Source organism: Wolbachia endosymbiont (group A) of Andrena hattorfiana (genome assembly GCF_947179565.1).
In the GTDB taxonomy this organism is placed as follows: domain Bacteria; phylum Pseudomonadota; class Alphaproteobacteria; order Rickettsiales; family Anaplasmataceae; genus Wolbachia.
In genome coordinates this window covers 346029-403699 of record NZ_CAMXBT010000002.1, presented here as the reverse complement: position 1 = coordinate 403699, position 57671 = coordinate 346029, and the positions used below count along the sequence as shown (strand labels likewise).

The following is a 57671-nucleotide window of genomic DNA, read 5'->3' as shown; positions in this document are numbered from 1 at the left end:
AGAGCATTGTTGGCACACCATCAAAAGTCGCCTCAGACCTCTAATGCATCAATGTACAGACTTACACCTTTTAGTTGGTAATACCATTTTAGACGTTTATCATTCGTTTTAGAAAATACTATACTTGTAGAGAAAAAAGAATAGATGATGATCCTATAGCTAACCCAAGAAAGGGTTACCTGAATACTGAAAAACAAAATCAATAGCAGAATTGATATCAGGCCAAAAGCTTGGCAGCGCTTTTTTTATGGCATGCTTGATGGCAAACCAGAACTTCTCAATTGGATTTAAATCAGACGAGTATGGCGGCAAAAATAAAACTTTACATCCAACACTTTCTATTAATTCTTTCGTCTTGTCAGACTTATGAAAACTCGCATTGTCAAACCTAGCCAGGTTTTAATATTGGCATAAGCCTATTTTCAACATACGCTTCAAAAAGCTCACTGTTGCAATATCCCTCATGGTGCCTCTTCACTTAGGGCTCCAATTATTTCTTCCTTTGTATCCTGGTTTCTCCGCAAATAGCCCTTTTCCTCTTCGAGACCATCCATATTCATAAAATTCGTTGTCTTCTATATCTGATTCATCTATGAATACTAAATTTTCTTCATTTATTTCTGCTACCTTTTGTATGACTTCCTTTTGTTTTCCTTCATCCCTTTCCTGGTAGAGAAAAGTTTTTTTTATACATATAGTTCACTTTTTTAAGGTAGTTATATACTTTGTCTTTGCACATATTGCCAAATTTTTCAATTATCTTTTCAACTCTGATTTTCATCTAGAAATTCGACAAAGCTATCTAAGTCTTTAATTTTATGACTATGCCCCTTTTGATAGCCTGAAGATGGTTTTATGTTTCCTGTTTCTTCTCTTCTTTTCCTCCACCGATATATTGTTTTTCTATCAATTTTGAACATCTTCCTCCATAGTCATTTTTTTCTCGTCTACTACTTTCAAAACACATTCCCTCAGATCATCACTTTGGCATCATTCTACCTTATCCAAAGCCATTTTATACCTTTTTATCCCTTCTGAGGTAACCTTTTTTCAGTTAGCTATAGGTATAAAATAATGGAGTATGTCTCTCCATCATTCAACAGCAATCACAGTATGTTTTTACAAATTTGCAAATTAGTGTTAAATAAAAATATAGATGCAAAAGGAAAAGAAATGATTGAACTTAAAGGCCAAGAAATTTGTGCAGGCGGAAATAAGAAAAATTTGATTATTTTTTTACATGGTTGGGGCTCAAGTGGCGATAATTTCATTCACCTTGCTAAAGTTATGAGCAAGTTTTTACCCGAGTCATATTTTGTAGCACCCAATGCTCCGTTTGAAAGAGAAATAGGTGATGGTTATCAGTGGTTCAGCTTGGAAAATCGTAGTGAGGAAGCGCTATATAATGGAGTAAAAAATGCTACATCAATTGTAAATCATTTCATTGATACAAAATTAAAGGAGCTTAATTTAAAAGATACGCAACTTTCTTTGGTTGGATTTTCTCAAGGAGCAATGCTTGCAATACATACAGCTCTCACCCGCTCTCAATCCTGTGCATCAGTTGTTGCATACTCTGGTAGGTTTCTTTCACCTTCAAAAACTGCACCAGAGATCAAGTCAAAACCTAACATATGTGTTATCCATGGTGATGCTGACGACGTGGTACCTTTTTCGTCCCTCGACTTAGCGGTTAAAGCTTTGAAAGAAAATGGAATAAATGTTGAAGGGCACCCAATTCATGGATTAGGGCATATTATTAATGAAGAGGGGATAAAATTAGGAGTAGAATTTATCAAGAAGAATTTTAAAAATTAATTTTCATGCACTTGTTTTGCTTTGGTTATGGATATGTGGCTAAATTTTTATCGAAAAAACTGCTGAACTTAGGTTGGAAAGTCAGTGGCACATCAAGAAGTAAAAATATACAAAATGTAATCCTCTTTAATTATGAGAAAGTTAGTCAAGATCTGCTTAAAAGCGCAACGCAAGTTTTAATTTCTATTCCTCCAGATGGTGATGATGTTATGGAGAGATATGGTGATTGCCTGCAAAATGTTAAATGGTTTGGTTATTTGTCTGCAACTAGCGTTTATGGTGATTACTCTGGTAATTGGGTGAATGAGGAATCTGAAACAAAACCTATAGAAATCAGAGGAGAAAAGCGCCTTAGATCTGAAAAGAAGTGGCTGAATAGCAAACTGCCTGTACATATTTTTCGTTTAGCTGGAATATACGGTCCTGGTAGGAACGTGTTAATTGACTTGCAGCTTGGCAAAGCAAAAAATGTGAAAAAAGAAGGGCATTTTTTTTCTCGTATTCACGTTGAAGATATATCGAACATTCTATTTTCTTCCATGCAAAACATAAAACCTGGTGAAGTATACAATTGTGCAGATGATTTACCCACTACACAATCTGAAGTGATAATGTATGCAGCCAAACTCCTCAATGTTAGTCCTCCAGAGCCAATTTTGGTTTCTTCCTTACCAGATTATGCACAGAGTTTTTATTTAGGGTCAAAAAAAGTAAGTAATGTTAAAATTAAAAAAGATCTTAATGTCTCTCTAATTTATCCTAACTATAAGGTGGGATTAGAGAGTTTGCACGTAAAAAAACTGAAATCACATTAGAATGAAGTAGATAGACCTATTGTTTAGTTGTATCCGTTCAGCAAAGTGGCAAAATAGGTAGGCGAGATAAACCAAAAAGATAATCATCAAGAAAAAAGTAAGTTTACAACAAATGGTGTCATTCCAGTGCTTGACACTGGAATCCAGCCTTTCCATAATCATCAAAACATTGTATTTTAACGTAAAACAGCTATTTTTATGCTCACCAACTTAATAAAATTCCTAGATCCCAGTGTCTGGACACTGGGATGACAAAGGAGAGCAGTGTCAAGCACTGATCACTTTTGCTTCAATATTTGCACATTAGCCATGCCTTGAATCAATACGTTTAGTTCTGTAATTGTGTCCGTTCAGACGAATGTTCTCTAGGTAAGATTGTGGAGTATTTGTTGCAGCATTTGGCTGTTCAATTACGCTAGTTGGTATAATACTTCTATTTCTTTCAAAATTTCCATCTCGTATAGCTTCCAGAACGCTTTTTCCTCCTAAAAGACAGTTTTCTCCTAAACTTTTCCCCTTATCTTCTAACTCGTTAAGCCTTGCTTCGCTCTCCTTATCAATCTTTACTTCTATTTCATTACTATTTTCCTTAGGATTTAGATGAATACTGATTTTTCCTGCTTCACTATCACAAGATAATGTTACACCTTGCTTACAAACATCCAGATAATTTCTTTTTCCTTTGTCGCTTTCAACTCTTACTATACTTTTCCCAATTTGCAGTATACCAACTCTTAAGTTTAAACCTTTATTCTTTTCATTGCTTAGGATTTTTGCAACTTCAACAGTACTATCTTGTGGATATTTTATACAAAAGCACTCATTATCTATCTCTACTTTTAATTCTAATTTGTCCTTTTGAGCTTGCTCATTTTTGTTTACAATACTTTCATATCCTACATTTTTTAGATCGTTTTCAATTTCCTTACGTTGTGCAAAGAGATCATTTACATAATCAGAATCAGAAGTTACATGTCCTAGCTCACCACCATCGAAAAGACCTCTTTCTACTTTCCCACCTTTTAACAATAAATCCCTAATGGTGTTTCTTATGATTTCTGAATTATCATCTTCCAGTGCTTCATTCGTGTTGTCATCATCTTGATCTTCATTGTTACAGGAAACATCCTGACCTCTCAATGCATGCGCTTTACTGCTAGGGCATAGGCCTTCATTCTTAATAACATCTATTATTTCTTCAAATATCAAATTTGTTACAGTTCTATAACGATCACCATAACATGAATTTAGTCTTGTCCCTTTCCCTAAATATTTATTTTTTATGTATTGAATAAGCCTTAAAGCACTTCCTTTGTTATTTTCTTCTTCCACCTTTTTCATCTCCTTACAAAATTCATCAATCAGCTTCTCTTCATTTTTAGTTAATGGTATTTCTAGATCCATTAAAAGTGAGCCACTTTCCGAAAAACAAGAATAATCTGAACTACAGCTCGAATTTGAGTCCCAATCACTTGATTCAGTATAAGGCGTCTGATTACCATCAGCGGAACTATCATCTGAATCATGATCACTAGAGTTCTGTAGTCGATTATCACTTTCGTGTTCATCTGTTTTGTTTGACAAATCATTTTTGGCAAAGTTATACTTTTGATTAAGAGAGAACTTCGTCGGATCTTCTATATCACTTTCAAGAATTTGTTGGTCTATTATTTGTTGCTTTTTTATCTCATAAGTCATGTTATATAACCATTACCCATTAATTTTTTGATAAATACTATCATACATAGGCAAGTCAGTAAAGAAATTTAACTTACATTACTCTACCACGATTTCGAGATAGAGGAATGAATTATTTTAGTTTTGATATTTAAACGTTTTGTATCTGCTGTAATGATTTCACTTCCAATTTGCTATTCTTTACATATTGAATTGCAAGCACTAACGCTTTACTCCCAGAAGCTGTGGTGCTATAAGCTATATTTTGCAAAATAGCAGTTCTCCTGATATCTTTGCTATCTGAGACTGATTTCACACCTTTTGAAGTATTGATTACTAGATTTATTTTTCCATCTTTGAGCATATCAACTATGTGGGGTCTGCCTTCTCTCACTTTATTTACAGCTCTTGCAGCAATGCCGTTATTATTCAGATATAAAGCTGTGCCTTTGGTTGCATATATTTCAAAACTCAGTTCTTTCAACATTCGTGCAACAGGCAATATATACTCTTTATCATCATCTTTTACTGAAACCAGAGCTGTTCCTTCTATTGGTAACTTGTATCCTGCAGCCATGTGCGTTTTTGCAAGTGCAGCTTCAAACGATGAGTCAATTCCCATTACTTCTCCTGTTGATTTCATTTCAGGACCAAGTAGAGTGTCAATTCCCGAAAAGCGCGTGAATGGAAAAACAGCAGCTTTAACTGCAAAATGATTGAAAGGCTTGTTTTCCTGATTCAATTTTTTACCCAAAATAACCTGAACGGCAAGCTTTGCAATAGGAATATTGATTACCTTGGAAATAAAAGGAACGGTTCGACTAGCTCGTAAATTTACTTCAAGTATGTATACATCACTCTCTTGAACAGCAAACTGAATGTTTATCAGACCTTTCACTTCTAGTGCAAGAGCTATTCTTTCAGTTTGGAGCTCGATCTCTTTTATTACTTCTTCACTCAATGTATTTGTCGGTATTGAGCATGTTGAATCGCCAGAGTGGATACCAGCTTCTTCAATATGCTCCATGACCGCTGCAATGAAAACTTTTTTCCCATCACACACAGCATCAACGTCAACCTCAACTGCATTGACTAAAAATTTATCAAGAAGCAGCGATCCGTGTTCAAAAATTTTGGTTTGATTCAAGACATACTCTTTAAAGCTCTGAGTATCGTGTCTAATCGACATAGACTGACCGCCGAGGACATATGATGGCCTGACTACTAGTGGAAACCCCACCTTTTCTGCGTTGGTTAACGCTTCTTTTACTGAATGGCAGATAGAACTTTCAGGTTGTTTTAAATTAAGTTGCAAAGCAAGGTTTTTAAACCTCATGCGATCTTCTGCAAGGTCAATAGAATCAAACGAAGTTCCCAGAATTTTGAAACCTCTCTCGTTAAGCACTTTGGCTAACTTTAAAGGTGTTTGACCACCTATTTGAACTATTACACCAACCAGTGTGCCATTTTCTTGCTCTTTAATTAGTATTTCAAGCACATCCTCTGCAATCAGTGGGGCGAAATATAAACGATCAGCGGTATCATAATCAGTTGAAACGGTTTCTGGATTACAGTTGATCATTATTGTTTCATACCCCATTTCTTTGGCGGCAGAAGCTGCATGTACGCATGCATAATCAAACTCAATACCTTGACCAATGCGATTTGGACCACTTCCTAAAATGACAACCTTTTCTCGGTCAGAAACATCTGCTTCGCACTCCATTCCCTCTGTCATCCGAGTAGCTGACACTGGGATCCATTCTTCCTTATCTCTGGATTCCAGCGTCACGCGCTGGAATGACATCATTGTGTTACCCTCATAACAGCCATACATATAAGCAGTGCTCGATTCAAATTCAGCTGCACAGGTGTCTACACGCTTATAAACTTGTTTAATGCCAAATTTTTTTCTTATTTCTTCAATTTGCTCTATTTTCTTATTGCTTAATTTTGCCAATCTTGCATCTGAAAACCCCATTTTTTTCAGCTCTAACATTTCATATGCAGTCTCAGGAAGGCCGTTTTCCTTGATTTTCTGTTCAGCTAATATAACTTGCTGTATATTCTGCAAAAACCATAAGTCATATCCTGTAATCGAGTTTATTTCTTCTATGCTTATTCCATGACGCATTGCGTCAGCAGCAATCAGCAATCTGTTTGGTAGCAATTTTGCTAATTGAGATCTGATGTGATCAATATCAGTATTTTCAGGAAATACTTCATTAAGTCCCGTAAGCCCAGTTTCAAGCGAGCGAAAAGCTTTCTGCAGCGACTCATTAAAAGTGCGGCCGATCGACATCACTTCCCCCACTGATTTCATGGAAGTTGATAGTTCACAATTCGTCCCCTTAAACTTCTCAAATTCAAAACGAGGAATTTTAGTGACGATGTAATCAATCACTGGTTCAAATGCAGCAGGTATAACTGGAGCGCAATCATTACGTATTTCATCGAGCGAATAGCCAATAGCAAGTTTAGTTACAACTTTTGCAATAGGATAACCTGTTGCTTTTGAAGCAAGTGCAGAAGAGCGAGAAACCCTTGGATTCATTTCAATCACAACGAGGCTTCCATCTTCTTTAGGGTTCACTGCAAACTGAACATTTGCACCACCGGCACTAATATCAATTTCTCTTAGCACTGCTATAGATGCATTTCTCATCTGTTGGTATTCTACGTCACGCAGAGTCAAAGCAGGAGCAACTGTGATACTATCTCCGGTGTGCACTCCCATTGGATCAACATTTTCTATTGAACACACTATTATACAGTTATCTTTGCAGTCACGGATAACTTCCATTTCATATTCTTTCCAGCCGATAATTGATTCATCTATCTGAACTTCATTTATTGGTGAAATTTTTAGAGCACTTTCTGCAATATTGAAAAACTCCTCTTTATTGTATGCTATGCCGCTACCTGCACCACCAAGGGTGAATGACGAGCGGATGATCGCTGGTAAACCAATGTAATCCAAAGCCTTTCTTATTTGTTCTTGATTTTTTATAATGATACTTTTGGGGTATTTTAGCCCTATTTTATCCATGGACTGACGGAATAACTCTCTATCCTCTGCTTTTTTTATTGCTTCTCTATTTACCCCTATTAATTCTACATTGTATTTGTCTAACACTCCATCATCTGCAAGTTTTATTGCGCAATTGAGTGCTGTTTGCCCGCCCATTGTTGGCAATATTGCATCTGGCATCTCCTTAATTATAATTTTCTCTATGATTTCAAGCAGTACCGGCTCAATATAAGTTGCATCAGAAAACTCAGGATCTGTCATTATAGTTGCGGGGTTGGAGTTAACCAAAATGACTTTATAACCTTCACTTTTTAATACTTTACAGCTTTGCGTTCCGGAATAATCAAACTCGCATGCCTGACCTATAACTATTGGGCCTGCTCCTATTACTAATATAGATTCTATATCTGTGCGTTTTGGCATAATTACAATAACGATTTCTGTTCAAATAATGTTACCAATCTTTTCTGTATATGTGAATTTTTATTAAACCTATTAGCTAACTACTTTTAGGCTTGACGCATAACTGTACGAACATTGTGATTTGAGTCCACTAGGAGGGTGTCATCCAAGTAGCCTTCTTCTCCTGTCATCCCAGTGCCCAGACACCTTAGACAATCTGCCAACTTCTGATTTTGTCCATTCTGGGCAGGATTGTTGAATTCTCTGATCTTAAATACTACATTTACTTCATCAAGATCAATGTTGACTTCTTTTACTAATGTCCTAATAAGACTACGTTTAGCTTGCCAATCCAGGTGTTCCAATTCCGATTTAACACTAGAATAAAAGCCCTTTATGCTATTTGTAATAAGATTCATTTTCTGCTGTAGTCCCTTTTGATCAATCACCTTTTTCTTCTCTCCTTCAATCTCTTTTAAACGTTCCTTCATTTTTTTCATTGCCTGCTTAAAGTCTTCCTTACTTATATATTTTTCCTCACTTGTATTCTCTTGAATATAATAATCATTTATAAGTTCTTTAATATTTTGTTTTAATTGACTCTCACGTCTTGCAAACCTTTCATCTAATAATTCATTCTTATGTTCTGAAATTCTACATTGATACTCCTTTACCATCCTATCTGGATTTTTTAATACACTTTTTACTTCTTCCCACACACCTGTTTCTAACACTTCTCCACGAATAGATCTGTTAGTGCATACCTTATTCCCGTAAAAATTTCTTGTACCCAGGCAAGTGTAATAAGTATACACAATCTTTTTTTCTTTGCTGTAATTTCGTCTTCCGCAGTAAGCACGTCCACAATACTTACACACAACTAGCTTTTGCAACAGGTATCAGTCCCCGAAAACGATCACTCTTGAAGAAGTTAATTATTCAAGAAAAATTATGAAATCGCAGAACTCTTACTCGGGAATTAATCCTATAGTTGTTAAGTACGTAAAGTATTATGTAAAATATCTTAAACGCCTTAAATGTTTTGCCGATGAAAGTATTGAAGATATTGAACAAGAACTTTTTTTACTTGTTTGGTCAACAATTATTCAATATGACGAGAGTAAAAGTTGTTTTGTCGCTTTTGTTAAACAACTCGTTAAGTGCCGTGCCATTAACTTAGTGTATAGGCAATCATGCGAAAAGCGTGGTGGCAAACAAGGTATATTATATATAGATCATACTATTTTAGATAACATTGCTGATGAAAGGTGCCGTTTTGAAGATGAAATAGCAGACCGTAGTGATCTTGATTACATTGTCTCAACACTACCTCAAGAATGGCAAGTTCTATGCAGACAGCTAGAAATCTTCAGTGTTCCAGAAGTAGCTGAAATACGTGGAATAGCAAGGACAACAGTCTATGACATTCTCAGAAGAATAAGACGACATACAAAAAAAAGTTTTCTAGAACCTCCGACAACAGAGAACCATTCCGGTATATAAAACATAGGGGGGAGAACAAAAACATTATGACTCTAAAAATAATAAGTAACGAAGAAAGAGTAAAAACAGTAACAGGTGTAAAAATGGTAATCTTTGGTCCTTATGGAATCGGCAAAACTAGTCTACTTAAAACTCTTGATGAGTCGACAACACTTTGTCTTGATTTTGAAGCAGGGCTTTTAGCAGTTCAGGACTGGAAAGGAGATTCAACTGAGATTCGCACTTGGAATGAAGCAAGAGATATAGCTTATCTTATTGGTGGGCCAAATCCTGCACTGAAGTCTGATCAAGCATATAGTCAAAGGCACTATGAGCATGTATCTGGCAAGTACAAAGATCTTTCTTCGGAGTTTTTTAAATATCATTGCATTTTTATCGATAGTATCACTGTTGCATCACGTTTATGCTTTTTATGGGCAAGGATGCAACCTGAGGCTTTTTCCGATAGATCGGGAAGAGAAGACAAAAGAGCTGCTTACGGCACACTTGCTCAGGAGATGATGGCTTGGCTCAATCAGTTTCAACATATTCGGGATAAAGACATCATCATAGTTGGTACACTGGGCTAATATCTTGATGATTGCAATCGTCCAACCTGGCTACCTCAATGTGAAGTGGCTAAAACTGCCAGTGAAATTCCTGGAATTGTTGATGAAGTAATCAGCATGGTTGGGATCAAAAAAGATGATGGTACAGAAGTACGTTCATTTGTCTGTCAGACGATTAATTCCTGGGAATACCCTGCTAAAGATCGAAGTGGATTGTATATTAAATCAAAGTCGCAAGACTATAATGAGCAAGGAGTGATACTATCAATTGGATTGATTGATAGAAATCGTAGGCATCTCAGTACACTCCTAGCTTTAAAAAATGGAGTACGAACGGTAGGAGGATCTAAAAGATCGAATCACAATCCTGTACAGCATTTACATTATTATTTGATTATATTTATAGGTACAAAAATGGCTAGAACAGTTTTTGTGGGTATTGATGTTTCAAAAGAAACACTTGATATCTCAATCAACAATAAACATCAGCGTATAGAAAATGCAGAGAGAGCTATATCTGAGTTTATAAAGTCGAAAATGGCTAACGTATTTGTTAAGTTATGTGTAGTAGAATCCACAGGAGGTTATGAGAAACTTGTAATAAAATTGTTACAAGAACATAACATAGCTGTTCACAGAGCTCACCCAAATCGGGTATGCATTTGCAAAAGCCTGCAACCACTTTGCAAAAACAGATAAATTAGATGCAAAATTACTAGAAAAATATGCTGAATTTATCACAAAAAATGACGAAGTAATAGAATACATAGTTTCACAAAAGCAAGAAGAACTAAAAGAGCTAAGAGCAGTTGAGCGCAATCTAAACGATGAAGTTCATGCAAATAAGTGTCGTTTGCATAAGGTTACAGGAAAAGCCAGGGAATATATAGAAAAACAGATAGAATTTGCAAAAAAACAATTAGAGCAAATTAGGCAAGACATAGAAGATATAATAAACTCTGATCCTGATTTGAAGGAAAAAAGCAAACTGCTAACTAGCTATAAAGGTGTTGGACGGAAAACCGCAAGTATCCTACTCATAGAGGTACCTGAACTTGGTAGGTTAGATAATAAGGAAATAGCTTGTCTAGTTGGAGTTGCACCAAAAACTAGTGAAAGCGGAAGGAAAGTGAGCAAGGCCCAAGTCATAGGTGGCAGATTTTATGCTCGAAAAGCATTATACATGTCTGCTGTGGTTGCAATGCGTCATAATAAAAAAATGAAAGTATTTTACCAGCGTTTAGTTGACTCTGGCAAAGTCGCTTTAGTTGCTGTAATGAGAAAAATCATCATTTGTTTAAATGCTATGATAAAAAACAATAATTTTTATCTTGATGTTTAAGACGGTAGATTCCTTCTTGTCTACCTTCTTGTTTAGCATCATCGAGTTTTTGAGCGAGTACAGCCTGTTCATCAAGAATACGTTTGATCTCTTTCTATACCACTGATTCTAAAATAAACACTTGTCACTGGCATTATCTTTTGTTGCTGGAAATGGGTATATTATTTAAGTTATTAACAATATATAATGCTAAATTGAGATTATTTTATTAGTATCGTCCTTTTTGTAAAAAACATTCCTAACTTTTCCACCATTTTTTCTAGCTAAGGTCAGTTAGCGTTAAAATTCTAATGTGGAAAGTGTTGAGGATAGGCAACAAAAATGCTTATATAAAAAATTATTGCTAAAAACGGGAAAACCATGGACAAAGAGCATAACTAAACTACTAATGACTGCTGACAGTAACTGCATTATTTGCCGTGATAGAGCTATTTTCTGTGAGCTGAATGACGCCTCTATCAACTATATAGTCAATTACTTGACTGATACACTGTTTGTCCTGTAAAAACCCTTACATCTTTAATAGTGTGGTGATCTAGAGCTATTTCACCCTCAACAAAAACTTTTTCGACCTGATGGCTACTTCCAGAGTTTCCATCACCACTGCCCCAGGCAAGATGTATAACTTGCTCTTTTTTACTTGCTGCTATTGCTGCTCTTCCCGTTTGTGTTAGGATTGACATGTTTTCTACTCCCCCTATTTAAGATATACATTTTTTATAGAAATTTGTTCAGGCTATTTTGAAAAATATTTTTTATTGAAGTTTTTTTTGTTGATTAATTTTTTACTTATGTAAAATGTAGCTCATTATATTATACATATTGTATGGTTGATCTTTATCCCAGCAGAGATTTCTGGGAGAGCGATTTAGAGATGCCAATAAATCATTGGTTACCTAGCTTTCAAAATGAGGAAATACGTAAAAATTGGCTTACTTCCCTCTCAGGTAGAAAATTAAATGTCATTTTTCTGCAACTTTTTAAGCATAACAATGATATTCCAATTCAACAAAAACGTGCCATTCTCACAGATTGTTCAGATTCTTTGCTCAACTATTATCTACTTAGTTGTTTTAACTATTCTAAACTTCATTCTGCTGTTGTTGAAGTAGCAAAATCCACTTTGAACGAAGAGCTCATTGCTCAGTTTTTATGCAAGAACAATAAACATGATAAAAAGTCCTTGATCTTTGTTATGTTTCATCATAATCCAGAGTTAATCAAGTGTGTTTACCATTTTGACAGAGTACAAAAAAGAGGGTTTTCTCCCTTTATTCTACAAAATTCCCCTAGGCGGATGAAAACTCCTTTTAAAAACTTTTTATCAAAGCAAATTGTTCACGAACTACTGCAAAAATATGATGCTGAAAAAAATGATGGCTTTGAAACTCAACTACAAGGTTTTTTCTATCATCATGATCGTATATACGTGTTTATACGTCGTGCTAGCAATAAGGACTTACTCTTTAATTCAAACCGTATTATCCATGGATATAGACCAGATCGGATTATTCTCAATTTTTCTCTACATGGTAATCAGTTAAATCTTTCTGCCAAAAACTCTGATGAAAGTCTAAAAATAGCAAATAGTATCGTAAGTCGTTACTTTCAACGTGAATGCTTATTTATCGATATGCAAGACCAAAATTGTACACTTCTTGTTGCAGCATTCTTAAAGTCTTCCATAGAAGGGGCTGACCCTCATATTTGCCCTTTTGAAATAAAGTTCCGTTCAACTCAGCTCAAGAAAGATACATACTTAGTTGTAGCCACTAATCCATTTAACTCAATTGCTCGCGAATTACAGATGTTAAAATTAACACAAGATAATTCTGTTGTTGAGTCCATTCGTGTTTTGTTTCAGAATAAAAAAGTAACTTTATTTTTTAAAAGAAATCAGCATTATACCATTATTTATTACTCAGAGCATGTACTCAATAAAAAAGAGCGTGAAGATTTCAAGTCATTAATGAAGGAGAGCTATGGACTTACAATCCTACCAAAAGCAAACTATTGCAGATGTTCTGGAATCCAATGAACCCTGTATTGACCCGAGCAAAGCTTACTTGAAAACTGCAATCTATTTATCTAGTCTTGGCTTTATTAAGCTAAAAGCAGTTGATTTTGTTGTTTGTTCTCGTAAAGAGGATCATTTGGATTGGCCTCACGTATTTGATCCAGATTGCACTAATGAAATTCCTATTAGTCCAGACTTTGATGAAGAATGTGATAACATGCTTTGTGAAGATTGTTGTCGCTACATTTTACCCAATACTCATCAAAAGCAACGATTTCACCTACTATCAACCAATCTTAACCTAGAAAAAATTGCACATTGGTTTGAGAGTCTATTGAACAACTCAAAGTTCATCTGGCAAAAAGCAGCAGAAGGAGTTTATCACATAAGTAGCCAAGGCAGTATTGTTAGCATAATCATTCTTGATCTTTGCTCTGATACCGTATATTTAACCATAGATAAGCTTAGAATCCAGCCCACTATCTTGATTACCGTAAGAGAGAATATACCGGACTTGCCAATTGTTTTGCCCATCGTAAAAATGTCTGATCTTTTTTGTGAGAATAGGAGTTCACGTGGAATACTTCTTGAAGTAGCTATACCAGAATTAATTGCTAATGTCTCTACACAAATTTTCCCTGTTATTTCATTAAAACAAGTTAAACCTAAATCACCAAAGAAAACTCTACAACTTGGGTTCTCACATGGTGCGGTCTACGTAAATGACATTGAAGTAGTAAATAAAAGAGCTATATTGTGTATTAGTATCTTTCGCGTTTTACTCAAACAATTTCTCGATGATTTTGAAAATGGTATACCATTAAAACATCATGTACCTCTTAGCACCGAAAAAATAGCAGATAGTTTAATTTTTCATTCAGAAATTACAGATTTAGAACAACAAATAAGATATCCTCTGAATAAAATGCAAAGACAAATAAAAGAAAAACTGGCCAACCAATCAGGATTGAGCATCGAACGTGATGATGTTATTCAAACCATTGGTTGGCCAGAATTAATTTGTAAGGAACATGGTTATCGCCTTAATCCCTTCACACTTGTGTTGACAAAGTAATCAAGCTAATGCCACAATCTTAGAAGCTTTCCAACATCCGTTAGCTCTGCTAATGAATTTTGCTGGTATAGGTTTTCCGTTTCCAAGTTCATACACTACCTGTAGGATATTTTCACGTCTACTCGGTTGAAACATTACTATACCAGACGTATAGAAACTTCTGAGTGCATTAGCTCCAACCAGAGCCTGAAATGGATTTTTTTCCAGTGTAGCTGTGGATACTTTCTTAGTGTGATGGATCATGATTATTCCCACTGCTGGGTTAGTTGCAGAGCGTAATTTTTCAATCCCATTTTGCAAAAGAGAAAGTGGCATCAGATGCGTCGTCAGAGAGTCTATTGCAATAAGATCTATCATCTTTGTCCCAAATTTTTCCACAATAATGTCTTTGATTCTCTCTACTCCTTCGTCATTCAACGTTATTTTTATTTCTGAAGTAATAACCAGGTTTTCTTTTACCAAACTCATAAGCTCTTTGAGTTCCTGCACGCGCCTTCTCATGCCGTCATATCCCATTTCGTCCTGTAGATAGAGTATCCTAAGCGGTCTTGTAGGTGTCATCTTAAGAAATGGTACTCCTGCTGCCATATGTGCTAATAAAGAAAGCAGAAAACTACTTTTTCCCACCTTTGGAGTACCACCTATAACTAAAAGCCCACCTGGTGTTAGAATTCTTGGTCCTATGACATCTTTCGGCATTGGAGACTGATCGCTTAAATACTGTCTCAGAGAAAACGCTCTTTTCCCCTTTGTCCACTTTTTTATTTCTTCTTTAGTTTGTAATTTCTCAGTATTTTTAGTATTTAACCACTCCTTGGCAGAATCTATATTACCTTTAATTAAAGTCCAAAGATCAATAATGTCACCACTAGTCCCTGTGGTAAAATTACGCCAATTACCAGCTTTTTTACCTACTATTTTAACCATAATGGTATCTCCATTTAAGCTGCCGACATAAGTCTTCTCTTGGTAAAACTTTCCATCTGGAATTAGATAAGACACACATTCCTTAACATTATCAATTAATGACGCCTTTATTTCCTTTTTAGACATAAAACCTCCACAACCTAACAACATGTTTTTCATACGTTTAGAGCTGAGATTAGCTAGCTCACAAACAGTTTCAAAAGACTCTGAATTTAACCATTTTATCGCTTCTTCTTTCAGTTTTACGTTTTTTCCTACTGCATCTTTGATAGCCCTCTCAATGACAGCAATCCAGAGCTTCTCTTCGTCGTACTTCAAAATGGCACCCAATCAATTTCAGTATTTTGGTGTTGCTCTGGAGTAACAACTGTAGCAATCTTGTTCTTTTCTCCATACCGATCAGCTTCAATACCTACCTTTGCTCTGAATTCTAAACCATTTAAATCTGCAATAGAGTTCAGCTTACGAGCAAGAGTTGCCTTCTCTGAATTATCATGTGGATGAATATTGCGTGCTGACTCCAAAATGCTTCGAATCATAGCACGACCCATTTCTCCCCAAACGTCTTCCCTTTCAACGTTTTCTTTACCACTCTTAATACCAATCACTTGATAAATCTTACGTTTTGCATATGGCCCTTCAATGACGGTAAATTCTGCGTTTAAATAGATACTACCAGTAGTGGGACTTTTAGTGAGCCAGCATTCATAACCCCCAGGTTTAATAGCCATTTTGACTTTTGCCGTTGTACCTTTAGGTATTAAATTACTTTGCGACTTTGCCGTGTTAAAATCAGTTAAATCCTGTAACATAAATGTCTCCATAATAAAGTTGAAATCAGCTATTCCATTGGTCCACAAACTGCCAGCGACCATCTATCTTGTCGACAGTCTTGCGCAGGATATGCTCTCCATTGCGTAACTCAAAAACTATTTGACATGCGGTTTTTTCTTTTCCGTTTTCTTCATCCTTCCGAAACATCACCTTACCTGTGGTATAAAACCCTCTTAAAGACCCAGCACCGCTTAAACCCTGAAATGGATCCTCTTCTAGCATTTTCTTAGGTAATTTTTTCGTATGATGGGTCAAAATTATTCCAGAATCTGGATTAATAACGTTTCTCAGTTTTTCAAGTGTTTTTTGTAGAAAGAACAACATAGCACTGTTATCGTTCTCATTACCTAAATTGAAGACGTTGCGTAGAGGATCTATGGCGATAATATCTGGCTTGAAACTTTTTTCCTTCAAAGAGTACTTTACTTCATCTATCTCTTCACTACTGAATGATAGTTGCACTCTTGGCATGATCATGAAGTTGTTTGCACCAACGTCCAAAAATTCTTTATCGAGTTTTAACTCCTGTAGACGCTCTTTTAAATATCCATCATCAATTTCAGTCTGCAGACAGAGAACTTTCATAGGCTGACTGGGAATCATACCCAGAAATGAAACGCCAGCAGCCATGTGCATGAGCCATGAAATCAGAAAATCTCTTTTACCAATTTTAGGTGGCTCGCCAAATACCAACAAACCCCTTGGAGTTAATATCCTCGGGTAGATGATGTCTTCTGGTACTGGTGTTGGGTCACTTAAATATTCTTTTACGCTGAAAAAAGGGACTTTTTGACCAATAGTGAAAATGTTTTGTAGCATAGTTATTCTCCATTAAGCAGCAGTAGAAAAGGCTTTAGCTTTGATTTTCGTAAGTAATTTTCCCAGATGCGGTTCTTCAACCATATCCAGGAATCTACCGTCTTAAACATCAAGATAAAAATTATTGTTTTTTATCATAGCATTTAAACAAATGATGATTTTTCTCATTACAGCAACTAAAGCGACTTTGCCAGAGTCAACTAAACGCTGGTAAAATACTTTCATTTTTTTATTATGACGCATTGCAACCACAGCAGACATGTATAATGCTTTTCGAGCATAAAATCTGCCACCTATGACTTGGGCCTTGCTCACTTTCCTTCCGCTTTCACTAGTTTTTGGTGCAACTCCAACTAGACAAGCTATTTCCTTATTATCTAACCTACCAAGTTCAGGTACCTCTATGAGTAGGATACTTGCGGTTTTCCGTCCAACACCTTTATAGCTAGTTAGCAGTTTGCTTTTTTCCTTCAAATCAGGATCAGAGTTTATTATATCTTCTATGTCTTGCCTAATTTGCTCTAATTGTTTTTTTGCAAATTCTATCTGTTTTTCTATATATTCCCTGGCTTTTCCTGTAACCTTATGCAAACGACACTTATTTGCATGAACTTCATCGTTTAGATTGCGCTCAACTGCTCTTAGCTCTTTTAGTTCTTCTTGCTTTTGTGAAACTATGTATTCTATTACTTCGTCATTTTTTGTGATAAATTCAGCATATTTTTCTAGTAATTTTGCATCTAATTTATCTGTTTTTGCAAAGTGGTTGCAGGCTTTTGCAAATGCATACCCGATTTGGGTGAGCTCTGTGAACAGCTATGTTATGTTCTTGTAACAATTTTATTACAAGTTTCTCATAACCTCCTGTGGATTCTACTACACATAACTTAACAAATACGTTAGCCATTTTCGACTTTATAAACTCAGATATAGCTCTCTCTGCATTTTCTATACGCTGATGTTTATTGTTGATTGAGATATCAAGTGTTTCTTTTGAAACATCAATACCCACAAAAACTGTTCTAGCCATTTTTGTACCTATAAATATAATCAAATAATAATGTAAATGCTGTACAGGATTGTGATTCGATCTTTTAGATCCTCCTACCGTTCGTACTCCATTTTTTAAAGCTAGGAGTGTACTGAGATGCCTACGATTTCTATCAATCAATCCAATTGATAGTATCACTCCTTGCTCATTATAGTCTTGCGACTTTGATTTAATATACAATCCAAGTAGCTTGACTACTTGGATCCAGATTGGATACTGAGTTGGTGAGTATAAAAGTATAGCTAACGCGAGCTCTGCATCATACCGCGATTCATTCGCGGTATCTCATCCGCTAACAAGCAGCAGGATGACGAGGTTATCGTCATGCCACCACGAACCGTCATACCGCCGCGGTATCTCATCCGCTAACACGTAGCGGGATGAAGGTTTTCAGGGTAGCTGTCATCCCAGTGCCCTGACTACTTGGATCCAGAAAACTTAACTTTAAATAAGTGGCTGCATAATAAAGACTAGATTCCAGCATCACGCGCTGGAATTACACCATTTTCGGTCTCTCAAATTGCTTTAGCTACAAACATTAAGAAATTTACCAAATGAAAAAAAAGGCAAAGAACTCCCGTGGTGCGAGTTTTGACTCTCTAATACTTTAAATTGGCACTGTAATAATGTGCTGACGCTTAGTTTAAGCGCAGTTTGGCTGAATGTAGAAAAAATTTAAAAGACATGCAGCCGCTATAATTTTATGTAATCCGCCAAAAAATACCCTAAGTTTTTTACTGAATTTTGTCATTGAGCCTGCAGGTCAAAAACAAGTTTTGAGTCATAAATACCCTTGTTGTCATAATAAGGGGGCTGGCGGAGTTTGTCAAGGAAGTTTTTTCGTTTCTGCGGGCTACTTGAATAACGGCTACAATGTTTGTACAATTGTTCGTCATGCGCTGGAGCCCGTTTTAGCCCTTATCTATATCTCAGTTCCACCAACAGTTATTGCGTCGACTTTGAGTGTTGGTTGACCAACTCCAACGGGCACATTTTGTCCATCTTTTGAGCATGTGCCAACACCGGGGTCCAACTTTAAGTCGTTGCCAACCATGGATACTTTTTTTAGCACTGTTGGCCCATCACCAATTAGTGTTGCTCCTTTGACTGGCCGTGTAATTTTACCATTTTCTATTAAGTAAGCTTCTGAAGATGAAAAAACAAATTTCCCTGACGTTATATCAACTTGCCCACCACCGAAATTTACTGCATACAGACCTTTCTTTACGCTAGATATTATTTCTTCCGGCGTATGTTTCCCTGGTAACATATAGGTGTTTGTCATGCGCGGCATAGTAACTTCTTTATAACTTTCTCTTCTACCATTACCAGTTGGATTCACACCCATGAGTTTAGCATTCATATGATCCTGCATGTAGCCTTTGAGAATTCCATCCTCTATCAACACATTATAACTGGGTGGAATACCTTCATCATCTATGCTAATAGAACCACGCAAATTAGGCAGAGTTCCATCATCAACTACTGTGATGCCACTAGCTGCTACTTGTTTACCAATAGAATTTGAAAATGCTGAGACTCCTTTACGATTAAAATCGCCTTCGAGTCCATGACCCACAGCTTCATGCAACAATACTCCCGGCCAGCCCGGACCTAGAATAACTGTCATTTCTCCGGCTGGAGTTGGAATTGCTTCAAGATTTACCAGTGCTTGTTCCAAAGCCTGGTTTGCAACTTCTTTCCACTTTTTCTCAGAAATAAACTTACTATAAGAATCCCTTCCACCGTGTCCTGCGGAGCCTCTCTCGGTACGGCCATCCTTTTCTACAATGACTAGCACATTAAAACGTACCAGAGGCCTGATATCGCTTAATCTGTGATCACCCTTTATTATTTGTACGACTTGCCATTCTCCACTTAGAGTTATTTTTACTTGCTTCACGCAGTTATTTTTGGACTTTACATACTCATTAACCTCATTGAGTAGTTTAATCTTTGAATTCAGATCCATTTCATTTGTAGGGTTAATCCTCGAATATAGGCTTTTTTTCTCTTCGTTTAAATTTATTGAATTTGTCTTGTTTAAAGACACTGAGCTTTTTACCATAGAAGCAGCATTACTAATTTCTTTTTCGCTAATCTCAGAAGAACAAACGAAAGATGTACTATCCTCACAAAAAGACCTTAAACCAAATCCCCTTCTGGTATTCAAATCCACGTGTTTTAATATATTATCATCAAAAACTAGGGACTCCGACTGGCAAAATTCTAGAAACAGCTCACCACCATCGCTATTGCTCAAAGCGTTATTGACTATTTTATATACGTTATTAATATTAACATTGTTTTGAGCAAAAAATATTTGATCTAGATTTGGCATTACCTTTGAACTAAAAATTGTTTAAGTATATTATTTAACTTTAACATAGCAAACTATAAAAAGCCCGGGTGGCGGAATTGGTAGACGCGCTAGCTTCAGGTGCTAGTAACTTTTTAAGTTGTGGAAGTTCAAGTCTTCTCTCGGGCACTCTTAGCTTCCATATTGCTTGTTGAATTAATTAATACTATAATATAACGTATTAGGTAATATTTATGCTATGTATGGTGAAAAAGATAAGTTAGCCTACAGAAAGAAGGTACGAACTTACTCGAAACGCTTAGTTACTACACTATCTACTGCTTCTTTTATTGGATATATAGCAGCATTAGCCTTTAGTATTCCTGTCTTAAGTCTGTATTTTAGTATTGCCGGCACTATATTCAGTGCACTTTCGTTTGCTTTAAATATATGGTCATTAAAGGATCATTTCCTACAGAAGCAACTTGGTGTAGCAGGACAAAAAAAACTAACAAAGATCTGTCTTGATATTATATCTAACATTTCGTTTTTAATAGGAGGAATTGCATCTATATTGCCTCTCGAATCTCCTATCATTCCTTTTGTTTCCACTGCCTTTTTTATTCTAGGCTGTGCCTTTATAGCAACTAATATCGTTCGGACTATGATTAGTAAGCCACAAATAGATAAAAATGATAATCTCAAAGCTAGTGATCACTTTAACATTCAACCCGCGATAGCTGGGCCTAATTATTATGCATCAATAAATTAACCCATTCGACTTATACAGGAATATTAGCTATATAATTCCATTGAAGGGAGCCATTCAAAAGAGTTTAATGTAATTAGCATTAAAAAAGTATAAGTGAATTTAAAGCTTAGTGGTAAATAGGGGACTGAGTATCCTTATTTCAACATCAATTACTTGAATAGTTGCTCAAGCCATCAAAATAAAAATTTTTATTCAGTAATTTGTGTATAAAGGGTACTATTTTACTAGTAGTGAAATAAATCAGAATGAAGTCTATTTTATTAACGAGGCCTTTATTGGATTCGTTCAGTACAAGAAATATATTAAGAAAATATGGATACAAAGTTTTTATAGAACCAGTATTCACAATAAAGTACTTAAATCCTGATATATCTGCGTACGAATTTGACGTTGTGATATCTACAAGTAAAAACAGTGTAAAGGCTTTTAGTCAAATATGCAAAGAGGATGACTTTCCGATTATTACAGTTGGTAATTCAACCATGCAGGCTGCAAAAAATTTGGGATTTTCTGATATAATCTCAGCAGACAGCAACGTTGATGGTCTGATATCATTCATAAAAGCTCATTATTCAAACGCAATAAAGTTCTTGTATATAAGGGGACAAGAAGTATCATGTGACCTAAAAAAGAGATTATCTGAAGAAGATTTTAATGTAAGAGAAGTTGTACTCTATAAAACAATTATAAAAAGGAGTCTAACTAATAGGTGTAAAAATTTACTGTTGGATGGTAAAATTGATAGTGTTGCTTTTTTTTCCTCACAGACAGCAAGGGTATTTTGTTCATTAGTTCTAAAAAGTGGGCTATCTCATGTGATGAATAATACAGTTGCATATACCATGAGTAAAAACATTGCTGATAGTTTAAGGTTAATCAAATGGAAAAAAATTATAACATCGAGGTTGCCTACTGGGGAGAGTTTAATTGATATAATTAATAAGGATTGTTGATGCTAAAGATTGCAACTTGGAATGTAAACTCCATACGTAAAAGAGTTAACCAACTTTGTAGTTTTATAGTTGACAGTCAGATAGATATAGTTTTGCTGCAAGAGATAAAATGTACGGAAGAGCAATTTCCTTATGTAGAGATAGAAAAGTTAGGATATGAATATGCTATCTATGGACAAGTTGCAAGAAATGGCGTTTGTGTTTTATCTAAATATCCGATACTGGAAAAATTAAAAATTGATGTTGTAGAGAGTCATCAAGAAGCACGTTATATAGAATGTGTGATAAAACACACCAATCATAAGGTAAGGGTAGGAAGTGTATACGTTCCAAATGGTCAAAGCCCAGACTCTCATATGTTTGAGTATAAACTCAAGTTTTTTGATAACCTATATGAAAGGATGAGCACTTTGTTGAAAAATGAAGAGTTAACTATTATAGCTGGCGATTATAATGTTGCACTGGATGAAATTGATGTTTTTGATTCAAATTTATTGAATGGCCAAGTGTGCTTTCATATAAAAGAACGTGAGAAGTTAAGAGCAATCTTGAATCTTGGGTTTAAAGACACGTTTAGAATATCTCACCCAAATTTGCAACAATTTACTTGGTGGCATTATCAAGGCAATTCACTCAGAAACAATCAAGGAATGCGAATAGATTATATGCTATTATCGCCACAAGCTGTAGATAAATTGGAAACATGCTACATAGATGATAGATTGCGTAAGCTAGAAAATCCATCTGATCATACTCCTGTTGTATGCGTTATAGAATAATAGTAGACCTTTTACACAACTCACTTTATTGGCAAACTTAGGTAGTCTTACTTGGTTGCTGCCCTGTGGTTTTTTGCTGATCTAAAGTAACTTGTTCAAGCACAGTAGACTGCTCACTCTTTTGAGTAAGTTGCTCCTCAGTTGTTACAGCAGGTTGATTACCCTGCCCAGTTTCATTAACTTTGGATCCTAAAATTTTACTAATACTATCAAGAATTTTCCCATCCCATCCTTCTTTTTTCTTTTCATCTCGTGAATGAGGGTTATATAAAGTACCTTCTTTGTCATTTGAAAAAAGAACCTCAACTCCCCCTTTTATGGCGAATATTGTACCAATAACGGCAGCAACTATCGCGAGTGTAGTAGGACCAAAAATGAATATTGAAGCAATGGAAAAAGAAATAGGAAGAAAAATCTTACGTAAGAATGCTGTTGCCATCTCTTCATCACTGAGTGGTGGCTCATCCTCCTCTTTTTTACCTTTACCTAAGAATGGTACCTTTTCTAGTAACCCATCTTTAATAGAGCCAAGAGCGTTTTTAGGATCTACCTTTACTCCAAGCGGCCACCCAGCAAGCTTTATGAGTGAATCTTTAGCTTCTGTACCCCGTATATCAGCTACACACTTGGTTATTATTTGCTGTATTTTATCATTATTTAATTTCTCTTCTCTAGCTAAGCCTTGCTCCCTAATTTCTTTAAACACAGAAAGTAAAAGCTGACAAAAGTTTTCTTCACTTAGTAACTTTATATCTTCTTGATTAATATTATTGAATATACCTTCATGATTCTTTGATATAAAAGTAAAAATTTTCTTTTCATTTCCATTTTGTAATCGCTCTAATCGTTCATCTAATGACTTCAGATCATCCTGTAATTCTTGTTTTTCTCGATCTGGAAGTTCTTCTTTCAATTTCTGTTTCTTCTTTTCTATTTCCTGTTTCGTTTGCTTTTCTGGATTTTCTAAAGTATCTAGGAAAGCACGATAGATTGCCTGATATTCCTCTTTTTCAAGAATTTTCTCATCTTTGTTAGTTACCTGAGTAGGTAACTTTGGAGGTTTTGAACTTTTTACTTGTGGGCCTGTCATGGCTGACCTATTTGCATTTGCTATGTTCTATTTTAACATATTTTTCGTATTAGTTCAAATGATTTATACTCCTAGAATTCGCAATGTTTAAATCATAATTAAGAGAATTTAGACCCCAGTTGTCGCCAATTTTTATTTCTACTTCAAGTGGTATAGAAATTTCTATTGCATTTTCCATTACGTCTTTCATAAGTTTTGCTGTTTCTTGCACCTTTTCATCCTCTACCTCGACCAGTAGCTCATCGTGAACTTGGAGGATTATTTTACCTACTTTCAATTGATCAAAAAGCCGAATCTTCGCACGTTTTATTATATCAGCAGCGGTTCCTTGCAGTGGTGCATTTATTGCTGCCCTTTCTGCAAATTGTCTTACATAAGGAATTGTATTGTTTATGTCTCTTACAAAGCATCTCCTGCCAAACAAAGTTTCTACATAACCATGCAATCTTGCGATAGACACTGCTTTTTCCATATAGACCTTTATTTCTGGGTAACAGGAAAAATAGTAATTAATGTATTCAGCAGCCTCCTGAAAGGTAATTCCAAGCCGTTTTGCAAGGCCAAACGGGCTGATTCCATATATAATTCCAAAATTAATGGATTTTGCTTTGCGTCTTAATTGCTCATCTATTTCTTGCACTCCAAAAACTTGCCTAGCGGTGATATCATGAATATCTTGTCCGTTTGCAAAAGTTTCTTTAAATGCTGCAACGTTTGCAACGTGTGCCAGGAGTCTTAATTCTATTTGCGAATAATCAGCAGAGATTATCTTGCACCCTTTTGGCACAATAAATGCTTGTCTGATAAGATTTCCCTCTTCGCTTCTGATAGGAATATTCTGTAAATTAGGATTGCTGGAGCTCAGCCTTCCAGTTGCAGTTGCAGTCGTTGAAAAGCTTGTGTGTATTCTATCATCGAGCGGATCAACCTGTTTTATTAATGCATCAGTGTAGGTACTCTTCAATTTACTTAAATGTCGCCAACTTAAAATTTTACCTGCAATTTCTACCCCTTCTTCTTCGAGTGCCTCTAGAACTTCATAATTGGTGCTATACGATCCAGATTTTGACTTTTTCTTTTTATTAAGCCCCATTTTATTAAATAAAATATCACTTAATTGTTTTGGTGACGCAATGTTGAATTTCTCCTCTGCCAAATTATATATCTCACTTTCAAGTACAGCAATTACCTGCTGAAATTTATCGGATAGCTCCTGTAGTTTTTGAATCTTTAGCAATATTCCATTTTTCTCCATATCAAATATTACTTTCATAAGTGGCTTATCGAAGCGCTCGTAAATTGTGAACAATTTTTCCTGAAATAACCTTTGCTTTAGCTTTTCATGAATTGCTATTAAAGTTTTTGCCGAGAAAATTTCTACATCTCCACTCAAATTATGTGCAATTATGTTTGGAATACTGTGATCATGCTTCCCTGTATCCAAGCTATACGACATTATCATCAAATCATCAACTGAATCTAGCATCTTCTCCACTGCAGGGAAGATTTTCCTCATCTCTTTAATGTTATGTATTATTTTAAGCACCCCATTTGAGAGTAAAGTTGAGTTGATTGTAATGAGTGCATTTTGTATGCTATCTTGCTCTATACAAAAAATATTACTTTCGCTATAAGATAGACTTAATACATTGTTTTCAAGGTGGTAATGAATTGCAATTTTGCCTTCATATCTACAATGCTCCAAAAATTTCTCTAACTCTTCACTACTATATTCTATTTTCTCTTTTGTGCTAGATCCATTATAGGAAAAAAGCTTTTCTATTTTACCTATTAAGGAATTGAATTCATACTTCTTTAAAAAGGATAATAGTTTTTCCATATTTGGAGGGCGAACTTCACATTTTGCAATATCATGTTGAAGGTCTACTTTTTCGCATAGTGATAAAAGTTCTCTTGAAATTAGCGCTTTTTCCTTATGTTCAGCAAGAATATTACGAATCCTCGTTTGCTCGATGTTATCAATGTTCTCTATAATATTATTCAATGAATCAAATTCATCTAGTAATTTAGCTGCAGTCTTCGGACCTATTCCCGGAACGCCTGGAATGTTGTCAGATGCATCACCAGTTAGAGAAAATAAATCAAGAAGCTTGTGTGAGTTTACACCAAATTTTTCTATTACTTGTTTTTCATCTATATATATATTTTTAATGGGGTCGAATATTAAAATATTGTGGTTCAAGAGTTGAAACAAATCTTTATCTGATGAAACGACTACCACTTTAAAGTCTTGGTGGTTGGCGTATTTTGCAGCTAGTGTTGCGATTATGTCATCTGCTTCATAACCTTCAATTTCTTCATAGCTGAGGTTAAAAGCTTCTACCGCTTCCCTCAGTATGGTGAACTGTGGAATTAGATCCTCAGGAGGCGTTACTCTGTTTGCTTTGTATTCAGGATATAAATTGTGCCTAAAATTCTTTTTTCCTGCATCAAGTGCTATAGTTAAGTAGTCCGAATGGGCAATGTACTTAAGAACCATATTCAGAAAGCCATATACACCACCTATTGGCATTCCTGTTGTGGTAATTAAGTGAGGTAGTACATAGTAAGCTCTGAAAAGAAAACCATAGCCATCGATGATTGTGAAAGTTTTTTCTTTCATTGTAGATATTTATGCGTGCTTTTGATGGTCCACTATTTAGCTGCGAAAATCAAGTTTTTGTTTTTCTGCTTTTGAGCATTGTAAGAGATTTTGCCGAAAATAGCATTCATGCATGGTTATACCAATTAGACTTCTTGCATAACCATATGACGAACTTTTATTGGGAATAGAAACAAAAAACTTACTTGACAAACTTCGTCAGCCCCTTTATCATGGCATCGAGGGTATTTTTGACTCAAAACTTGTTTTTGACCTGCAGGCTCAATAACAAAATTCAGTAAAAAACTTAGGGTATTTTTTGGCGGATTACATAAAATTATAGCGGCTGCATGTCTTTTAAATTTTTTCTACATTCAGCCAAACCGCGCTTAAACTAAGCGTCAGCACATTATTACAGCGCCACTTACAGTAATATAGAGTCAAAACTCGCTACTCGGGGTTTCTTTTGCCTTTTTTTACTTGGTAAATTTCTTAACGTTTGTAGCTAAAGTAACTTAGGTTCACCGACAATCGTCATCCCGCTACTTGTTAGCGGGTGAGATATCGCGGCGGTATGACGGTTCACGGTGGTATGACGATAACCTCGTCATCCTGCTACGTGTTAGCGGATGAGATACCGCGAATGAATCGCGGTATGACGTGTTGCTTGGGTCAGCTATAGAGCACAGTTTTGGAGTAGGATCTTCAGTTGCTATCTGGTAATAAAAAAATATTTGAAGATCTTAGAAGTTAAATTGCTCAAAGAAAAATTGTGAATGAAGTGAAAATAAATTTATTTACCAAAATAGAGTTGCCTTGGTCTACAGATCTTAGTTTCTTTATCATTTATCATTTCATACCACTGAGTAACCCAACCAGTGGTTCTTGCAAGTGCAAAAATAGGCGTGAACATATTTGAGGGAATATCGATAGCATTCATTATTATACCTGAGTAAAAATCAACATTTGGATATAACTTACGCACGATAAAATATTCATCCTTTAAAGCTATTTCTTCAAGTTTTTTTGCAATTTTGAGCAATTCATTATTTTGTTCTAGTTTACTTAGAACCTCATGACAAGCGTCTTTCAATATCCGCGCGCGCGGATCATAATTTTTATAAACACGATGTCCAAATCCCATCAATTTAAATGGATCTTTATCATCTTTAGCTTTTTCGATGAATTTATCTATATCTTCACTTTGCTCTATCTCTTTTAGCATATTTATAACTGCTTCATTAGCTCCACCATGTGCTGGTCCCCAAAGTGTAGCAACTCCTGCAGAGAGGCTTGCAAACAGATTAGAGCCAGCCGATCCCACCAATCTGACAGCCGCCGTAGAAGCATTCTGTTCATGATCAGCATGGAGAGTAAATATTTTATCCAGAGCTTTTGCAAAAAGGGCGCTTTTATCATTATCAACAGCATCGCCAAATATCATCTTTAAGAAATTTTCACTGTAACTTAATTCATTGTTAGCATTTATGAATTCCTGATTGTTGATATGCCTATAAATCATTGCAACAATTGCAGGAACTTGTGCTATTGCAGAAATTCCAAAATCTAAATCTTCACCATTGACATTGTTGCCATGTGTTTCATGGTAAGATGCTGACAAATTTGCAAAACATGCAACTAAAATCGACATAGGGTGAGCAGTTTTTGGAAATGCTTTGATTACATTTGTAACTTGCTCTGATACTTTGGATGATTCTTGTATTTTGAGAAGAAATTTTTTGTGTTGCTCTGAACTGGGTAGTTCACCATAGAGTAATAAATAAATCACAGCAGTAAAACTATTATTCTCTGCCAAATCAGCTATATCATGTCCCCTAAATTTAAGAACTCCTTCATCTCCATCAATAAATGTAATCGAAGAAGAACATGAAGCTGTGGAAACAAACCCCGGATCATAAGTGAATAATCCTGTCGTCTTATATAAATCCTTGATATTTAACACGTCAGGACCTATTGTTCCACTTAATATGGGTAGCTCAATTTTTAATCCATTACTTAGTTCTAATAGCACTTTTTTATCCATTACTTAAGCTACTTAAATTTTATACAGAATATACAAACTGAAGAGTATATATTAATACAGTTAACTTTACATTAACCGTATTAAGCGGTCATCAATGCTTTTACTTTTGCATTTAAGCGACTTATTTTACGCGCAGCAGTATTCCTATTAATAACACCTTTATTCACACACTTGTGTAAATTAGATTCAGCATTCCGAAATGCCAGAACAACATTTTCTTTGTCGCCAGACTTGATTATATCAACCAATTTTCTAATAGCGGTGCGAGTTTTACTTTTCCGCATCTTATTTATTAAAGTGCGCTTTGCTATTACCTTTATCATTTTTTTAGCACTCTTATGATTTGCCATATATTAATACCTAAAATACTGTACTTTTTTTTTAATTATAAAGTTTTTTTGTTAATTTGCAATATCAGTTTTTTCTATGGTTAATCTACTGCTTCTCTCTTCAATAATTTTTTCTAAACTTTGCAAGAATTCATTTTTGTTTAACCCAGGATATATTGGGGGCAATATTTCTATTACTGCCTTTCCGGGATTCTTTCTCAGAGAAAGTATGCTTTTTGGCCAAAACAAACCAGTGTTTAAAGCAACCGGTAACACAGGAACAGATAAAACGCTATATAAAGCAGCAATACCTGGTTGATATTTTATATTTTGGTTTATAGTCGTTCTTGTACCTTCAGGAAATATTATTATGCTTCTATTTTCTTTTATACGCATTTTTGCTAGTTTAATTATATGGCGTATAGAACTGATACCATCTGAACGGTTAATAAAAATCATTTTCAGCGCTATAAGATGTAAACCAATGAATGGAATCCATTTCAATTCACGTTTTAAAATAAAAACCGCTTTTCTAAATAGTAGTATAAAAATAAATGTTTCAAATGGAGATTGGTGTTTAGATGCAATGATAAAAGGTTGCTTAGGAATGTTTTCCATTCCCCTCACTTCATATTTAATGCCACATAATAAACGCAGCATGAATAATACAACTCTCACCGAACAGACGAGGAAAATGGTTATTACATACTCAGGAAAGAAAATTACAGGGAGAGCAATTAAAGTATAGAATACTTCCCATAATATAAGGAAGAAATTAAACAATAAACTTGAAATCACAAACTCACATAAACTTATTTGAATTTAACTTTACTACAAATTAAAAGCAATAAGTTTAATTATTGATCATCTGAGTAATAGGATGCGAATCAGCTAATTTGTCCTTTAACTTTTCGTTAGCAATATGAGTATATATTTGTGTTGTAGAAAGGTTAGTATGGCCAAGAACTTTCTGTATCAACACAATATTTGCTCCGCTATCCAGTAGATGGGTAGCAAAAGAATGCCTAATCACGTGTGGAGAGACCTTATTTTCATCAATATTGCATTTTCTTGCTAACTCCTTCATTAATTGACCGACCCTCTGCCTTGTAATTGGTTTATTAGGTTTATCACCTGGGAATAGCCAATCGGATTCCTTTCCGTTAGGGATCAGATTGTCACGAACTGATAAATAATTTCTAAGGCTCTGCAATGCTTGTTCATTAAAAAGAATTTGCCTCTCTCTACCACTTTTTCCTTTTATTATTATATAGCATTCTTTGCTATTACTGTTTATTAAATGTGACACTTCACATAACTTCATATTAATTAGTTCAGAAACACGCATTCCAGAAGAGTAAAGGATATCTAAAATCGCACATAGCCTTTTACTGCTTATCTCTTTATTCGATTCGCTTGCTGATTTTCTCACTGCATCCATTAGCAAAAATATTTCTTCGACACTTAAATACTTAGGCAAAGGACGAGAAACTTTTGGATTCTTTAATTCAGCATCATTAGTCGGTGCTGGATTAAAATCTATTATTCCGTCATTAAATAGACACTTATAGAAATTTTTCGTAGCGGATATTTTTCTTGATATAGAGCTACTTTTATATTTCTTTTGTGTACATAGATATTTCACATAATCTTTAATATTGGTTTTGTTTACGCCAACCAAGGTAGTGCCGCTTTCTAATAAAAATTCTTCAAACTGGTGTAAATCCGAACGATAACTTTCCAGAGTATTTTGTGTAGCGGACCTCTCTGAAGCCAAAGCATTTACGTAATATGTTATGTAAAGATTTTCTTTTTTATTTTGCGGCTGTTTATTTTTCATTATCAGCTCCTATATTTATTTCTTTGGCTATAATTTGATTGGAAGTGTTTCCTATGTGTCTTATGAGAAAATATGAGACAAATAAGGCATTTATCAATAGAGTGAACATCACAAACCTTTGCTTTAACCTTTTTTTTAAATTTAATCTTACTCTTATCATAGTTAAATTATAACGTCAAATCTATAAAAAACACCTTATAAAGTGAGCTCTACTATAAATATAGAATACTTCTTAGCTGTATCTATCTATATTTATTATAACATAATATTTATTATAATTCTAACATGGACAGATAGAGATTTCAATTACGTTAGTGTTATGGGTGTTAATAAATTTTTAATATATACAATGAGTACTTTACAAAAGAAGAAATCAAATGGCATCTTTTTTAAATAAAGTGCTAATAAAAGGAACGGTCACATTTGACCCTATAGATTCATTATCTATCTTCTCTATAATTTTATCAATGCTATAGAAAGAACGTTCTATTCTTGCTAAAATATAATTAATCACTTTTAAATCAATTTTTAACTGTTTATCTGAAAATCGTTTTATTAGCATGATTCTTAATAATTCTTCGCTTGCAGGCAAAATTTTTACGCTGATAGTTGATAATATTCGAGAACTTAAATCTCTTAGTTTGAAGTTAAGTTTTTTTGGTGAAATTGAAGAAGTGATTAGCAGCTTCTTATCATTTTCTTTCATGTAATTGTAACAATGTAATAACATTTCTTCATCTTTAATGTTTTGTACGTCTTCTAAAATAAAAGCATCGCTATACCTAATCTCGCTTACAAAGTTATTCACATTGATAAAAATTGCATCGTTTATTGACTGCCAAATATGAGCAAGATGAGTTTTACCAGAGCTTTTAGGTCCAAAAAGAATGAGAGATTTCCAAGATAAATCCTCAATTACTGAATTATATATGTGCTTATTTTCATCTAAGATGATGTAATTTTGCCGACTATAATCAGCTTGATTGTTGTTAAATAAATTTAATTGCACATTAAACCTCTTACGTAACCTCTTTCTGGTAGTAATTTTTGCGCAGAAATTTACTTACGCTCCTCAAATATCTCAGGTATTCTGGGCTCATTTCTCCTCTTACCATAAATTGATTATGCAAAAGGTCTGTTAGCCGTTTTTATAAAGCTCACTTTTAAAATATTTATTGATTGCATATTCTACTGATACATTGAACATTGCTATTATTGGAATAAAAAGTAATATACCTGTAAATCCAAAATATGAAGCGCATATAGTAATTCCCAGAATAATTACAGTTGGATGTATATGAACTTTTTTTCCTATTAATAAAGGAACTAATATGTTTGAATCTATTAATTGTCCAACACCAAATAATAGCAAAACGGCAGCACTTTCAACCCATTCACTAAATTGAGTAATAGCGCTCAAAAACCCAATAATGGTATATAATAATGGTCCTACGTAAGGTATGAACGTTAATATTCCTGATAAAATTCCAATAACAATAGAGTGTTTCAATCCGATTATGCTCAGGCTCACAGAGTAAAAGACCATCATGACAATACATACATTTACCTGCCCCTTTAGATAATTAGATATGATGAAATCCACTTTAGAAAAATAATTTGCAACTTTTTCTCTATAAGAAACAGGAATTAATTTATTAGCTTTTTCTATAATTAAAGGCCAATCACGTAATATATAGAAAAACACTACAGGAGTAATCACCATTAATGATACCGTGTGAATCAAGCTAAAGCTTGAACTTAATACTTGGATTATAAAGTTACTAGCAATATCAAGAGCATTTATGAAATAAGATACATAGTCGCTGTAATTTTCTGCTAGATTTTTAGATAAGTGATCAAATAAGCTATCCTCGATTTTTATATTAAGAAATTCTAATACAGAGGGGATTACTTTAATTTTTAATGAAGGCACTTTATTCACTAAGAAATTTAATATTGAAGTAATTTGAACATATATAATAGGTAAAACAAATGTTATAACTAGTATAAAAGCTATTAATAAAACAAGTATTATAAAAATTACAGAACATGAACGCGGTATTCTATACTTTTCAAACTTGACTACTAGCGGATTAAACAAATATGCAATAACAATAGACATTAAACATGGAAAAATCATAGGACGCATCAGGAATAACATCCCTATTATAAAAAGCAACATAAAACAAATAGTTATATGACGTTTTTGCATGCGTTTAGCATAGTCAATTTACTGAAAAATATACAGTTTATTGTAAATACTATCTATTCATTGTTTTATCAATTTTATTAAGTATTAGGTCAATCAAATTTTCACCCAATTCCCAACTAGATAAAACTCCGTTATGTGGATCATCTTCATACCTTTTCGAATTAACAGTCTTGATCAATTTCCCACGTAGCAATACATCATTTTCTATTGCGTGCGCCAATTGTGCAGGTTGTGGTATTAAGTAATCTCTTTTGCTATTAATAACTATTATTGGCATATTCAATTTTCCCTCATCTCGCAACTTTCGTATATCGTTCACTAAATCAAAATCTAGATCTAAAGCCTTTAGCAATTTTTTAAAAATGGATGAGGGCAACATACTTAAAATTTTTGCTTGAGGGATCGGAAAATGCCCTATTGCTGTATGAAAAGAGCTGAAAGTGCTAGTAAAAATAACACTTCCAAGTTTAACGTTTTTGTCTGCAAAGTGCTTCAAAACTGCCGATGCAACTGCTCCTCCAAAGGAATGGCCAAAAAATATAATGTTTTCAGGCCTCACACCCTTGTCCATTAATTCATTGATTTCTTCTATCGAGGGCTTAAGCAAACTTTGATCTCTATTTATAAAGGGAATAATAATAAGCATTACGGATAAAAAAATGCAAGTTAGAGCAGCTAAGCTTGCTAAACCAACTACTCCAGCTGTTATGGGGCTTATAAGTAGTAATATTGCAATGGGCGCTGATACAGATGCCACGAGGAACAAAAAGCTAACTGCAGCATAAGTTATGTAGTTTTGGAATATAGCCGGATATTTATGTGTATGAGCAATAGCTTTTAGCCTATTTCTGCCACATAAATGCTGTAAGCATTGTTGAGCATTTTTATGATTATCGCCTATTCCATGAAAGGATATAAGGTGTATCTCATTTTCTTTATTACACTTAGTATGTGCATTCTAGCATCGTATTATATCCTATAAGATAATACACTCTTTTTTTAAACTGTAAATAACTTGTTACTATACACTTACGCTGAAAATGATAAATATGCACACTAACAGACTTAAGAAATACAAAATAGCAGCATTAATAGTTGCAGCAGGAGTAGGCAGTAGATGCAGTAACACAATTCCTAAGCAGTATACAAAACTTGCAGGTAAATCTGTTTTATTTCATGCAATTAAAAGATTTCTGGCTAACCAATATATAGATTACATAAGAATAGCAATTAATAGAGACCATGAAAATTTCTATGAGAAAGCTATATCACTAATTACAGACACTAAATTACTAAGCCCTGTATATGGAGGAGAAAACAGGCAAAATTCAGTTAAACTAGGGCTTAAAAGCTTACAAAAAGTTAACCCAGATTTTGTAGTTATACACGATGCTTGTAGGCCTTTTGTGTCAGATGTTCTGATAGATAACTTGGCTCAGTCCATGATTAATGATCAATATACAGGAGTAGTACCAGCAATAGAAGTCGAAGACACTATGTCATTGGTGGGTAATAATTTCGTTGAATCTACGATTTCAAGAGGAAAACTCAGAGCAATACAAACTCCTCAAATTTTTAATTTCAAAGAATTATTATCGTGCCATCAATCAGACAAAGAATTTACTGACGATTCATCACTAATGGTAGAGCACAAAAAACATGTTGCGATTATTAAAGGTGAGAAAAGCAATTTTAAGTTAACCACAAAAGAGGATATCAATATGGCAAAGCTTCTCTTTGAAGAGCCAAAATTTCGTGTAGGAACTGGTTATGATATACATAAGTTCATTAAAGTTCAAAATGGTGCTGAGAGCTTTATAAAAATTTGCGGTGTGAAAATTGAACACAACATGGCAATAGAAGCGCACTCTGATGGTGATGTTGCAATACATGCAATCGTTGATGCAATACTCGGAGCACTGGGATGTGGCGACATAGGGGAGCACTTTCCTCCTAGTTCCTCTGAATGGAAAGATTGCAATTCATCTCACTTTCTTGACTTTGCTGCTAAAAAAGCAAAGGAAAAAGGGTACAGCGTGTCTAATTTAGATATTACTATAGTTTGTGAGGAGCCTAAAATATCGCCTTACAAAGTAGAAATGAAGAAATTCATATCAAAAGCATTAGAAATTGATGATGAATTTGTAAATATCAAAGCAACCACTGCAGAAAAATTAGGTTCTATTGGAAGAAATGAAGGAATAGCAGCATATGTTTCTGTGTTATTGCATACAAACTTTTATTGGGAATAGAAACGAAAAAACTTACTTGACAAACTCCGCTAGCCCCCTTATTATGATAGTAATGGTATTTATGACTCAAAACTCGTTTTTGACCTGCAGGCTCAATGACAACATTCAGTAAAAAACTTAGGGTATTTTTTGGCGGATTACATAAAATTATAGCGGCTGCATGTCTTTTAAATTTTTTCTACATTCAGCCAAACTGCGCTTAAACTAAGCGCCAGCACATTATTACAGCGCCAATTTAAAGTATTAGAGAGTCAAAACTCACACCACGGGAGTTCTTTGCCTTTTTTTTCGTTTGGTAAATTTCTTAATGTTTGTAGCTAAAGCAATTTTGAGAGACCGAAAATGGTGTCATTCCAGCGCGTGACGCTGGAATCTAGTCTTTATTATGCAGCCACTTATTTAAAGTTAAGTTTTCTGGATCCAAGTAGTCAGGGCACTGGGATGACAGCTACCCTGAAAACCTTCATCCCGCTACGTGTTAGCGGGATCTAGAGATACCGCGGCGGTATGACGGTTAAGTAGGGTGTCATCCCAGTGCTTGACGCTGGGATCTGATGCAGTTATTCTAGGCTAAGGTAATCCGCATAGCAAATGGTGTCATGCAAGTAGCTGACACTGGAATCTAGAATTTTTTTTAACTAGATCTTATGGTCAAGCCATAGGATGACAGAGAAGGTAAGCCTTATTTAAGTTAGCTATATATACTCATCGTTTATGGCTGAAAGGAACACATTTTTAGAATAATGAAAACAATCAGCACTTTAATTCAAGAAGGATCAGAGTTATTATCGTCACATAAAGTTGAATCACCACATTTAGATTGTGAAATCATCATGCAGCACATACTTGGAGTGGAAAGATCATTCATAATTATGAACCATGCTGATCAAGTGCCGATGGAGAAAGAACTTTTATTTTGGAAATTAACAAAAAAAAGAGCGGAAAGATATCCAATATCGCAAATAATAGGTAATCGTGAATTCTGGAGTAAAAATTTTACAGTTAACCAGCATGTTTTGGATCCAAGACCAGATAGTGAAACATTAATCTCAACAGTGTTAAAATATTACCCAAATAAAAAGCAGAGACTAAAAATTGCAGATTTTGGTACAGGCACAGGTTGTTTATTGATATCCGTACTTAGTGAGTATGAATATGCCGTTGGTATCGGTTTTGAAAAAAGCTTGGAAGCATACAAAGTTGCCTATCAGAACACAAAGAAACATGATCTTCTCAGCAGAGCCAAAATATTTCCAAGCTCATGGACAGAGTGCAGAGGTTCATTCGATCTTATAATCAGTAATCCTCCATATATTAAAAGAAGCAAATTGAAAGACCTGCAAGCCGAAGTGCAAAAAGAGCCAAGAATTGCTCTTGATGGTGGAATTGATGGTTTAAACTGTTACTTGAGTATTTTTTCAATATTAAGGAGGTGTCTTAAAAAAAATGGGTTTGCGATATTGGAGATAGGTGAAGATCAAAATGATATTGACAAAATAATACCCTCATACAAATTAGCTTTTCAGGAATATGTACATGATTTGGCAGGAATGAAGAGGTGCATTGTTATGCAAAAAACATAGCTAATGTTTTCTTGTATTATCTTCTTCATCCCATATTATCCTATGTCATCCCAGTACCCTCTACCTCGTCATCCCAGTGCGTGACACTGGGATCTATATTTAACTAGATCCTATGGTCAAGCCATAGGATGACAGGAACGGTTTTGGTTAGCCATGCATTTTTTAAAAGGGCAATATATTTAGGCTTTGCTGGCAAAGTGGAAAGTAAGGCCAGCCTCTATGCCGTGTGTATGAAAAAATCTGTTCTGTATGGTAGTAGATACTGGACTACCAGCTGTTTGTTTAGCCATTCTACCTTTTGGCTTACCTGCGCCATTATCAAAATTGGGATCCCACTTTAAGGTTTCTAGTTTGCACTCACTGCTACCAATAGCACCAAAACCTCTATATCCAATATGCATATTTACATCTTCGTTTATGCGATAATCAAGGCCAGCTTTTAATTGACCTGCGGGTCTTATTGACGGTTTTTCAAACATCGTCATTCTTGTTGCACCGATTCCAATACCAACGTAAGGAGAAAAAGAGAAACGGTCACTTTTCCAATGATGATAAACATTTGCCATTAAAGACGCGTTTTCTATCTGGTCATGATTGACTATTGCTCTATATCTCTCTTCTGGTTTAGCTTTATCCTTTATGTAGGATATTGTCATCTGGCTGCTTGTTAAACCAATATTATCCACTTTTACGGAAGAATACATTCCTTCTAATTCAACTCTGTAGCTGTTATTACCCAATTCTCCTGTGTAACCAAATGCTACATTTGCAGCAAAAGGCGGGTTATAATCTCCTTTATACTTACTTAGTAATTGACCTTCTGTATTCTGATCATCCCTGCCATTTACAGATACATTACCGGCATCTGTAGCAGCAGTATCTCCAATTTTTGCTTTCAACTCACCCATGTAATTTAAATATTGACCGTAATACCCACTGCCAAAGTAAAACCCTTCTGTTTCACTTGCAAAAGATTGTTGTGACAACAGCAAAGCAAGTGCTGTAACCGCTAATGTTTTTTTACTAATCATTACTACTCCCCTAGTTAAAATAGCTAATCTAACACTAATTAATTAAAAATGGCTTAATATGAAAAACCTAATTATTTGCATAACTTGCACTTTTCTGAGCTAAAAATAGGCAAAGTTAACCTTTATTTTTGATCATTTTTTAATTTATCGTCAATATCCTCATCTTCAAATTCATCCTCCTCTTCTTCGTCATCAAACCCATCATCGCTCCTCTCGTCATCAAACCCGTCATCACCATCTTCAAACTTATCGTCAATATCTTCATCATCAATATCTTCGTCTGCAAATTCATCTGATTCATCATATACTGCATCTTCTGTTTTAGTTTCAACAGGATAATCAGCAGTGTTAGGTCCCTCAAGAGCATTATTCCCCTCGTTATTAACCTTATCTTTGCTCGCAGCGGCAGAAAGAACTTTGTTTGGGTCATATGGTTCTTGTGTAGGCACACGAGTTTGTTTAAGCAGTCTTTTTGTGAAGGTGCTATCACTATAGTACAAAATTTTCTTTGATTTTATTGGGTAAGTTGACTCTATTAAAATTACCTGATCGTCGCGTGGCAACATAATAACTTCTTGAGGCAATAGCAATGCCCTCTGTGTTTCAGAGATATGCAACGACCTTGAAGCAGGATTTAAATCTAAAAATTTAGGCTTATTCAACGATTCTTGTCGTACAGTTTTGTTTCCTATAAGTTGCGATATTAAATTAGCTGTTTCAATATTATTGGCTGCAAAAGTTATTCTGTAAGTCGAGTTTGACAAAAAGGAGTTCATTCCTGCTTCTTCGTATATTCCTTTGAGCTGCTCAGTATCTTGAACAATTAAGAATAACCTAACTCGATAACCACGAAAATATGCAATACCTGTTTGAAATTGCTCCATTTTTCCAAGTGTAGGAAACTCATCCATTAAAAACAATACGCCATAAGGCTCGTCATCCGATGGCAATTTTCTACATAAAAACTCAGTTGCCTGTTGGTAAAAAACCTGCATTAAAGGCCTGAGCCTAGTCAAGTTGTCAGGAGTTAAACCAACATAAACTGTAGTTTTCTTCTTTTTAAAATCTAAAATATTAAAATCACTTGACGCAGTTGCAGTATCAATCAATGGGTTTGCCCACAATTCAAGCGATGAGTTCATAGTTGATACAACACCCGATCTTTCTTTATCAGCTTTTTGTAAAAAAGCTGCAATATTCATATATGCTACAGGGTGTAGTATTTTACCCATTGTATCAAGAGCAACAGCAAGATTATAAACTACGTCATCACTACGCATCGTACGCACAACTTCACCAAAAGATTTAACTTTCTCTGGTGCAGCAAGTAAGTATAATACCACTCCAACAAATAAGCTTCTTGCTTCATTTTGCCAAAAGTCTTGTTCAGGCATGATGAGGTTAGCTATTTTTTGCACATCGTCAACCATCTGCCCAGGTTTTTTACTAATCCATTGTAATGGATTGTAACAGTGACTTATTCCATCTGGCTGCGCTGGATTCCATACGTATACTTTTTGTCCTTGTCGTTCTCGCCAACCACTTGTTATTTCATAGTTTTCTAATTTTATGTCGTGTATAATTACCGAGTCAGTCCAAAATAATAAATTAGGAATTACAAAGCCAACACCCTTACCAGAACCTGTAGGTGCAAATAACAATGCATGCTGAAACCCATCAGCAATAAAGTATCCTCTTTTATCTTTACCAAGCAATAATCCCTTTTTGCTTCTTAATCCTGCTTTTCGTATGTCTTTCTCTGATGCCCACTGCGAGTCTCCATGAAGTGATTCTTTCTTTTTAAATGGTCGCCACTCAATTATCCTTTCTCTTAAATTCCATAAGATAATCATTAAAACAACAATAGGCATTGTAGAAGATAGAATTAATTTTAATTTGAGCTCAAGGCTATATAACTCTGGGTGGTGCCAACAATATTGTATATGATCAAAAATCGTTGGCCAAAGAGCTTGAGGGAAAGGCGTCAAACTAGGATTAATTGCCTTAAAATCCACAGCATCCGGACCGTCAACTAATAGAAAGAACAATATACCAGATAGATAGAAGCAAAACTCAAGTACGCTAAAAGCTACTACACCTCCTATGAGAATATTACGTAGGTGATTTCCATTACTCATAAACTACTCTTTTTTAACTTATGTATAAATTTAAGCATTTTCGCTCGCAGATCTAGTAAATAATATCTCAGAAATGCTTCTTTTGCCCCCACCGGTTCTTTTTAGCTGAATAACAATATCAATCACATTTCTAATGTATGGTATAATTTGGTCTGGAGGAATGCCAAGATTTGCCTGCATAACCATCAATTTTATTTGCTCAAGGGCCATTGTTGGACTATCCGCATGAAGGGTTGATATTGATCCAGGGTGACCAGTATTTATCGCCCTAAGAAAACTAAAAGCTTCCGCTCCACGGAGCTCACCAACTATTATTCTGTCTGGCCTTAAACGTAAGCACGCCTCTATCAAATCTTGAGTGGTTACTTTTGCTCTGCCCTGCCCTCCTTTGGAGGCAATCAGATGCACTCTATTTGGATGATCGTTCAAAACGATTTCCCTTGCATCCTCAACAGTAATAATTCTTTCCTCATTTGGAATAGCACGCAAAGTAGCATTAGTAAAAGTAGTCTTACCAGTGGAAGTTCCACCGCTAATTATAATATTTTTCTTACTTATTACAGCGTATTCTAAAAACTCTTTTATTTTTTTTTGCCTTAACAGTAAATCCAAATGACGGTCAACTGGATTATCAGTTGCTTCTGTAACAGTTTCAGAAAAAGCCCCCATTTTTTCGTAATCATCGAGTGCTAATTGCATGCTAGAAGGCTTACGAATCGACATGACTACTTTATCAGGTTCACATGCTGGCGGAAATACTATCTGTATACGATAACCATTTGGTAATGTTGCTGAAAGTAACGGTGCTTCTTCGCTAAGTTTTTGTTCTGTAGCTTGAGCAATCAGTCTGCCAAGAGATTTCAAATGGTTAAGATCGAATACTTCTAATTTTTCACACCTTATTTCACCGCGATTTTCAATCCATACTTCCTTTGGCTTATTTATTGATATTTCATTTACGCCTTCTTCTTGAAATATGCCTTGTAATGGTTCCAAATATGTATCAAGTGCAGCATAGTTCATTTCATTGATTTAATATTGCCTGTGGAGGAAATACTATATCTTGGTTAACAAATACTTTCAACGCGGTGCCTTGATCAACATAAATAGTTGGTTTTTTATCTGTGTATCTGCCTACTATATCCCGCATATCTTTAGAAAAATCCTCGATTGATTTCCCGATTGCTTCATCATAAACAGACTTGCTTCTTTTCTGAGTTTGCCTCAACAGTTGACGTACATCGTCTAAAGTTATAACCGATATTGTCACTAGTAATTGCATCAACTCCACTAGCTCCAGAACTTTTTATCACACTTACTATTTCTTCCTTTATTATTCTCAGTAAATCCTGATCACTTTTAGCATTCCGAATTTTTTCAATAGCCCTAAGACCCAATTTCCATTTTTCGTCTCCTACCTTCCCAACTTCAGTTTTTATAGCATCCTCCAATCTCTCAACAATAGCCCCTTTGAGAGAAGAAATATCTATTTCAGTTGCAGTGATAGACTTTACTGCATCTATAGCAGTTAGCGTATCAATAAGATTAGAGGCCTTTTGTCCTACAACAGCTGAACCAATTGAAACACCAGCAAGTGCCACTGAAGAGAATAATGCACTTACTATTTTATTATCAACTATTCCTGCAATTCCTGCTCTACCAAGCTCGTCAGTACTAAGTGATGAGATAGCAATATCTATTCCATGAGGAAGAATGACCCTACTCCAGTTTATATTTACACGAGCTCTTGCGACATTCGAGTCAAATGAATAACTGCCTATCAATCTTGAGCCTTTAGGTATTAAAACTGTATCACCAGTTTCTGCATAAACATCTCTACTCACCATAGCACGCAGCATTCCTTGCAGATCAGAGTTTATTGCAGTTTCAAGAACAGCATCAATAATTTTACCTTGAGTAACCATTAAACCAAGCTTTCCTACTCTGGTAGCTTTGCTCGATTGTGCTGAAGTGTCAGATAAAATAGCATCAGCAGCCTTATTCTCTCCACCATCACTTGAAATTGTTAACATTTGTGCACTACGTCTGTCTCTAGGATAACCGCTACCCCCTATTGTAGGAAACGAGGTAGGTAAATTGCCCATAACATTACTAGAAGGAAAATTTTGCTTTGGCAAAATAGGTATATTTGACACAGGAGTTTCTTTTGGTTTCTCTTCTTCTTTTCTAATTTGTTTTATTTCTGGTATGATTGGTGGTGTAGGAAGAGGAGGTAAGGGTGGTAAGGGATCAGTTATTATTCTTTCAGGAACCATTACATTATCTGGAACTTGTTCCAACTTTCCCTTCAATTCTTGAACATTTTGCTTTGTTTCCTCTTTTTTAATAACTTCTGAACCCTCTTTATGAGAAGGACTAAAATAGAGATAATACACTCCACCAACCAGAAGCACTAAAATAATGACCATCAATGCCCTATGACCTTGATTAGAGCCAACTGTTACTACCTTGTTCTCTATTTCTGATTCATCTTCTGAATTGTTACGCCTTTCTTTATTCATATTGCATATACCACAGCTAGAGTGACCTATTTATAATTTCAACTTCACCATCTTCATAACGCATAAATAGCTTTTTATGTACTCCTTTTATTATAACATAATCATCAAATAACAGCCTTTTACAAGGTTTATCCTCCTCTTCTACAAAAATCTGAGGTATTTTATTATTATTTCTAAATTTTAAATAGGTTAAATAACCATCATCAAATAGCTCAATCGGAACTATATCCGCATTACCACCTTCATCAATATATGTATAATTGTACTTCGTATCATTTTCTTGTATTATTTTTTCTGGCTTGTCTGTAGTATATTGCATTTGAGTAGGTAAAGAAACCTCATCTAAATCAACATCAAATTCACCTTCTTCTTGAGGATAATAAAAACGTACTACGTAAGATATATCCTTTTCAGCAGAATAATCGTGACCCACTTTCTTAGCATCAGTATCTGGGTATTTATCGTAGTTTGGCCTTGAGATTAAATCAAAAATGTAATTTCTTTTTTTAGTTGTTGTAATAATCATGTTAGTGCGACTACTAACTTCAAATGGCATGATAAGCAATTTATTGTCATAAGGATTAATTTTCCAACTTGATGCATCACCAACAGCGATATTTTTAACTTTTTCTCCTTCCGCAAATTCAATATAAGAATAGTAACCCTGACTAAAAACCACCGTAAATACTTCATTAGGGCTATACACAAAAGTCTTTATTCTACTATCTACAGAAATAGGCTCATTATAATTAATGGATGCGTTTAAATTGCCACTTACAAGTAAAGCTAAAACTAATAATATCCTATACATATTCATCATCTACTCTATATGAAATAACTTGAAATCCTAATGGGTTAATATATCTTTGCTGATCATCCATTTCAAGCGATGCATATCTATATGACATAATAACTATCTTATTTTTTCTTGTGGAACTTCCATCTTTCCGTATAAATTCCACAAAAAACCTCACCTGAAGAGCATCGTTACCCAATTTTTGAATTGAGCGAATTTTAAATTCACTTTTGGTATCTGAGTACAAATTAAAAAGATCATCCATATTCTGTGATCCTACATAATTTCTAAATTCATTATACACATTAGGTGAGGAAAACAACCTCACCTTTGTATAATAGTTATACTTATAATGATATGGATCAAAAACCTCCCTTGCTTTTATATACTCTGAAATAAAATAATCGTTTAGCGCTTTATTTGCAGAATATTGTTTTACTGTGACAGGATCAACCAATTGCACTATTCCTGATTTCTTGTCAATTTCTATAACAAATGGCTCAATAGTGCTACTTGTGCTAATTTTAAATATGACTAATATGCTGATAGAGATCGTTGCTAATAATATTAATGCAAATAAAAGTAGAATATTCCTTTGAGCAATAACTGTGCTGTAGCGGTTTGAATTCCAATCTATATCCTTATCTAAGGATTCAGTATTTTTTTCTCGCTTAAAAAATCTTAGCATTTTAGTATTCCTAAAAATCTTAACTTATGTTAATAAACATAGCAAATTAACAAAGTAGTTACAACAAAAAAGCTAAAAAACTCTTAATCTATGGCCTAGCTTACCAAACTTTGTCTCCATATATGAATCGTTATATTTATTACGTTCCACAATAAGTGGTAGACACTTTGTAACTCCTATACCACTACTTTCCAATTCTGACAATTTCCTATCATTGTTTGTAAGTAATTGGATTTTGTTAATGTTCAATTTCTTAAGCATTTTAGCTGCAACAGCAAAACTCCTTTCATCATCTTCAAAACCTAATATTCTGTTTGCATCAACAGTATCAAGATTATGTCCTCTTTGCACACTGTACGCTCTTAACTTATTAGTTAAACCAATGCCTCTTCCATCTTGCATCAAATATAATATAATACCACTTCCAGAGTCAGCTATCATTTGAATTGCTTGATGTAACTGACTTCTGCAATCGCATGATAAGCTATCTAACAAGTCACCCGTATAACACGAAGAATGAATTCTTACTAATGGTTCGCCATCTTTATCTGGATTGCCAATGATAATTGCATGATGTTCTCTTCCACCACTTTCTGTTCTATAAGATATGATATTTACTTCTTGAGTCTGTTTTAAAAATAATGATGTTTTGCACACTTCATATACATCCTGATTTTCTTGAAAATTATTTATGAATGACGCGTCCAGTGCAATAACGTCATTTTTCTCGCACCAATTTCGCATTTCATGGTTATTCTCAAAAGTCATATCAGCCACTAACGCGTATGGCAATAATTCTGAAAACTTAAGCAAGGCAATAGCACATTCATCTATTGTCTTTGAGCATTGCAACTCTCTTATGCAATCTTCCTTTGAACAGTTTATTAAATGGAGCAGTTCATCAAAATTATTCACCAACAGACGTTTGCTGTTATGTTCTTTATTCTGAGATATGTATTTTACCTTACTTGAAGTTAAAGTAACATATACATTACTTGATATAAGCTTGTATTGATTAAATAAATCTCTTTCTAAAGCCTCAGCAGCAGCGAACAATAGGTAATTACTTTTATCATATATTACAATTGGCCGGCCGCGCCTGATTTCGCTGATAGCTCTTTCTACCTTATTGCTACTCTGATTTCCTATAAACATTTTTACCCATATTAAGCAGCTATGAAAAAACTGGTGCGGCCGAGAAGACTTGAACTTCCAAGGCCTTATGAGCCACAGCGACCTCAACACTGCGTGTCTACCAATTCCACCACGGCCGCACTATATTCTAGTTCTTATATAATTATTTTAAATTATTTAATCATTTTAGAATTTTTCATCTAGAGTGTCAATCTGATACTAGAATAATTTAGAAATTACTTGTATAATTTGATTATGAATTTTGTGATTATAAATTTTAATCATTTAAGACAACCTTACTACTAATTTTTAACTTAGGTTTTTATACAAATGAATGTAGCTAATATCTTTATTTTTTTAGCTCTATCTCTTATAACCAGCTTTCATTCTGTCCATGCACAAATATTATACACATGGTCTCAAGTTATTCCAGAAAATAAATTAAGCATACGTGCAATTACAGACAATGACATGTGTCCCATTGTTTATGTCGATGGCGAGGAAATAGAAATGCTGAATCGCAGATCAATTAACAATGGTGATCATAACGAAACAGTTTGTGAACTGACAGTACAAACAAGTGCCAAAAACATTAGTATTGAGGATCTACAAGTTCCTATATTACCAGAAAAGGTTAATAAAATTGCTTTTATTGGTGACACGGGTTGTAGAATAAATATGTTATTTCAGCAGGAATGTAATTCGGTAGATAGCTGGCCTTTAAAAAAAAATTTAGATTCAATCGCTCTTCATAAACCAGATTTAATTATCCATGTTGGTGATTATCATTATAGACAAACAAAATGTAGAAATACAAAAAAGTGTGGCGATATTTATGGATATAATAAAAAAGCTTGGTATGCTGATTGGTTTGAGCCTGCAAAGGATATTTCATTACAATCCCCTTTCCTTTTTGTTCGTGGAAACCATGAGAGTTGTAATAGAGCTTATGAAGGATGGTTCAGGTATCTAGATTCATACCCCTTTTCGTCTGAAAAATGTGGAAACTTCGTTTCTAGTTGGTCCTTAGATGCTGGACCGATGAAATTTTTTATCTTCGACTCTTCATCCGGTGAGGATATTTTTACAACCCAAAGCACAATTGATGCTTTTGAAAGGCAATTTGATAAATTGATACAAGATAAGCCCATGTGGTTTTTAACTCATAAACCGCTTTGGAGATCTCCAAAAAAAGAATTTTTGACATTAAAAAGCCATGGTAATCTTACACAAATTGAAGCTTTTGGAGATAAATTTCCAAGCAATGTCACTACCATAGTTTCTGGCCACATTCATATAGCCCAGATTTTATTAATGGATAATGTTCCAGACCAGATTATAGTTGGAAACGGTGGTGCATTATTACACGCTCAAGATCAAGAGCCTGTTTATCAAAATGTAGAATTTGACTATTCAAATGGTAGAAACTACTTAGCACACGAGGTTAGAAACTTTTTCGGTTTTGGCTTTGCAATACTAAACTTAGATGATCACAAATTTACCTTCTATAATCAACACAATAAGGAAATGCACTCTGCGAAGCTAACAGAAGATTTTAAACTTAAACGGATTAAAACTATAGTCGATTCATTTTAGGACTTGTTATTAGCTATTTTAACAACGCTACTTAAACATTTTTTTTAATCGATTGATTTCATCAGCAAATCTTGAGTCGGTCTTTATAAAATTTTCTACTTGTTTTACTGCATGTATAACGGTAGCATGGTCTCTGCCACCAAAGTTTCTCCCAATATCTGGTAGGCTTTTTTGCGTAAATTTTTTGGCAAAATACATAGCTATTTGTCTTGGCCTTGCAAGACTGCGAAGTCTTCTATTGGATTGCATATCTGCAACCTTTATATTGAAAAATTCAGCTACTTTCTTTTGTATTTCTTCTATTGTGATTGACCTATGATTTGACCTAAGAAGATCGATTAGGGTTTCACTAGCTGATTCTACCGTCATACTTCTTCCAATTAATGAGGTATGGGTAACCTTATTTAATGCTCCTTCTAATTCTCTTATATTAGATTTTATGTTCCTTGCTAAAAACTCTAGGACATCTTTCGGAACATACATATTCATCTGCTCCACTTTTGCCTGCAATATACCAAGCCTTAATTCAAAAGTTGTTTCATTAATATCTGCCACCAACCCCCAACCGAGTCGTGATCTTATTCTTTCTTCCACTCCATCAAGATCACTAGGAGACCTATCAGCTGATATAACCAGTTGCTTATTTTGGTCTATCAATGCATTGAAAGTGTGAAAAAATTCTTCTTGTGTACTATCTTTACCACTGATAAATTGCACATCATCTACCATCAATACATCTACTGATCTAAATTGCTCTTTAAATAACATAATATCTTTGCTTCGCAGCGCTGTAATATATTGGTGCATGAATTTCTCTGCTGATAAATATACTACTTTTCTTTTTTCTGATGGGGAATTGACTATGTGCCAAGCTATAGCATGCATTAGATGTGTTTTACCAAGTCCCACTCCACCATATAGAAACAAAGGATTGCTGCCTAATATTGGATCTATAGATTCTGCCACACGCTTTGCCGCCGTAAATGCTAATTCATTTGGCTTTCCCACTACAAAATTATCAAAGGTGAACCTTGGATCCAGCGGCGAACCAAGATCATGATTACTTTCCTCTCTGTTTTTTAATATAACATTAAAATTTGAATTCCTTTCCTCAATTACTTGAATATCAATAGAATGTATGCTTTTATCTTCGCTTTGCCATAATGATAATATTTTTTTCATGTAATGAACTGTAATCCACTCTTTTATAAACCTTGTTGACACGGATAAAAGAACTTCCCCATTTCTGCTACTGACAAATTTTAGCAAACTCAGCCAGCTGTTATATGTTGCTTCTCCATAAAGATTATAAAGACAATTTTGGATTTTTTCCCAAGTAACATTGTGATCCGTTACTGTAATAATCTGATCAAAAAACATAGTAGAAACCTTAGGGCTAGTTAAGTTCATATACCATACCAAGAAAAAAGCAATAATTAGAAAATATAAGATAATCAATAGCTTACTGCAAAATGAAAAGCTAATACTACTTAATACATACTAAAAATTATGGTGATTTTTTGATGAGTTGTAAAGGGTATAAAAACACTAAAATTGATCATTTTTATTTCAAAAAAATGATCAATTTGTAAATGTCGCTTGTATCGAGGATTAGAAGCATGTTATTAAAAATAGTAATACATTATGTATAAATAAGATGTTAAATTTACTGGCAAATAAGTAAAGTATTTATATAAATATAGCTAACCTAATATAGATTTACTGAAGCAAATTTATGATTATATCAAGTAATTTGAGTTGTCATGCTGTATTCGGTATTGAACTAGAGTTTTACATTGAAGGAATAGAAAAAGAATATTTATTTCTGAATAGCATCAAAAATAAAATATCATTTCTTGAATTTTCTTGCGAGAAGGAGAATTCTACACATCAACATGAGATAAAAAGTGGTTGTTATACGAACTCCGACAATTTAATTAAGCATTTTGAGTTAGCAAAACAATTACTTACTGAAGTAGCACAAAAACTTGGTGGGAACGTTTCTTTTAAAGCAAAGCCTTATTTGGATAGAGCAGGCAGTGCATTAAATGTGCATGTTAATCTCGTGAATTCAAATAACGATAACTTATTTTATATCAATGAGCAAAAGTATAGTGATTATTTGATTCATAGTATTGGCGGATTATGTGCAATGATGAAAAAACATATGTTGTTTTTTGCTCCAAATGATGATTCATATTTAAGATTTCAGTACCCGGATATTCACACTCCAACTACGATTAGTTGGGGAGTAAATAACAGAACTGCTGCGATAAGAATTCCCTATTTTGGCAACGATTCCAAAAGATGCCGCCTAGAGCACCGTGTTCCTGGAGCAGACTGTAACCTTGAAAAAGTACTCACAGCAATAATTGAAGGTATAGTTTTTGGTATAGAGAACAAAATTGCTCCGCCAAATAGGGTCTACGGCATTGCATCTGATTCTCAATATAAGATGGAGAGCTTAATACAACAACTACATGTTAAACCCTAATCCGTTAAACCCCTTTGCTGGCCGTTCTAGCACTTCCCTCACATCATTATTTACCCCATGCTGTAATAGCCACTCTGCAGGAGATAGTTTTCTCTCAGGTTTAGATTCTATACTAATATTTGCACTTGGTCTTTCAGGAAGTGGATTACCAAGCGCATCCATGTGTTTAGGTAAAGGTTCCATAACAATATTTGTAGCACTAGAAACGGAATGACTATCTTTAGTATCAGCGCTTTTAGAAAGTGAATTACCTTTGAAATCCATATGTTCAGGTAGTCCATTTTTCATTTCTTCTTGTGCTCTCTTATTTTTTAATTCTTCTGCTAGCTCAGCTTCAGTTCTTTTTGGTTCTTTTACGGGTATTTCCGTATCTTTTTCTTCACCTTCATCTTCTGAAACACGAGTAATTTCAGCTTTAGTTCTTATTTTATGAATCAGCAAAAGTAATAAGTAAGTAACTGCAGCAGCAGAAATGATAATGGCTATCTTTGCGGCAATGTGGATTGCTGTTAAAAATATTAAAGCTGATAAAGCTCCAGCTAATCCAGACACAATAACTTTTCTCTTGCCTTTTGTTACATTTAAAATTGCCACCATAATAACCTCTCAAATACTGTTCTAGAATTATTATACAGAAATTTTCTTATACTTGCAATTTTGCGAAAATTTTAATTATTTGCGTAAAGTTTTAAAGCTATACAAGGATTAATTAATATGCAACGTATCTCGACTATAATATTGTACAAACACACATATTTAGTTAACATTCAACATGCAGAGCTTACTCATAGAGCGAAACAGGGCGGTGGTATTATTACTTATAGTAATTTTTATCTTCGGTTCATACGTTTATGTAAAAATGCCAAGGGAAAGTAACCCTGATATACAGATTCCTATAATCAGCGTATTTGTTGGACTTCTTGGGGTTTCTGCTCAAGATAGTGAAAAGCTATTAGTGCTGCCTATAGAAAATGAACTAAGATCCATTGAAGGTGTAAGGGAATTGAGAGCTTTTGCAACTAATGATGGTGCTCAAATGATACTCGAATTTGGAACAGAGTATGATAAAAAAGAAGTGCTCGATAATGTCCGTTCAAAGCTTTCAAACATAAAATCGAAGTTACCTGTTGAAGCGGAATCTGCGATAATCAATGAAATAAACTTGAGCTTATTTCCGATACTCAATGTCGGCTTAATTGGTAATTTGCCAGAAAGAGCCTTAACTGAAATAGCACGCAAGCTAAAGAAAGAAATAGAATCTCTGCCAAATGTTCTCAAAGTTGAAGTGGCAGGTATGCGTAAAGAAACAGTGGAAGTTATAATTGAGCCCACAGTTCTAACAAAATATAACATTCAATCAAACGAAATATTCCAAGCTATATCAAGCAATAATAGACTAGTGGGAGCTGGGTCACCGGAAAATGATACCGGTAAATATTCGATTAAAATATCAGGGTTATTAAAAGATATAGAAGATATTATGAATATTCCTATTAGATCTCAAGGCGATGCAGTTTTGAGAATCAAAGATATAGCAAAAGTATACCCTAGGTTTGAGGATCACCAAGGGTTTGCTCGCATTAATGGATTACCTAGTGTCGTGCTAGAAATTTCAAAACGTAACGGAAAAAACATAATAGACACAGTAAATCAAGTAAAATACTTAATGGATAAGGCAAAAGATCAATTACCTGAAAATTTAAAAGTGGTGTACTTAAATGACCAGTCAAAAAACGTCCGCGATGTGCTTGATGACTTGGAAAACGGCATAATATTCGCTGTGTTGTTAATATTGATCATAATGATGCTTTCTATGGGAACAAGGATTGCTATTCTTGTGGCACTCTCGATACCCGGTTCCTTTCTCATTGGGATAATAGCTCTTTACTTTATGGGCATAACCTTAAATATCGTTGTGCTCTTCAGTTTAATCATGGCTGTTGGCATGCTGGTTGATGATGCAATTGTGATCAGCGAATATGCCGATAGAAAGATGATCTGCGGAATGGACAAAGTAGAAGCCTTTCACACTTCAGTTCGTGATATGTTTTATCCGGTTCTATCATCGACGTTAACTAAATTAGCAGTGTTTTTTCCTCTATTATTCTGGCCTGATACTGTTGGTAAATTCATGCAGTACATACCAATTACAATAATTCTAACTTTGACTGGATCGCTCATTATGGCTTTGGTTTTTATACCAACACTTGGTGCAATATTTGGTAAGCCTTCAATAACTTCAAAAAAAGAAATAAAAAAAATGAGTGCTATAGAAAGTGGTGAGATAAAAAATGCTGGGCCTATAATAAGAGCTTACATACGCATGCTAGAGAAGGTTTTAGATCATCCTAAAAAATTCATATGTGCTACTGTATTCGTCCTGTTTTCATTTAGTGTGCTGTACTTTACCTTTGGTCCTGGAGTGAAGTTTTTTCCGAAAGTGGATTCAGATAATATTTTAATCAGTGTTAAAGCAAAAGAAAGCTTATCAGCCAAAGAACGAGATCTGATACTCAAAGAAGTGGAAGAACACATTTTGAGCGTTGAAAAAGAAATTCATGTTTCTTATGCTAGATCAGGAGCATTTTCAGACAACGTTATCGCCAGAATTCAACTAGAACTTATGGATTGGCGCTTCAGGCGCAAAGCTAAGCACATATTAAACGATATAAGAAGCAGTGTGCAAGACATGAAAGGAATAATAATTAATGTTCAAGAGGAAAAGTTAGGACCGTCGGCTGACAAGCCAATACAAATTAACCTCAGCGGAAGTGCATCCAATCTGAATTTAGCAGCAGAGAAAATTCTAAAAATTATGGACCAACCTTCATCCGGGTTTATAAATATTCAAGATAGCAGATCAGCACCTGAAATAGAGTGTTAATAAGAGTAAGGCTACAAGTTCTGGAGTAAGTGTTGCAACCATTGGCGATTTTATAAAGATGGTTACAAATGGAGTGTTAATTGGAAAATATAGACCAAATAACACGGATGAAGAAATCGATATTGTACTCCGTTTCCCCAGAAGGGACCGCAACATGAAGACTATAGATAATCTTTTTATCAATACAGTTAATGGCCCGCATCCTGTGAGCAACATAGTAAAATATGCTCCCGAAAAAAAGGTAAACAAACTAAATAGGATTGATGGATTACGTACAGTGACAATTTCCGCTGATGTGGATACAGGCTATCTTGTTAATGAAAGAGTAAAGTTCATTCAGAATTCTATTGCCCAGGATTGGGACAAGGGAGTAAAAATTGATTTTAAAGGCGACAAAGAAGATCAACAAAAATCAGGAACATTTTTGTTAAAGGCTTTTATATTAGCAATTACACTAATGATATTGGTATTAGTGACACAGTTTAATAATGTATACCATACATTTATCGTAATGACAGCAGTGTTTTTATCCACAACATGTGTGTTTTTTATTTTCTTTCTTATCCAACAAGTTTTCGTAGTTGTTATGTGTGGAGTGGGGATAATTGCTTTGGCAGGAATTATAGTGAATAATAACATACTATTGCTTGATGCCTTTCACCACCAAATTAAGGTACACAAAAATGACATCAAGCGATGTGTAATAAACGCTGCAATTTCTCGCGTTAGGCCAATATTGCTTACCGTTGCAACCACAGTTCTTGGTTTAATACCGATGATTACCAGGTTAAATATCAATTTTTTTACGCTACAAATCACATATGATGCTCCATCAAGCCAGTGGTGGGTTGAAATTTCAACAACCATAGCAAGTGGAATATTGGCTGCAACGGTCTTAACTTTATTCTTTACTCCGGCGTTGCTTGTCATACAAAGACATGAAAAAACTTGACTTAAATTAGCAATCATTTAACATTTAAGATAGCGTTCTTTGCCCGTTGAAGCTATAATTATAACTAATTACATTGGATTTATTTATTATGATTGCTAATCGTAAAAGCAGTGTTAAGCAGAAAAGTAACAAGAATAACATAGTTGGAAGCCTTGATGTAATAAAAACAGCAGGAGAACTTTCACTTCAAAAAGGCTTAGATTTTAATGTTGTAATAAAGGCACTAGAAAGTGCTATAGAAGCAGTGGCTTATCAAAAATATGGTAGCAAAAGTAAAATTGTAGTTAATATAGATAGAAATACAGGCAAAGTTACTTCATACAGAAAACTAAAAGTTATTGATGACGAATCAAATGAAGAAGAGAACACTGAGTATGAATCAATTACGCTGACACAAGCTAAATTAATAAAAGGAGGTGCAAAAGTTGGAGATACTGTTAGTGAATTGCTCTCTCTTAACACTGATCTTGCTTCAGCAAGGATTGCCCAGCAAAAGATTGCTCAAATAATTAAAGATGAAGAGTCAAAAAAGCAATATGAGGAATTTAAAGATAAGGTGGGAGAAATAAGGTATGGTATTGTTAAACAAGTAGAATATTCAGATCTTATTATAGACATAAATGGCACTAGGGCATATCTTCCATTGCGAAATTTGACCGGTGGTGAATCATTTCGTGAAGGCGATAAGGTTAAAACTTACATACAGACCGTTAAGCGCTCTGATGATGGACGTCAAATTATTCTTTCTAGGACTCATGAAGGCTTTTTAGAGGCATTATTAAATCAAGAAATACCAGAAATTGCTGACGGGTTAGTAACAATTAAAGGTATAGCTAGAGACGCCGGCTCAAGGTCTAAGGTTGCTGTTTTCTCTCCTGACAAGAACATTGATCCAGTAGGTGCTTGTGTTGGAGTTAAGGGAGATAGAATAAAAACTATTATACACGAATTAAATGGTGAAAAAATTGACGTTATAAATTACTCCTCAGATTTGGGTCAATTTGTTATTAAAGCCATTACTCCTGCAGAAGTATCGAAGGTTATTATTGATGAAAATGAAAATTGCATAGAGTTAATAGTTGCTGAAGATCAATTGAGTTTAGCTATAGGAAAAAAGGGCCAGAATGTAAGATTAGCTTCAGAGCTTGTTGGATGGAAAATTGAGATATTAAGCACTCAGCAAGAATCAGAAAGGCGAAGTAAAGAACTTAGTCAATGTTCAGCTTTATTTGCTGAAGCTTTAAACTTAGAAGAGATTATGGGTCAGCTATTGGTAACAGAAGGTTTTTCAAGCGTAGAAGATATATCCAACGCTTCAATTAAAGAGCTTTCTTCAATAGAGGGCTTTAATGAGGATATTGCAAACGAACTTCATAACAGAGCAAACAAACACCTGAAAGCAGAAAATGATAGAAAAATAGAAGAGCTAAAAAGTCTAGGTATGGAAGATGATGTAATCAATTTAACTTTATCAATAGACAATAAAATTGCTCTTAGTAAACATGATATTAAGACTTTAGAGGACATAGCAGATTTATCAAGTTATGAGTTTTGCAGCATACTCTCTTCCTCAGCTGATAGTAAAGAAAATCTAAAAGATACAGTAGACTCAATAATCATAGAAGCACGTAAAAAGCTTGGGTTAATATAATAAAATAATATGAATAATGAAGATATCAGTAATAAAAAATTAACGCTCCAAGGCTTAAGCAAGCTTAAATTAGACCTCAATTTAAACTCTTCAGCTAGCCCAAGTACTGGAGCTACAATAGTAAAAAAAAGAAGAAAAAAATCTCATGATGCAGAAGAACATAATTTATTTGACGAGAGTAAATTATGTTCTTTAACAGAGAAAGAACAAATTTTCCGCATTAATGCTGTGCAGAATGCTGCTTTGCTGAAAGAAAGAAATCAGAGAAAAGAAAAAGAGAAAACAGCAAAAGAAGACAGCAATAAAGAGATTGACGAGAAAAATGAAGCGGACACTTTATCTAAAGAAATAAATAAGAAAGTTTTAAGTAATACTCACTTAGTTGAACTAAGAGAAGATAATATTGACTATGAGAGCAACGATAAAAAGTCTTCTAAAGTCAACAAAGATATATATTCTAAGCATTCTAAACTGGTAATTGCACAGGCAATAGATGAAAAAACTGAACAACCCCCTGTATTTAAGCAAAGATTTGGTATAAGAAGTAGAAAGTCAAAGTTTACTAAGGGTAAAAATATATCAAGAGAAGTTATTATACCAGACAAAATAACTATCAGGGAGTTATCTGTTCGTATGGCAGAAGATAGCAAGAGTGTGCTAAAAATGTTCAAAGAAGAAGTCGGTGAGAGTTATAGAGTAGATGATCTGGTGGATCCAGATATAGCATCTGAAATAGTGGAAAAATTTAATCATACGGCTAAACGAGTGAGCGATACCAACAGAGAAAAGGATTTGTTTTTTATAGAAGGCAGAGAAAGCCTGCCTAAAAAACCTAAACCACCAATCGTCACTTTTATGGGACACGTCGATCATGGTAAAACCTCATTGCTCGATGCATTTCGTGAATCTAATGTTGCAGAAAGAGAGTCAGGTGGCATAACTCAACACATAGGTGCTTATCAAATAACGACAAAAGATAAGCAAAAAATTACTTTTATTGATACACCAGGACATGAAGCGTTCACTGCGATGCGTGCACGTGGTGCCAATATTACTAATATAGTCGTAATAGTAGTTGCAGCTGACGATGGAATCATGAAACAAGCAGTTGAAGCAATAAATCATGCAAAAGCAGCAAATGTTTCTATTATAGTTGCTATTAATAAAATTGATAAATCTGAACCTGGTGATGTAGAAAAAATAATTAATAGTTTGCCTCAATATGATCTCATCTCTGAAGAGCTTGGTGGTGATATTATGATTGTGCCAGTATCAGCAAAAAAGAAAACTAATTTAGATAAACTAGAAGAGGCGATTTTGTTAATCGCTGAATTAATGAAGCTAGAAGCAATAGAAGATTGTCGAGCACTTGGATGGGTAATAGAATCCAAAATAGATAAAGCGAAAGGAATATCAGCTACATTGATAGTTGAGGAAGGAACGTTAAAGGTTGGTGATATATTGGTAGTTGGTACAACATACAGCAAAGTACGTAGTATGGTTAATCACCTTGGTCAAAGAGAAAAAGCAGCACTACCCTCCGCTCCAATTGAAATTACTGGTCTAAATGGTGTGCCAAATGCTGGAGATAAATTTGTTGTTGTAAATTCTGAAAAGCAGGCGCGTGAAATTGTTGAATACAGGCTAGAGTTGATCAAGAAAAAGAAAGAAGATTCAGACGACAATAATTTAGATATATTCAGTCGTAATAACAGTGAAACAGAAGAACTATCTGTAGTTTTAAAGTGCGATGTAACTGGTTCTATTGAAGCAATATCAAGTTCAATTGATAAACTCGGTAAAGACCAAGTGAAATTAAATATCCTACACAAAGCAGTAGGAGGGATAACAGATTCAGATGTGCTGCTTGCAGAAGCATCAAGTGCAGTAATTTTAGCTTTTAATGTAAAAGTGGACTCAAAAATAAGGGACTTGGCAAAACAAAAAGGTGTAGAAATACATACTTATAACATAATATACGAGCTCATTGACGACATGAGAATGTATTTAACTAAAATGTTAAAGCCTGTTACACGAGAGGTTCGTGTTGGTTCTGCATCTGTGAGGCAAATATTTAACGTGTCTAAAGCTGGTAATATCATTGGATGTTACGTAAGTGATGGAGTCATAAGAAAAGATTCTTTAATTAAGGTAGTGCGTGGTGGCAAATTGGTGCATGAAGGAAAGTTAAAAGCACTACGTAGGTTTAAAGATGATGTTAAAGAAGTAGGTGTAAACTTTGAATGCGGAGTATCACTAGAGGGTAATATCGATATTAAAGTTGGAGATATTTTGGAAGCTTATCAATTAGTGCAAGAAGAAAGGGTGTTATAGTAGATGGATATGAAAAAGGAAATTAGAAACCTAAAAATAGCATCGGTATTGCATAGAGCAATATCAAGAGTCCTAATGGAAGGTAAGGTGTTCAATAAAAATGTAGCGGTATCTGACGTAAAATTAAGTAAAGATTTGAAAAAAGCAGATGTATATATTGTGTTATCTTCATTGAATATCCAAGTAGCTGACTACTCAGATTCAGAAAAAAGTACATGGATTTCAGCATCACGCACTGGAGATCCTTCTGAGGATAATTGTGATATTAACACTGTTGTTAATGAAATGAACCAATCTGCATGGTCAATACGTAAATCTATATTGTGTTATGTTGATTTGCGATTTATACCTGAGTTAGTTTTCAAGCCTGATTTAGCGTTCGATAATTTTGTTAATGTAAGCAAAATATTACATAATCACACTTAATTAATGTATTTCAACCGTTACTTTTCATTAATGAGACTGCACAGTTTAACAGGTTTGTGGCTTGTGCTATTTCCCAGTTTGAGCGGTATTCTTTTAGCCTCAACTTCTCTATCGTATCAGGCTCTTTTTCTCCTTGTTTTATTTACTATAGGTGCATTTTTAATGAGACCTGCAGGGTGCATAATCAATGACATTTTCGATAGGGAAATAGATGCGCACGTTGAACGAACAAAATATAGGCCACTTGCAAGTGGTGCATTAAACATAAAGCAGGCTTTGGTTTTACTCTCACTGCTACTATCTATCGCCTTGGTAATTTTATTGTTAACTAATAAAACCACACTCATACTTGGAATAATCTCAATGTGTATGATAGCTACTTACCCTTTATTAAAGCGGTATGTTTGGTGG

Annotated in this window: 41 protein-coding genes, 2 tRNA genes and 8 pseudogenes (2 of these 51 cut by a window edge); 21 read left to right on the top strand and 30 right to left on the bottom strand. The window is 34.7% G+C overall.

Annotated elements, in window-relative coordinates; all coding sequences use genetic code 11:
* Nucleotides 1-112: pseudogene (locus OM966_RS07345) on the top strand (IS630 family transposase) (it extends 315 nt beyond the left edge of the window).
* Nucleotides 113-159: 47 nt separating this feature from the next.
* On the opposite strand, the gene OM966_RS07340 reads toward OM966_RS07345, so the two are convergent.
* The gene (locus OM966_RS07340) at nucleotides 160-396 is read right to left on the bottom strand and encodes a transposase (protein WP_405197142.1); all 237 of its coding nucleotides are present in this window, start codon (nucleotides 394-396) and stop codon (nucleotides 160-162) included.
* A gap of 777 nt (nucleotides 397-1173) precedes the next feature.
* Here OM966_RS07340 and OM966_RS03735 point away from each other — a divergent pair.
* Nucleotides 1174-1818, top strand: coding sequence for an alpha/beta hydrolase (locus OM966_RS03735; protein ID WP_319604711.1), 645 nt, complete (start codon nucleotides 1174-1176; stop codon nucleotides 1816-1818).
* Nucleotides 1819-1823: 5 nt separating this feature from the next.
* Nucleotides 1824-2633 (top strand): SDR family oxidoreductase, encoded by an 810-nt coding sequence (locus OM966_RS03730; protein ID WP_264328858.1) that lies wholly within the window; start codon nucleotides 1824-1826, stop codon nucleotides 2631-2633.
* Between the two features lie 303 nt (nucleotides 2634-2936).
* Here the strand turns inward: OM966_RS03730 and OM966_RS03725 are convergent, their stop codons facing one another.
* The 3 genes from OM966_RS03725 to OM966_RS03715 all read right to left on the bottom strand — a co-directional run bounded on the left by OM966_RS03725 (nucleotide 2937) and on the right by OM966_RS03715 (nucleotide 8636).
* Nucleotides 2937-4331: a hypothetical protein gene (locus OM966_RS03725; protein ID WP_264328857.1), complete on the bottom strand. Its 1395-nt coding sequence runs from the start codon at nucleotides 4329-4331 to the stop codon at nucleotides 2937-2939.
* Nucleotides 4332-4461: 130 nt separating this feature from the next.
* Nucleotides 4462-7764, bottom strand: coding sequence for a carbamoyl-phosphate synthase large subunit (carB, locus tag OM966_RS03720; RefSeq protein WP_264328856.1), 3303 nt, complete (start codon nucleotides 7762-7764; stop codon nucleotides 4462-4464).
* Between the two features lie 86 nt (nucleotides 7765-7850).
* Complete coding sequence (locus OM966_RS03715) at nucleotides 7851-8636, bottom strand: recombinase zinc ribbon domain-containing protein (protein WP_264328855.1); 786 nt, start codon at nucleotides 8634-8636, stop codon at nucleotides 7851-7853.
* A gap of 58 nt (nucleotides 8637-8694) precedes the next feature.
* Here OM966_RS03715 and OM966_RS03710 point away from each other — a divergent pair, with 58 nt between their 5' ends.
* The 3 genes and pseudogenes from OM966_RS03710 (at nucleotide 8695) to OM966_RS07550 (ending at nucleotide 11136) form a co-directional block, all read left to right on the top strand.
* Entirely contained in the window at nucleotides 8695-9246 is a 552-nt protein-coding gene (locus tag OM966_RS03710; RefSeq protein WP_264328447.1) for a sigma-70 family RNA polymerase sigma factor, read from the top strand.
* A 26-nt stretch (nucleotides 9247-9272) separates the two neighbouring features.
* Nucleotides 9273-10007 (top strand): annotated as a pseudogene (locus OM966_RS03705) (ATP-binding protein); the annotation flags it as partial.
* A gap of 201 nt (nucleotides 10008-10208) precedes the next feature.
* A pseudogene (locus OM966_RS07550) lies at nucleotides 10209-11136 on the top strand (IS110 family RNA-guided transposase).
* Nucleotides 11137-11146: 10 nt separating this feature from the next.
* On the opposite strand, the pseudogene OM966_RS03695 reads toward OM966_RS07550, so the two are convergent.
* Both OM966_RS03695 and OM966_RS03690 read right to left on the bottom strand, forming a co-directional pair.
* Nucleotides 11147-11230 (bottom strand): annotated as a pseudogene (locus tag OM966_RS03695) (Rpn family recombination-promoting nuclease/putative transposase); the annotation flags it as partial.
* A gap of 303 nt (nucleotides 11231-11533) precedes the next feature.
* Nucleotides 11534-11819: pseudogene (locus OM966_RS03690) on the bottom strand (hypothetical protein); the annotation flags it as partial.
* Between the two features lie 191 nt (nucleotides 11820-12010).
* Here OM966_RS03690 and OM966_RS03685 point away from each other — a divergent pair.
* Together OM966_RS03685 and OM966_RS03680 are read left to right on the top strand one after the other, a co-directional pair.
* Entirely contained in the window at nucleotides 12011-13174 is a 1164-nt protein-coding gene (locus OM966_RS03685; RefSeq protein ID WP_264328853.1) for a hypothetical protein, read from the top strand.
* Nucleotides 13119-14228, top strand: a complete 1110-nt coding sequence (locus tag OM966_RS03680) for a hypothetical protein (RefSeq protein ID WP_264328852.1) — start codon at nucleotides 13119-13121, stop codon at nucleotides 14226-14228. The genes OM966_RS03685 and OM966_RS03680 overlap by 56 nt, the downstream gene beginning before the upstream one ends.
* Here the strand turns inward: OM966_RS03680 and OM966_RS03675 are convergent, their stop codons facing one another.
* From OM966_RS03675 to tldD, 5 genes and pseudogenes are all read right to left on the bottom strand, one after another.
* Nucleotides 14229-15473 carry an AAA family ATPase gene (locus OM966_RS03675; protein ID WP_264328851.1) on the bottom strand — a complete coding sequence of 415 codons (1245 nt, stop codon included), beginning with the start codon at nucleotides 15471-15473 and terminating at the stop codon, nucleotides 14229-14231.
* Nucleotides 15470-15967: a hypothetical protein gene (locus tag OM966_RS03670; RefSeq protein ID WP_264329039.1), complete on the bottom strand. Its 498-nt coding sequence runs from the start codon at nucleotides 15965-15967 to the stop codon at nucleotides 15470-15472. Before OM966_RS03670 ends, OM966_RS03675 begins: the two co-directional genes overlap by 4 nt.
* Nucleotides 15968-15992: 25 nt before the next feature.
* Nucleotides 15993-16808, bottom strand: a complete 816-nt coding sequence (locus tag OM966_RS03665; protein ID WP_264328850.1) for a helicase RepA family protein — start codon at nucleotides 16806-16808, stop codon at nucleotides 15993-15995.
* A gap of 102 nt (nucleotides 16809-16910) precedes the next feature.
* Nucleotides 16911-17838, bottom strand: a pseudogene (locus tag OM966_RS07545) (IS110 family RNA-guided transposase).
* A 943-nt stretch (nucleotides 17839-18781) separates the two neighbouring features.
* Nucleotides 18782-20200: a metalloprotease TldD gene (gene tldD / locus OM966_RS03650; protein ID WP_264328849.1), complete on the bottom strand. Its 1419-nt coding sequence runs from the start codon at nucleotides 20198-20200 to the stop codon at nucleotides 18782-18784.
* A 62-nt stretch (nucleotides 20201-20262) separates the two neighbouring features.
* Between tldD and OM966_RS03645 the strand changes: the two genes are divergently transcribed.
* The 4 genes from OM966_RS03645 (at nucleotide 20263) to OM966_RS03630 (ending at nucleotide 22662) form a co-directional block, all read left to right on the top strand.
* Nucleotides 20263-20347: transfer RNA gene (locus tag OM966_RS03645), tRNA-Leu, on the top strand.
* A 70-nt stretch (nucleotides 20348-20417) separates the two neighbouring features.
* On the top strand, nucleotides 20418-20930 hold the full coding sequence (locus OM966_RS03640; RefSeq protein WP_264328848.1) for a hypothetical protein: 513 nt from the start codon (nucleotides 20418-20420) through the stop codon (nucleotides 20928-20930).
* 245 nt (nucleotides 20931-21175) lie between these two features.
* Complete coding sequence (locus OM966_RS03635; RefSeq protein WP_264328847.1) at nucleotides 21176-21883, top strand: uroporphyrinogen-III synthase; 708 nt, start codon at nucleotides 21176-21178, stop codon at nucleotides 21881-21883.
* Nucleotides 21883-22662, top strand: coding sequence for an exodeoxyribonuclease III (locus OM966_RS03630; RefSeq protein ID WP_264328846.1), 780 nt, complete (start codon nucleotides 21883-21885; stop codon nucleotides 22660-22662). The genes OM966_RS03635 and OM966_RS03630 overlap by 1 nt, the downstream gene beginning before the upstream one ends.
* 37 nt (nucleotides 22663-22699) lie before the next feature.
* On the opposite strand, the gene OM966_RS03625 is transcribed toward OM966_RS03630, so the two are convergent.
* The 9 genes from OM966_RS03625 to OM966_RS03585 form a co-directional block, all read right to left on the bottom strand.
* Nucleotides 22700-23752: a hypothetical protein gene (locus OM966_RS03625; RefSeq protein ID WP_264328845.1), complete on the bottom strand. Its 1053-nt coding sequence runs from the start codon at nucleotides 23750-23752 to the stop codon at nucleotides 22700-22702.
* Between the two features lie 49 nt (nucleotides 23753-23801).
* The gene (gene polA / locus OM966_RS03620) at nucleotides 23802-26375 is read right to left on the bottom strand and encodes a DNA polymerase I (RefSeq protein ID WP_264328844.1); all 2574 of its coding nucleotides are present in this window, start codon (nucleotides 26373-26375) and stop codon (nucleotides 23802-23804) included.
* Nucleotides 26376-27147: 772 nt separating this feature from the next.
* Nucleotides 27148-28398 carry a citrate synthase gene (locus OM966_RS03615; RefSeq protein WP_264328843.1) on the bottom strand — a complete coding sequence of 417 codons (1251 nt, stop codon included), beginning with the start codon at nucleotides 28396-28398 and terminating at the stop codon, nucleotides 27148-27150.
* 80 nt (nucleotides 28399-28478) lie between these two features.
* Nucleotides 28479-28748 carry a 30S ribosomal protein S20 gene (gene rpsT, locus OM966_RS03610; RefSeq protein WP_264328842.1) on the bottom strand — a complete coding sequence of 90 codons (270 nt, stop codon included), beginning with the start codon at nucleotides 28746-28748 and terminating at the stop codon, nucleotides 28479-28481.
* Nucleotides 28749-28799: 51 nt separating this feature from the next.
* Nucleotides 28800-29525 carry a lysophospholipid acyltransferase family protein gene (locus OM966_RS03605; protein WP_319604560.1) on the bottom strand — a complete coding sequence of 242 codons (726 nt, stop codon included), beginning with the start codon at nucleotides 29523-29525 and terminating at the stop codon, nucleotides 28800-28802.
* Between the two features lie 55 nt (nucleotides 29526-29580).
* Nucleotides 29581-30567, bottom strand: coding sequence for a tyrosine-type recombinase/integrase (locus tag OM966_RS03600; protein ID WP_264328841.1), 987 nt, complete (start codon nucleotides 30565-30567; stop codon nucleotides 29581-29583).
* 373 nt (nucleotides 30568-30940) lie between these two features.
* The gene (locus tag OM966_RS03595) at nucleotides 30941-31576 is read right to left on the bottom strand and encodes a DnaA ATPase domain-containing protein (protein WP_253309351.1); all 636 of its coding nucleotides are present in this window, start codon (nucleotides 31574-31576) and stop codon (nucleotides 30941-30943) included.
* A 129-nt stretch (nucleotides 31577-31705) separates the two neighbouring features.
* Nucleotides 31706-32779, bottom strand: a complete 1074-nt coding sequence (locus OM966_RS03590; protein WP_319604555.1) for an AI-2E family transporter — start codon at nucleotides 32777-32779, stop codon at nucleotides 31706-31708.
* Nucleotides 32780-32828: 49 nt separating this feature from the next.
* The gene (locus tag OM966_RS03585) at nucleotides 32829-33704 is read right to left on the bottom strand and encodes a PGAP1-like alpha/beta domain-containing protein (protein ID WP_458694304.1); all 876 of its coding nucleotides are present in this window, start codon (nucleotides 33702-33704) and stop codon (nucleotides 32829-32831) included.
* Nucleotides 33705-33819: 115 nt separating this feature from the next.
* Between OM966_RS03585 and ispD the strand changes: the two genes are divergently transcribed.
* Both ispD and prmC read left to right on the top strand, forming a co-directional pair.
* On the top strand, nucleotides 33820-35031 hold the full coding sequence (ispD, locus tag OM966_RS03575) for a 2-C-methyl-D-erythritol 4-phosphate cytidylyltransferase (RefSeq protein ID WP_264328838.1): 1212 nt from the start codon (nucleotides 33820-33822) through the stop codon (nucleotides 35029-35031).
* A gap of 743 nt (nucleotides 35032-35774) precedes the next feature.
* Nucleotides 35775-36614: a peptide chain release factor N(5)-glutamine methyltransferase gene (gene prmC, locus OM966_RS03570; RefSeq protein ID WP_264328837.1), complete on the top strand. Its 840-nt coding sequence runs from the start codon at nucleotides 35775-35777 to the stop codon at nucleotides 36612-36614.
* Nucleotides 36615-36793: 179 nt separating this feature from the next.
* Here prmC and OM966_RS03565 read toward each other — a convergent pair whose 3' ends face one another.
* From OM966_RS03565 to OM966_RS03530, 8 genes and pseudogenes are all read right to left on the bottom strand, one after another.
* Nucleotides 36794-37645, bottom strand: coding sequence for a P44/Msp2 family outer membrane protein (locus OM966_RS03565; protein WP_264328836.1), 852 nt, complete (start codon nucleotides 37643-37645; stop codon nucleotides 36794-36796).
* Between the two features lie 122 nt (nucleotides 37646-37767).
* Nucleotides 37768-39783 carry a type IV secretory system conjugative DNA transfer family protein gene (locus OM966_RS03560; RefSeq protein ID WP_264328835.1) on the bottom strand — a complete coding sequence of 672 codons (2016 nt, stop codon included), beginning with the start codon at nucleotides 39781-39783 and terminating at the stop codon, nucleotides 37768-37770.
* 30 nt (nucleotides 39784-39813) lie between these two features.
* Nucleotides 39814-40806, bottom strand: coding sequence for a P-type DNA transfer ATPase VirB11 (gene virB11, locus OM966_RS03555; protein ID WP_264328834.1), 993 nt, complete (start codon nucleotides 40804-40806; stop codon nucleotides 39814-39816).
* Between the two features lies 1 nt (nucleotide 40807).
* Nucleotides 40808-42305 (bottom strand): annotated as a pseudogene (locus OM966_RS03550) (TraB/TrbI/VirB10 family type IV secretion system protein).
* A gap of 16 nt (nucleotides 42306-42321) precedes the next feature.
* Entirely contained in the window at nucleotides 42322-43122 is an 801-nt protein-coding gene (gene virB9, locus OM966_RS03545) for a P-type conjugative transfer protein VirB9 (RefSeq protein ID WP_250295789.1), read from the bottom strand.
* Nucleotides 43109-43789, bottom strand: a complete 681-nt coding sequence (locus OM966_RS03540) for a VirB8 family type IV secretion system protein (protein ID WP_264328833.1) — start codon at nucleotides 43787-43789, stop codon at nucleotides 43109-43111. Before OM966_RS03540 ends, virB9 begins: the two co-directional genes overlap by 14 nt.
* A gap of 72 nt (nucleotides 43790-43861) precedes the next feature.
* Complete coding sequence (locus OM966_RS03535; RefSeq protein ID WP_264328832.1) at nucleotides 43862-44944, bottom strand: GTP cyclohydrolase II; 1083 nt, start codon at nucleotides 44942-44944, stop codon at nucleotides 43862-43864.
* 31 nt (nucleotides 44945-44975) lie between these two features.
* Nucleotides 44976-45063: transfer RNA gene (locus tag OM966_RS03530), tRNA-Leu, on the bottom strand.
* A gap of 190 nt (nucleotides 45064-45253) precedes the next feature.
* Between OM966_RS03530 and OM966_RS03525 the strand changes: the two genes are divergently transcribed.
* The gene (locus OM966_RS03525; RefSeq protein ID WP_264328831.1) at nucleotides 45254-46519 is read left to right on the top strand and encodes a metallophosphoesterase family protein; all 1266 of its coding nucleotides are present in this window, start codon (nucleotides 45254-45256) and stop codon (nucleotides 46517-46519) included.
* 27 nt (nucleotides 46520-46546) lie between these two features.
* On the opposite strand, the gene dnaA is transcribed toward OM966_RS03525, so the two are convergent.
* A complete protein-coding gene (gene dnaA, locus OM966_RS03520; RefSeq protein ID WP_264328830.1) occupies nucleotides 46547-47929 on the bottom strand; it encodes a chromosomal replication initiator protein DnaA in 1383 nt (460 codons plus the stop codon).
* A 325-nt stretch (nucleotides 47930-48254) separates the two neighbouring features.
* Between dnaA and OM966_RS03515 the strand changes: the two genes are divergently transcribed.
* On the top strand, nucleotides 48255-49013 hold the full coding sequence (locus OM966_RS03515; protein WP_264328829.1) for a type I glutamate--ammonia ligase: 759 nt from the start codon (nucleotides 48255-48257) through the stop codon (nucleotides 49011-49013).
* Here OM966_RS03515 and OM966_RS03510 read toward each other — a convergent pair.
* On the bottom strand, nucleotides 48996-49610 hold the full coding sequence (locus OM966_RS03510) for a hypothetical protein (RefSeq protein WP_264328828.1): 615 nt from the start codon (nucleotides 49608-49610) through the stop codon (nucleotides 48996-48998). The genes OM966_RS03515 and OM966_RS03510 overlap by 18 nt on opposite strands.
* Nucleotides 49611-49785: 175 nt before the next feature.
* On the opposite strand from OM966_RS03510, the pseudogene OM966_RS03505 reads away from it, so the two are divergent.
* The 5 genes and pseudogenes from OM966_RS03505 to ubiA all read left to right on the top strand — a co-directional run.
* Nucleotides 49786-52849: pseudogene (locus OM966_RS03505) on the top strand (efflux RND transporter permease subunit).
* A gap of 88 nt (nucleotides 52850-52937) precedes the next feature.
* Nucleotides 52938-54500, top strand: coding sequence for a transcription termination factor NusA (gene nusA / locus OM966_RS03495; protein WP_264328826.1), 1563 nt, complete (start codon nucleotides 52938-52940; stop codon nucleotides 54498-54500).
* A gap of 9 nt (nucleotides 54501-54509) precedes the next feature.
* Nucleotides 54510-56834 carry a translation initiation factor IF-2 gene (gene infB / locus OM966_RS03490; RefSeq protein WP_264328825.1) on the top strand — a complete coding sequence of 775 codons (2325 nt, stop codon included), beginning with the start codon at nucleotides 54510-54512 and terminating at the stop codon, nucleotides 56832-56834.
* 9 nt (nucleotides 56835-56843) lie between these two features.
* Nucleotides 56844-57260, top strand: coding sequence for a ribosome-binding factor A (locus OM966_RS03485; protein WP_164225054.1), 417 nt, complete (start codon nucleotides 56844-56846; stop codon nucleotides 57258-57260).
* Between the two features lie 3 nt (nucleotides 57261-57263).
* Nucleotides 57264-57671: the 5' end (the start) of a 4-hydroxybenzoate octaprenyltransferase gene (gene ubiA, locus OM966_RS03480; RefSeq protein ID WP_253307364.1), read on the top strand. 450 nt of this gene lie beyond the right edge of the window; only the first 408 of its 858 coding nucleotides appear in the window; its start codon is at nucleotides 57264-57266; its stop codon lies beyond the right edge, outside the window.

Coding starts and splice junctions, on each gene's coding strand:
- OM966_RS03735 (WP_319604711.1), top strand. CDS start 1,174: ATGATTGAACTTAAAGGCCAAGAAATTTGTGCAGGCGGAAATAAGAAA.
- OM966_RS03730 (WP_264328858.1), top strand. CDS start 1,824: ATGCACTTGTTTTGCTTTGGTTATGGATATGTGGCTAAATTTTTATCG.
- OM966_RS03725 (WP_264328857.1), bottom strand. CDS start 4,331: ATGACTTATGAGATAAAAAAGCAACAAATAATAGACCAACAAATTCTT.
- carB (WP_264328856.1), bottom strand. CDS start 7,764: ATGCCAAAACGCACAGATATAGAATCTATATTAGTAATAGGAGCAGGC.
- OM966_RS03710 (WP_264328447.1), top strand. CDS start 8,695: ATGAAATCGCAGAACTCTTACTCGGGAATTAATCCTATAGTTGTTAAG.
- OM966_RS03685 (WP_264328853.1), top strand. CDS start 12,011: ATGCCAATAAATCATTGGTTACCTAGCTTTCAAAATGAGGAAATACGT.
- OM966_RS03680 (WP_264328852.1), top strand. CDS start 13,119: ATGGACTTACAATCCTACCAAAAGCAAACTATTGCAGATGTTCTGGAA.
- OM966_RS03670 (WP_264329039.1), bottom strand. CDS start 15,967: ATGTTACAGGATTTAACTGATTTTAACACGGCAAAGTCGCAAAGTAAT.
- OM966_RS03665 (WP_264328850.1), bottom strand. CDS start 16,808: ATGCTACAAAACATTTTCACTATTGGTCAAAAAGTCCCTTTTTTCAGC.
- tldD (WP_264328849.1), bottom strand. CDS start 20,200: ATGCCAAATCTAGATCAAATATTTTTTGCTCAAAACAATGTTAATATT.
- OM966_RS03640 (WP_264328848.1), top strand. CDS start 20,418: ATGTATGGTGAAAAAGATAAGTTAGCCTACAGAAAGAAGGTACGAACT.
- OM966_RS03635 (WP_264328847.1), top strand. CDS start 21,176: ATGAAGTCTATTTTATTAACGAGGCCTTTATTGGATTCGTTCAGTACA.
- OM966_RS03630 (WP_264328846.1), top strand. CDS start 21,883: ATGCTAAAGATTGCAACTTGGAATGTAAACTCCATACGTAAAAGAGTT.
- OM966_RS03625 (WP_264328845.1), bottom strand. CDS start 23,752: ATGACAGGCCCACAAGTAAAAAGTTCAAAACCTCCAAAGTTACCTACT.
- polA (WP_264328844.1), bottom strand. CDS start 26,375: ATGAAAGAAAAAACTTTCACAATCATCGATGGCTATGGTTTTCTTTTC.
- OM966_RS03615 (WP_264328843.1), bottom strand. CDS start 28,398: ATGGATAAAAAAGTGCTATTAGAACTAAGTAATGGATTAAAAATTGAG.
- rpsT (WP_264328842.1), bottom strand. CDS start 28,748: ATGGCAAATCATAAGAGTGCTAAAAAAATGATAAAGGTAATAGCAAAG.
- OM966_RS03600 (WP_264328841.1), bottom strand. CDS start 30,567: ATGAAAAATAAACAGCCGCAAAATAAAAAAGAAAATCTTTACATAACA.
- OM966_RS03590 (WP_319604555.1), bottom strand. CDS start 32,779: ATGCAAAAACGTCATATAACTATTTGTTTTATGTTGCTTTTTATAATA.
- ispD (WP_264328838.1), top strand. CDS start 33,820: ATGATAAATATGCACACTAACAGACTTAAGAAATACAAAATAGCAGCA.
- prmC (WP_264328837.1), top strand. CDS start 35,775: ATGAAAACAATCAGCACTTTAATTCAAGAAGGATCAGAGTTATTATCG.
- OM966_RS03565 (WP_264328836.1), bottom strand. CDS start 37,645: ATGATTAGTAAAAAAACATTAGCGGTTACAGCACTTGCTTTGCTGTTG.
- OM966_RS03560 (WP_264328835.1), bottom strand. CDS start 39,783: ATGAGTAATGGAAATCACCTACGTAATATTCTCATAGGAGGTGTAGTA.
- virB11 (WP_264328834.1), bottom strand. CDS start 40,806: ATGAACTATGCTGCACTTGATACATATTTGGAACCATTACAAGGCATA.
- virB9 (WP_250295789.1), bottom strand. CDS start 43,122: ATGAATATGTATAGGATATTATTAGTTTTAGCTTTACTTGTAAGTGGC.
- OM966_RS03540 (WP_264328833.1), bottom strand. CDS start 43,789: ATGCTAAGATTTTTTAAGCGAGAAAAAAATACTGAATCCTTAGATAAG.
- OM966_RS03535 (WP_264328832.1), bottom strand. CDS start 44,944: ATGTTTATAGGAAATCAGAGTAGCAATAAGGTAGAAAGAGCTATCAGC.
- OM966_RS03525 (WP_264328831.1), top strand. CDS start 45,254: ATGAATGTAGCTAATATCTTTATTTTTTTAGCTCTATCTCTTATAACC.
- dnaA (WP_264328830.1), bottom strand. CDS start 47,929: ATGAACTTAACTAGCCCTAAGGTTTCTACTATGTTTTTTGATCAGATT.
- OM966_RS03515 (WP_264328829.1), top strand. CDS start 48,255: ATGATTATATCAAGTAATTTGAGTTGTCATGCTGTATTCGGTATTGAA.
- OM966_RS03510 (WP_264328828.1), bottom strand. CDS start 49,610: ATGGTGGCAATTTTAAATGTAACAAAAGGCAAGAGAAAAGTTATTGTG.
- nusA (WP_264328826.1), top strand. CDS start 52,938: ATGATTGCTAATCGTAAAAGCAGTGTTAAGCAGAAAAGTAACAAGAAT.
- infB (WP_264328825.1), top strand. CDS start 54,510: ATGAATAATGAAGATATCAGTAATAAAAAATTAACGCTCCAAGGCTTA.
- OM966_RS03485 (WP_164225054.1), top strand. CDS start 56,844: ATGAAAAAGGAAATTAGAAACCTAAAAATAGCATCGGTATTGCATAGA.